The sequence below is a fragment of the Streptomyces sp. DSM 118878 genome (assembly GCF_052936595.1).
Genome location: NZ_CP193622.1, coordinates 1,812,501 through 1,869,796, shown reverse-complemented (window position 1 = coordinate 1,869,796; position 57,296 = coordinate 1,812,501). Strand labels below are relative to the sequence as shown.

48 protein-coding genes (1 of these 48 only partly in view) are annotated in these 57,296 nt (G+C 72.7%); 21 read left to right on the top strand and 27 right to left on the bottom strand.

Going from position 1 to position 57,296, the window contains the following annotated elements; all coding sequences use genetic code 11:
* Positions 1–1,051: the 3' portion of an acyl-CoA dehydrogenase family protein gene (locus ACRAKF_RS07910; RefSeq protein ID WP_447036214.1), read on the top strand. Its footprint begins 122 nt before the window's first position; 1,051 of the gene's 1,173 nt are visible here — the last part of the coding sequence; its start codon lies off the left edge, out of view; its stop codon occupies positions 1,049–1,051.
* On the opposite strand, the gene ACRAKF_RS07905 is transcribed toward ACRAKF_RS07910, so the two are convergent.
* Positions 1,014–1,220, bottom strand: a complete 207-nt coding sequence (locus ACRAKF_RS07905) for a hypothetical protein (RefSeq protein WP_447041863.1) — start codon at positions 1,218–1,220, stop codon at positions 1,014–1,016. The genes ACRAKF_RS07910 and ACRAKF_RS07905 overlap by 38 nt on opposite strands.
* Positions 1,221–1,546: 326 nt before the next feature.
* Positions 1,547–1,975 carry a hypothetical protein gene (locus ACRAKF_RS07900; protein WP_447036213.1) on the bottom strand — a complete coding sequence of 143 codons (429 nt, stop codon included), beginning with the start codon at positions 1,973–1,975 and terminating at the stop codon, positions 1,547–1,549.
* A 259-nt stretch (positions 1,976–2,234) separates the two neighbouring features.
* Here ACRAKF_RS07900 and ACRAKF_RS07895 point away from each other — a divergent pair, with 259 nt between their 5' ends.
* From ACRAKF_RS07895 to fxsA, 4 genes are all read left to right on the top strand, one after another.
* Positions 2,235–2,675, top strand: a complete 441-nt coding sequence (locus ACRAKF_RS07895) for an Lrp/AsnC family transcriptional regulator (RefSeq protein WP_447036212.1) — start codon at positions 2,235–2,237, stop codon at positions 2,673–2,675.
* Between the two features lie 63 nt (positions 2,676–2,738).
* A complete protein-coding gene (locus ACRAKF_RS07890; RefSeq protein ID WP_447036210.1) occupies positions 2,739–4,400 on the top strand; it encodes an amidohydrolase in 1,662 nt (553 codons plus the stop codon).
* Between the two features lie 491 nt (positions 4,401–4,891).
* Positions 4,892–5,683 (top strand): polyprenol monophosphomannose synthase, encoded by a 792-nt coding sequence (locus tag ACRAKF_RS07885; RefSeq protein ID WP_447036209.1) that lies wholly within the window; start codon positions 4,892–4,894, stop codon positions 5,681–5,683.
* Between the two features lie 99 nt (positions 5,684–5,782).
* Positions 5,783–6,358: an FxsA family membrane protein gene (gene fxsA / locus ACRAKF_RS07880; protein ID WP_447036208.1), complete on the top strand. Its 576-nt coding sequence runs from the start codon at positions 5,783–5,785 to the stop codon at positions 6,356–6,358.
* Positions 6,359–6,472: 114 nt separating this feature from the next.
* Here fxsA and ACRAKF_RS07875 read toward each other — a convergent pair whose 3' ends face one another.
* The 4 genes from ACRAKF_RS07875 to yczE all read right to left on the bottom strand — a co-directional run bounded on the left by ACRAKF_RS07875 (position 6,473) and on the right by yczE (position 9,881).
* Complete coding sequence (locus ACRAKF_RS07875) at positions 6,473–6,847, bottom strand: RNA polymerase-binding protein RbpA (RefSeq protein ID WP_030360404.1); 375 nt, start codon at positions 6,845–6,847, stop codon at positions 6,473–6,475.
* Between the two features lie 256 nt (positions 6,848–7,103).
* Entirely contained in the window at positions 7,104–8,450 is a 1,347-nt protein-coding gene (locus ACRAKF_RS07870; protein WP_447036207.1) for an MFS transporter, read from the bottom strand.
* A gap of 43 nt (positions 8,451–8,493) precedes the next feature.
* Positions 8,494–9,261, bottom strand: a complete 768-nt coding sequence (locus ACRAKF_RS07865) for a glycerophosphodiester phosphodiesterase (RefSeq protein ID WP_447036206.1) — start codon at positions 9,259–9,261, stop codon at positions 8,494–8,496.
* Positions 9,258–9,881, bottom strand: a complete 624-nt coding sequence (gene yczE, locus ACRAKF_RS07860; protein WP_447041862.1) for a membrane protein YczE — start codon at positions 9,879–9,881, stop codon at positions 9,258–9,260. The genes ACRAKF_RS07865 and yczE overlap by 4 nt, the downstream gene beginning before the upstream one ends.
* A 206-nt stretch (positions 9,882–10,087) precedes the next feature.
* On the opposite strand from yczE, the gene ACRAKF_RS07855 reads away from it, so the two are divergent.
* Positions 10,088–11,587: an SCO1417 family MocR-like transcription factor gene (locus ACRAKF_RS07855; RefSeq protein ID WP_447036205.1), complete on the top strand. Its 1,500-nt coding sequence runs from the start codon at positions 10,088–10,090 to the stop codon at positions 11,585–11,587.
* A gap of 12 nt (positions 11,588–11,599) precedes the next feature.
* Here ACRAKF_RS07855 and ACRAKF_RS07850 read toward each other — a convergent pair whose 3' ends face one another.
* Both ACRAKF_RS07850 and ACRAKF_RS07845 read right to left on the bottom strand, forming a co-directional pair.
* Entirely contained in the window at positions 11,600–13,177 is a 1,578-nt protein-coding gene (locus tag ACRAKF_RS07850; RefSeq protein WP_447036204.1) for a hypothetical protein, read from the bottom strand.
* A gap of 37 nt (positions 13,178–13,214) precedes the next feature.
* A complete protein-coding gene (locus ACRAKF_RS07845; protein ID WP_062779671.1) occupies positions 13,215–13,409 on the bottom strand; it encodes a hypothetical protein in 195 nt (64 codons plus the stop codon).
* Positions 13,410–13,682: 273 nt separating this feature from the next.
* Here ACRAKF_RS07845 and ACRAKF_RS07840 point away from each other — a divergent pair, with 273 nt between their 5' ends.
* Together ACRAKF_RS07840 and ACRAKF_RS07835 are read left to right on the top strand one after the other, a co-directional pair.
* Positions 13,683–14,075, top strand: coding sequence for an ankyrin repeat domain-containing protein (locus ACRAKF_RS07840; protein ID WP_447036203.1), 393 nt, complete (start codon positions 13,683–13,685; stop codon positions 14,073–14,075).
* Between the two features lie 300 nt (positions 14,076–14,375).
* Positions 14,376–15,794 (top strand): HEAT repeat domain-containing protein, encoded by a 1,419-nt coding sequence (locus ACRAKF_RS07835; RefSeq protein ID WP_447036202.1) that lies wholly within the window; start codon positions 14,376–14,378, stop codon positions 15,792–15,794.
* A gap of 5 nt (positions 15,795–15,799) precedes the next feature.
* Here the strand turns inward: ACRAKF_RS07835 and ACRAKF_RS07830 are convergent, their stop codons facing one another.
* From ACRAKF_RS07830 to ACRAKF_RS07810, 5 genes are read right to left on the bottom strand one after another with little or no spacing between them, the layout of a single operon-like run.
* Complete coding sequence (locus ACRAKF_RS07830; protein WP_447036201.1) at positions 15,800–16,669, bottom strand: 5-oxoprolinase subunit C family protein; 870 nt, start codon at positions 16,667–16,669, stop codon at positions 15,800–15,802.
* Positions 16,666–17,292: a 5-oxoprolinase subunit B family protein gene (locus ACRAKF_RS07825; protein WP_447036200.1), complete on the bottom strand. Its 627-nt coding sequence runs from the start codon at positions 17,290–17,292 to the stop codon at positions 16,666–16,668. Before ACRAKF_RS07825 ends, ACRAKF_RS07830 begins: the two co-directional genes overlap by 4 nt.
* Positions 17,289–18,053, bottom strand: coding sequence for a LamB/YcsF family protein (locus ACRAKF_RS07820; protein ID WP_447036198.1), 765 nt, complete (start codon positions 18,051–18,053; stop codon positions 17,289–17,291). Before ACRAKF_RS07820 ends, ACRAKF_RS07825 begins: the two co-directional genes overlap by 4 nt.
* Positions 18,054–18,082: 29 nt before the next feature.
* Positions 18,083–18,886, bottom strand: coding sequence for a putative hydro-lyase (locus ACRAKF_RS07815; protein ID WP_447036197.1), 804 nt, complete (start codon positions 18,884–18,886; stop codon positions 18,083–18,085).
* The gene (locus tag ACRAKF_RS07810) at positions 18,883–20,238 is read right to left on the bottom strand and encodes an MFS transporter (RefSeq protein ID WP_447041861.1); all 1,356 of its coding nucleotides are present in this window, start codon (positions 20,236–20,238) and stop codon (positions 18,883–18,885) included. The genes ACRAKF_RS07815 and ACRAKF_RS07810 overlap by 4 nt, the downstream gene beginning before the upstream one ends.
* Positions 20,239–20,422: 184 nt before the next feature.
* Here ACRAKF_RS07810 and ACRAKF_RS07805 point away from each other — a divergent pair, with 184 nt between their 5' ends.
* The 4 genes from ACRAKF_RS07805 (at position 20,423) to ACRAKF_RS07790 (ending at position 28,410) form a co-directional block, all read left to right on the top strand.
* A complete protein-coding gene (locus ACRAKF_RS07805; protein ID WP_447036196.1) occupies positions 20,423–21,127 on the top strand; it encodes a GntR family transcriptional regulator in 705 nt (234 codons plus the stop codon).
* Positions 21,128–21,206: 79 nt separating this feature from the next.
* Positions 21,207–22,733, top strand: coding sequence for a hypothetical protein (locus ACRAKF_RS07800; protein WP_447036195.1), 1,527 nt, complete (start codon positions 21,207–21,209; stop codon positions 22,731–22,733).
* A 70-nt stretch (positions 22,734–22,803) separates the two neighbouring features.
* The gene (locus ACRAKF_RS07795) at positions 22,804–23,697 is read left to right on the top strand and encodes a hypothetical protein (protein WP_447036194.1); all 894 of its coding nucleotides are present in this window, start codon (positions 22,804–22,806) and stop codon (positions 23,695–23,697) included.
* Between the two features lie 87 nt (positions 23,698–23,784).
* On the top strand, positions 23,785–28,410 hold the full coding sequence (locus ACRAKF_RS07790) for a hypothetical protein (protein ID WP_447036193.1): 4,626 nt from the start codon (positions 23,785–23,787) through the stop codon (positions 28,408–28,410).
* Here the strand turns inward: ACRAKF_RS07790 and ACRAKF_RS07785 are convergent.
* From ACRAKF_RS07785 to ACRAKF_RS07765, 5 genes are all read right to left on the bottom strand, one after another.
* Positions 28,352–29,509 (bottom strand): aromatic ring-hydroxylating oxygenase subunit alpha, encoded by a 1,158-nt coding sequence (locus ACRAKF_RS07785; protein WP_447036191.1) that lies wholly within the window; start codon positions 29,507–29,509, stop codon positions 28,352–28,354. The genes ACRAKF_RS07790 and ACRAKF_RS07785 overlap by 59 nt on opposite strands.
* 14 nt (positions 29,510–29,523) lie before the next feature.
* A complete protein-coding gene (gene solA / locus ACRAKF_RS07780) occupies positions 29,524–30,684 on the bottom strand; it encodes an N-methyl-L-tryptophan oxidase (RefSeq protein WP_447036190.1) in 1,161 nt (386 codons plus the stop codon).
* A 46-nt stretch (positions 30,685–30,730) separates the two neighbouring features.
* A complete protein-coding gene (locus ACRAKF_RS07775) occupies positions 30,731–33,175 on the bottom strand; it encodes a GcvT family protein (RefSeq protein ID WP_447036189.1) in 2,445 nt (814 codons plus the stop codon).
* Positions 33,172–34,257, bottom strand: a complete 1,086-nt coding sequence (locus ACRAKF_RS07770) for an S-(hydroxymethyl)mycothiol dehydrogenase (RefSeq protein WP_447036188.1) — start codon at positions 34,255–34,257, stop codon at positions 33,172–33,174. Before ACRAKF_RS07770 ends, ACRAKF_RS07775 begins: the two co-directional genes overlap by 4 nt.
* A 242-nt stretch (positions 34,258–34,499) precedes the next feature.
* Positions 34,500–35,330: an IclR family transcriptional regulator gene (locus ACRAKF_RS07765; protein ID WP_447036187.1), complete on the bottom strand. Its 831-nt coding sequence runs from the start codon at positions 35,328–35,330 to the stop codon at positions 34,500–34,502.
* Between the two features lie 189 nt (positions 35,331–35,519).
* On the opposite strand from ACRAKF_RS07765, the gene ACRAKF_RS07760 reads away from it, so the two are divergent.
* Positions 35,520–35,843: a bifunctional 3-phenylpropionate/cinnamic acid dioxygenase ferredoxin subunit gene (locus ACRAKF_RS07760; protein WP_447036186.1), complete on the top strand. Its 324-nt coding sequence runs from the start codon at positions 35,520–35,522 to the stop codon at positions 35,841–35,843.
* 20 nt (positions 35,844–35,863) lie between these two features.
* On the top strand, positions 35,864–37,105 hold the full coding sequence (locus tag ACRAKF_RS07755) for an NAD(P)/FAD-dependent oxidoreductase (RefSeq protein ID WP_447041860.1): 1,242 nt from the start codon (positions 35,864–35,866) through the stop codon (positions 37,103–37,105).
* A gap of 46 nt (positions 37,106–37,151) precedes the next feature.
* On the opposite strand, the gene ACRAKF_RS07750 is transcribed toward ACRAKF_RS07755, so the two are convergent.
* The gene (locus ACRAKF_RS07750) at positions 37,152–37,664 is read right to left on the bottom strand and encodes a hypothetical protein (protein ID WP_447041859.1); all 513 of its coding nucleotides are present in this window, start codon (positions 37,662–37,664) and stop codon (positions 37,152–37,154) included.
* Positions 37,665–38,122: 458 nt separating this feature from the next.
* On the opposite strand from ACRAKF_RS07750, the gene ACRAKF_RS07745 reads away from it, so the two are divergent.
* The 4 genes from ACRAKF_RS07745 to ACRAKF_RS07730 all read left to right on the top strand — a co-directional run bounded on the left by ACRAKF_RS07745 (position 38,123) and on the right by ACRAKF_RS07730 (position 42,716).
* Positions 38,123–41,098, top strand: coding sequence for a nitrate- and nitrite sensing domain-containing protein (locus ACRAKF_RS07745; RefSeq protein ID WP_447036185.1), 2,976 nt, complete (start codon positions 38,123–38,125; stop codon positions 41,096–41,098).
* Complete coding sequence (locus ACRAKF_RS07740) at positions 41,095–41,535, top strand: roadblock/LC7 domain-containing protein (protein ID WP_447036184.1); 441 nt, start codon at positions 41,095–41,097, stop codon at positions 41,533–41,535. Before ACRAKF_RS07745 ends, ACRAKF_RS07740 begins: the two co-directional genes overlap by 4 nt.
* A gap of 9 nt (positions 41,536–41,544) precedes the next feature.
* Positions 41,545–42,006: a DUF742 domain-containing protein gene (locus ACRAKF_RS07735; protein ID WP_447036183.1), complete on the top strand. Its 462-nt coding sequence runs from the start codon at positions 41,545–41,547 to the stop codon at positions 42,004–42,006.
* Positions 42,007–42,110: 104 nt separating this feature from the next.
* The gene (locus tag ACRAKF_RS07730) at positions 42,111–42,716 is read left to right on the top strand and encodes a GTP-binding protein (RefSeq protein WP_447036181.1); all 606 of its coding nucleotides are present in this window, start codon (positions 42,111–42,113) and stop codon (positions 42,714–42,716) included.
* 65 nt (positions 42,717–42,781) lie between these two features.
* On the opposite strand, the gene glpK is transcribed toward ACRAKF_RS07730, so the two are convergent.
* The 5 genes from glpK to ACRAKF_RS07705 form a co-directional block, all read right to left on the bottom strand.
* Positions 42,782–44,302 carry a glycerol kinase GlpK gene (glpK, locus tag ACRAKF_RS07725; RefSeq protein WP_447036180.1) on the bottom strand — a complete coding sequence of 507 codons (1,521 nt, stop codon included), beginning with the start codon at positions 44,300–44,302 and terminating at the stop codon, positions 42,782–42,784.
* A 27-nt stretch (positions 44,303–44,329) separates the two neighbouring features.
* The gene (locus tag ACRAKF_RS07720) at positions 44,330–45,091 is read right to left on the bottom strand and encodes an MIP/aquaporin family protein (RefSeq protein ID WP_447036178.1); all 762 of its coding nucleotides are present in this window, start codon (positions 45,089–45,091) and stop codon (positions 44,330–44,332) included.
* Positions 45,092–45,507: 416 nt separating this feature from the next.
* Entirely contained in the window at positions 45,508–46,698 is a 1,191-nt protein-coding gene (locus ACRAKF_RS07715) for a lipid-transfer protein (protein WP_447036177.1), read from the bottom strand.
* Positions 46,695–47,141, bottom strand: coding sequence for a Zn-ribbon domain-containing OB-fold protein (locus ACRAKF_RS07710; protein WP_447036176.1), 447 nt, complete (start codon positions 47,139–47,141; stop codon positions 46,695–46,697). The genes ACRAKF_RS07715 and ACRAKF_RS07710 overlap by 4 nt, the downstream gene beginning before the upstream one ends.
* 123 nt (positions 47,142–47,264) lie before the next feature.
* The gene (locus tag ACRAKF_RS07705) at positions 47,265–48,155 is read right to left on the bottom strand and encodes a M15 family metallopeptidase (protein ID WP_447036174.1); all 891 of its coding nucleotides are present in this window, start codon (positions 48,153–48,155) and stop codon (positions 47,265–47,267) included.
* Between the two features lie 73 nt (positions 48,156–48,228).
* Between ACRAKF_RS07705 and ACRAKF_RS07700 the strand changes: the two genes are divergently transcribed.
* Complete coding sequence (locus ACRAKF_RS07700; RefSeq protein WP_447036173.1) at positions 48,229–48,762, top strand: NUDIX domain-containing protein; 534 nt, start codon at positions 48,229–48,231, stop codon at positions 48,760–48,762.
* Between the two features lie 252 nt (positions 48,763–49,014).
* Here the strand turns inward: ACRAKF_RS07700 and ACRAKF_RS07695 are convergent, their stop codons facing one another.
* Complete coding sequence (locus ACRAKF_RS07695; RefSeq protein WP_447036171.1) at positions 49,015–51,405, bottom strand: glycoside hydrolase family 31 protein; 2,391 nt, start codon at positions 51,403–51,405, stop codon at positions 49,015–49,017.
* A gap of 215 nt (positions 51,406–51,620) precedes the next feature.
* On the opposite strand from ACRAKF_RS07695, the gene ACRAKF_RS07690 reads away from it, so the two are divergent.
* The gene (locus ACRAKF_RS07690; RefSeq protein WP_447036169.1) at positions 51,621–53,606 is read left to right on the top strand and encodes an acetoacetate--CoA ligase; all 1,986 of its coding nucleotides are present in this window, start codon (positions 51,621–51,623) and stop codon (positions 53,604–53,606) included.
* 87 nt (positions 53,607–53,693) lie between these two features.
* Positions 53,694–54,596 (top strand): hypothetical protein, encoded by a 903-nt coding sequence (locus tag ACRAKF_RS07685; RefSeq protein WP_447036168.1) that lies wholly within the window; start codon positions 53,694–53,696, stop codon positions 54,594–54,596.
* A gap of 73 nt (positions 54,597–54,669) precedes the next feature.
* Here ACRAKF_RS07685 and ptsP read toward each other — a convergent pair whose 3' ends face one another.
* Together ptsP and ACRAKF_RS07675 are read right to left on the bottom strand one after the other, a co-directional pair.
* Entirely contained in the window at positions 54,670–56,340 is a 1,671-nt protein-coding gene (gene ptsP / locus ACRAKF_RS07680) for a phosphoenolpyruvate--protein phosphotransferase (RefSeq protein WP_447036167.1), read from the bottom strand.
* Positions 56,341–56,417: 77 nt separating this feature from the next.
* The gene (locus tag ACRAKF_RS07675) at positions 56,418–56,867 is read right to left on the bottom strand and encodes a PTS sugar transporter subunit IIA (RefSeq protein ID WP_447036166.1); all 450 of its coding nucleotides are present in this window, start codon (positions 56,865–56,867) and stop codon (positions 56,418–56,420) included.
* Positions 56,868–57,296 lie beyond the last annotated feature (429 nt).

The window sequence follows — 57,296 nt, the reverse complement described above, 5'->3', positions numbered from 1 at the left end:
GGACGCCGGGCACTTCCCGCGCGAGGTCTTCGCGCTGCTCTCCGAATCGGGCCTGCTCGGCCTCGCGTACGCCGCCGAGTTCGGCGGCGGCGACCAGCCGTACGAGGTCTACCTCCAGGTCCTCGAAGAGCTCGCCGCGGCCCGTCTCACGGTCGGCCTCGGCGTCAGCGTCCACACCCTCTCCTGCCACGCCCTCGCCGGGTACGGCACCAAGGAGCAGAAGGCCGCGCACCTGCCCGCGATGCTCGGCGGCGGCCTCCTCGGCGCGTACTGCCTCTCCGAGCCCGCGTCGGGCTCCGACGCCGCCTCGCTGCGCACCAAGGCCGTGCGCGAGGGCGACGACTGGGTCATCACCGGCACCAAGGCCTGGATCACGCACGGGGGCGTCGCCGACTTCTACACCGTCCTCGCCCGCACCGGCGGCGAGGGCGCCCGCGGCGTCACGGCCTTCCTGGTGCCGGGCGACGCCGAGGGGCTTTCGGCCGCGGTGCCCGAGCGGAAGATGGGCATGAAGGGCTCGCCCACCGCCCAGATCCACTTCGACGGCGTACGCGTGCCCGACTCCCGGCGCATCGGCGACGAGGGCCAGGGCTTCGCGATCGCGCTCTCCGCGCTGGACTCGGGGCGGCTCGGCATCGCGGCCTGCGCGATCGGCGTGGCCCAGGCGGCGCTCGACGAGGCGCTCTCGTACGCCACGGAGCGGCAGCAGTTCGGCCGGCCGATCGCGGATTTCCAGGGGCTCCGCTTCATGCTCGCGGACATGGCGACGCAGATCGAGGCGGGCCGGGCCCTCTATCTGGCCGCGGCGCGGCTGCGGGACGCGGGCCGGCCGTTCTCCAAGCAGGCGGCGATGGCGAAGCTGCTCTGCACGGACGCCGCGATGAAGGTGACGACCGACGCCGTGCAGGTCCTCGGCGGGTACGGCTACACCGCGGACTTCCCCGTCGAGCGTTTCATGCGCGAGGCGAAGGTGCTCCAGATCGTCGAGGGCACCAATCAGATCCAGCGCATGGTCATCGCGCGTCACCTCGCGGGTCCCGACTCCCGCTGAACGGACCGCGCGGCACCGGCGGCGCCACGAGCATGCACCACTCCGGGTCGTGGCGCCCGGGCAGCGTCCGGCCGCGGTCGGCCCACATCCGGATCAGGGCGCGGTAGATCGGCGGGTCCTGGACGGCCGGGGACGGCTGATGGGCGGTGAGCTGCGCCTGCGGGTACATGGCCTGGTACGTCTGCTGCGGCTGGGGCTGGCGGGGCTGCTGCCAGGACTGTTGCGGCAACTCGGCCTGGGAGGGCTGCGGGGCCCGCTGGGTCCTCCGGGAAACCGATTCTGCGGAGGCGGGCACCGTCACCAGGGTGCGCCGCCTGCGACCGGCGGGGACGTGCGTCGGACCACTGTCCGTAGAGGTCATGCCAGGCCAACGCCCGTGGCCGCCCCAAGGTCACCGGCGTGCGGAATCGGGCGTCAGTTCACGGAGGTCCGGCGCCCGCGAGGCCGCGGGCGCCCGCAAGGCGGCTCCTGGTGAGTCGGGTCGTACCCGGTGGCTCAGGCCGCGGGACGGTCCTGCCGCGGCACGTGGAAGGGGCGCGAATCCGGCCCGCCCACGTGCGAGAAGGGCTGCGTCCGCCAGTCGAGCCCCTGAGGGAGCGTCAGCAGCAGCGCGGTGTCCTGCTCCTGGGCCTCCATCGTCTCGTCGGCGGGCTCGGCGTCGGCCGCCTCACGTCCGGTGCCCGCACAGACCGTGAGCCCGAACGGGTTCCACGGAGTGGGGCACAGCGCGTGCTCCGGCAGGACGTCCTCGTCGGCCAGGAGCGCGATCGGCTGCCCGCAGTCGGGGCAGTTCACGCGGTACATCTCGAAGGTGTCGTACGCGTCGAGAAGGGAGTCGGCCGGTTCGACGCCCTCCGGCTCGGGCTCGACGGCCGGCTGCTGCTTCGCGCGGGCGGATCGGGCGGGACGCTTCAGATTCTGCATGGAACTCTCCCCCTTGGGTGGGCCGACAAGGCGCTGCGGCCTCGACCACAGCAAGCACTTCCCGTCCCGTCGTAGGGGTAATCGTGACATCTCCCGGGACCCCGCCGGAGAGGTGTGGCCTTCATCACATGCCAGGGGGAGTTGCCTGGCCGGAGGCGTCCCGGTGGCCACAGGGGAAACGCGGACGGACGGGAATCACGCACGTCCCTTCCCGTCGCTCGGGTATCCGGGGGGATCAAGAGCCCTGTAGGTTCGCCGCATGGAGGAGCTGGACCGACAGATCGTGCAGCTGCTCGTCAAGGACGGGCGGATGAGCTACACCGACCTGGGCAAGGCCACGGGCCTGTCCACGTCGGCCGTGCACCAGCGGGTGCGCCGCCTGGAGCAGCGGGGCGTGATCCACGGCTATGCCGCGGTCGTCGACGCCGAGGCCGTCGGGCTGCCCCTGACCGCCTTCATCTCGGTGAAGCCGTTCGACCCCAGCGCCCCCGACGACATCGCCGAACGCCTCGCGGGAGTCCCGGAGATCGAGGCCTGCCACAGCGTCGCGGGCGACGAGAACTACATCCTCAAGGTGCGCGTCGCCACCCCGCTGGAGCTGGAGCACCTGCTCGGCAGGTTGCGCGCGCTCGCCGGCGTCTCCACGCGCACGACCGTCGTGCTCTCCACGCCCTACGAGGCCCGCCCGCCGCAGTTCTGACCCGGCACGCCCGGCGGGCGACCCCGGCGTCCCGCCCCCGCGCGCAGGGGCGAGACTGGTCCCATGAGTGAGAGCACCGCCCCCGGGGGCGACCCGCAGGACCCCGAGGCCCCCCAGGACCACCGCACCGTGCTGCTGCGCGGCGGCGACGTCCACAGCCCCGCCGACCCGTTCGCCACCGCGATGGTCGTCGAACGCGGACATGTCGCCTGGGTCGGCTCCGAGGGCGCGGCGGACGCCTTCGCCGCCGGCGTCGACGACGTGGTCGATCTCGAAGGCGCCCTGGTCACCCCGGCGTTCACGGACGCCCACGTGCACACCACGGCCACCGGCCTCGCACTGACGGGACTGGACCTCTCGGGAGCCCGTTCGCTGGACGACGCCCTCGTGTCCGTACGCGAACACACCGCCGCGCGCCCGCACGACAAGGTGCTGCTCGGCCACGGCTGGGACGCCGCCCGCTGGCCCGGCGGACGCCCGCCCACGCGCGCGGAGCTCGACGAGGCCACCGGCGGGCGGCCGCTCTACCTCTCCCGGATCGACGTCCACTCCGCGGTCGCCACCACCGCCCTGCTCGACCTGGTGCCCGGCATCACCGGGCGGCCCGGTTTCCACCCGGACGCCCCGCTGACCGCCGAGGCCCACCACGGGGTGCGGGCCGCCGCCCTCGCCGCCGTCACGCCGGCCCAGCGCGAGGAGGCCCAGCGCGTCGCCCTGCGGCACGCCGCCTCCCTCGGCATCGGCTCCGTGCACGAGTGCGCGGGGCCCGAGATCTCCGACGAGGACGACTTCACCGGGCTGCTGCGGCTCGCCGCGCGGGAGGCCGGGCCGCGCGTCATCGGCTACTGGGCCCAGCAGGGCGCGGAAGGCGTCACGCGCGCGCGTGAGCTGGGCGCGGCCGGCGCCGCGGGCGATCTCTTCGTGGACGGCGCCCTCGGCTCGCACACCGCCTGCCTGCACGAGCCCTACGCCGACGGCGGCCACACCGGCACGGCCCACCTGGACGCCGCCGCCGTCGCGGCCCACGTCGTGGCGTGCACCGAGGCGGGGCTCCAGGCGGGCTTCCACGCCATCGGGGACGCCGCGGTGGGCTCGGTGGCCGCCGGCATGCGCCAGGCCGCCGAGAAGGTCGGCCTGGCCCGCCTACGGGGCGCCAGGCACCGCGTGGAGCACGCCGAGATGCTCACGCCGGAAACGATCGCCGCCTTCGCCGAATTCGGCCTCACCGCGTCCGTGCAGCCCGCCTTCGACGCCCTGTGGGGCGGCGAGGACGGCATGTACGCCCGGCGCCTGGGTGCCGAGCGTGCGCGCACCCTCAACCCGTTCGCGGCCTTGCTGCGCGCGGGCGTGCCCCTGGCCTTCGGCTCCGACAGCCCGGTGACGCCGCTCGACCCCTGGGGCACGGTCCGCGCGGCCGCCTTCCACCGCACGCCCGAGCACCGCGTCTCGGTGCGCGCCGCGTTCACCGCCCACACCCGGGGCGGCTGGCGGGCGTGCGGCCGCGACGACGCGGGTGTCCTGGTGCCCGGCGCGCCCGCGGACTACGCCGTGTGGCGCACCGCCGATCTGGTGGTGCAGGCCCCGGACGACCGGGTCGCCCGCTGGTCCACCGACCCGCGCTCGGGCACCCCCGGTCTGCCCGACCTGTCGCCGGGGGCCGAACTCCCCGTCTGCCTGCGCACGGTGGTGGCCGGTCGAACGGTCTACGTGCGGCCACAAGAGTGATGTCACGGCGGTGCGCGGCGCCGGCCTCGGCCCGGCGTGGCTCCGTACGACCTGGGAATCCCGGGCACTGACCTGGCGGTCCGTGACCGCACCGCAGTTCACGGGGCTATTGACAGGAAGCCGTCGCGGGCCGGTAGGTTCGGCCGGGTCCACCACAGGACGTCCGACCGGCGAACCTCCACGCGATCGTCGAACGCCGCTGGGTCACGGGCGGTGTGCCGCACCGGCGCACCACCACCGGGAGCCAGGTCCAGCGCCCGCGACGCGGAGGAGAGGGAGCGTCACAGCCGGCCGGCAGGTGGAACTCGGGTGGGGCCCGGACGCTCAGTAGACAACGGCACTCGGTCGATCCGCAGCCAGCGGGTCCCAGGCCGGCCCGAAGGGCGCCGGGCCCTGATCCGCACGTCCTGCCGCCCCGACCTCCGTGCGGACGCTACGGCGCAGGCCGCGGCCACTATGGTGGTCCTCTGCGTACGAACGAAGGGGCAGTAGTGAACGACGGCGGTCGGGTCTCCGATGCGGGGGACCAAGGGAGGCAGTTCGGCTCGCTCGGCACGGCCTTGGTGATCATTCCGACCTACGACGAGGCGGAGAACATCAAGTCCATCGTCGGCCGGGTCCGGGCCGCGGTCCCGGACGCGCACGTCCTGGTGGCCGACGACAACAGCCCCGACGGCACCGGCAAGATCGCCGATGAGCTCGCGGCCGACGACGACCACGTGCACGTGCTGCACCGCAAGGGCAAGGAAGGGCTCGGCGCCGCCTATTTGGCGGGCTTCCGCTGGGGCCTGGAGAACGACTACGGCGTCGTCATCGAGATGGACGCGGACGGCTCCCACCAGCCCGAGGAGCTGCCGCGCCTGCTGACCGCGCTCAAGGGCGCCGACCTCGTGCTCGGCTCGCGCTGGGTGCCCGGCGGCCGGGTCGTCAACTGGCCCAAGCACCGGGAGCTCATCTCGCGGGGCGGCAGCACATACTCGCGCCTCCTGCTCGACGTGCCCATCCGCGACGTCACGGGCGGCTACCGCGCCTTCCGCCGCGAGACCCTCGAAGGCCTCGGCCTCGGCGAGGTCGAGTCGCAGGGCTACTGCTTCCAGGTCGACCTCGCGCGCCGCGCCGTCAAGGCGGGTTACCACGTGGTCGAGGTGCCCATCACGTTCGTCGAGCGGGAGCTCGGCGACAGCAAGATGAGCCAGAACATCGTGGTCGAGGCGCTGTGGCGGGTCACCGCCTGGGGCGTCGGGGAGCGCGTGGGCCGCGTCATCGGCCGCAAGCACCACTGATCCCGCCGGGCGGCCCCCGCGGGCCGCCCGTGCCCACACTTCTTGATCATGATCATCCCCCTTATCCCGGCCTGAGGCCGGTCCAGGCACACTGGGAGCATGACGAATGGCGCACCGCCTCCCATCCGCCCTGCCAGACCCCGGCGCTCCGGGCCTCTGAGGTATCTGCCGCTCGGCGTCGCCGCGTGGCTGGTCCTGGAGATCTGGCTGCTCACCGTCGTGGCGGGCGCCACGAGCGGCCTCGTGGTCTTCCTGCTCCTGGTGGGCGGCCTGCTGCTCGGCTCCGCGGTGATGAAGCGGGCGGGGCGCCGGGCGTTCCGCAAGCTCCAGGAGGCGGTGCAACAGCAGCAGAGCGGCATGGCTCCCACCGAGGAGCGCCGGGGCGGTGGCGGCGCCCTGACGATGCTGGGCGGCCTGCTGATCATCCTGCCGGGGCTGATCTCGGACGCCCTGGGGCTGATCCTGCTGGTGCCGCCGGTCCAGAAGGCGCTGGGGCGGTATGCGGAGCGCACTCTGGAGCGCAAGGTCCGCGAGGCGACGCCCGGCGGTTTCGGGGACGCCTTCCAGCAGGCCCGGATGCACCGCCCCGACGGCAAGGTCGTCCCCGGTGAGGTCATCAAGGACGACGAGCCGCCGCGCGGACCGCGCCCGGACGACCCGCAGCTCCCGCGCTGAGGCCTTTCGCGTGCCCGGAGGCACGCGAAAGAGGTCCGGGGCCACTGCTCAGCAGTGGCCCCGGACCTCTTTGATGCGCTTGATGCGTGGTGCGGTTGTGCGCCGGGTCCGTTGTCAGGCGGACTTGCGGCTGTCCCGCGGATGCACCGCGATGTTCATGGCGCCGGACCGGAGAACCGCCAGGCGCTCCTCCAGGACCTCCTCGAGTTCTTCTCGAGTACGCCGCTCCATGAGCATGTCCCAGTGCGTACGCGCCGGCTTGCCCTTCTTCTCCTCAGGTCCGTCGCCGTCCACCAGGAGTGCCTGGGCCCCGCAGACCTTGCACTCCCACTCCGGCGGGATCTCCGCCTCGACCGAGAACGGCATCTCGAAACGATGTCCGTTCTGGCATGCGTACTCCACGGCCTGGCGCGGAGCCAGGTCGATGCCGCGGTCGGTCTCGTAGCTTGTCACCACGAGGCGCGTGCCGCGAAGAGCTCGCTCACTCATGAATCGTGCCTCCCGGGCTTGTCGCCCACAGGACAGGTGTCGCTGTCGTCGTCATCCGGTCAACGTCCGGTCGGCGGTAAAGATTCCCGTTAAGGGTCATGCGTCGCCGTCGTATGCCGCCCCTTGTTGTACCCACCAGTGCCCGGTTTGTCACCTCTGGCAGCAGATGTCACCCAGCGTTCTTGACACTTAAGCTCGCAGTAACGGTCCGCCTGGCAGGCCAAACGCGTACACTACCGGCCTTTGGCCTCAGTTGCTAAATCCGCTCGGGTACGGGGTTCCCCGCGTCGCGCACCGCACGCCGTACCGGCACCCTCGCGAGCAGGGCGAAACCCAGCAGGAAGAAGACCACGAGGGAGACGATCGCGTCCCGGTAGCTCCCCGTGAGCTGGTAGGTGAGTCCGAAGATCAGGGGCCCGAGCCAGGCCATGCCGCGGTCGCTGATCTCGTACGCGGAGAAGTACTCGGCCTCCTTGCCGCGCGGGACCAGGTGCGAGAAGAGCGAACGGGAGAGCGCCTGGGTGCCCCCGAGCACAAGTCCGATTCCGGCGGCCAGGACGAAGAACCAGACGGGCGCCCCCGCCGGCAGGAAATACCCGGCCCCGATCGTCACCGTCCAGGCGAGGAGGGAGCCGAGGATGGTCTTCTTGGCGCCGTGGGTCCGCGCGATCCTGCCCATGGTGAGCGCCCCGGCGACCGCGAGGACCTGCACGAGCAGGACCGCGACGATCAGCGTGGACTGGCTGAGCCCCAGTTCCTCGGAGCCGTAGACGGACGCCTGCGAGATCACCGTCTGCACGCCGTCGTTGTAGACCAGGTAGGCCAGCAGGAACGCGAGTGTGTGGGGGTGGCGCCGCATGTCCCGCACCGTCGACACGAGCTGCCGCAGCCCTCCGCGCGCGGCGGACTCCGACGGCGCGGCCCGCCGGTCCCGCAGCCGCCCCAGGGGTACGAGGGTGAAGGCGCCCCACCACACGCCCGCCGCTGCCAGGCAGATGCGGACCGCCGTGCCCTCCGAGACGCCGAAGGTGTCGTGGGCCAGGAACAGCACCAGGTTCGCCACCAGGACGAGCGCACCCGCGGCGTAGCCGAAGGCCCAGCCGCGCGAGGAGACCGCGTCCCGTTCGTGGGGGAGGGCTATCTGCGGCAGGTAGGAGTTGTAGAGCACCATCGAGACGGCGAGCGAGGCGTTGGCGACGATCAGCAGGAAGCCGCCCAGGAGATAGCGGTCGCCGTCCAGGAAGAACATGCCCGTCGTCGCGGCGGCACCCAGATAGGCGGCGACCGCCAGGAGCGGCTTCTTGCGGCCGCCGCGGTCGGCGGAAGCGGCCGCCACCGGCATCACGAAGACCGACACCAGCACGGACGCGGAGACGGTGTACGCGAAAAACGATCCGGCGCTGACCGGGATGCCCAGCGGGTGGACGTACCCGTCGGGGTCGGCGGCCGCCTTGGCGATCTCCGTGAGGTAGGGCCCGAGGAACACCGTCAGGACGCTCGTGGAGTAGACCGAGCACGCCCAGTCGTACACGTACCAGCCCTGCTGCTCGCGCCGTCGTCCGGCGCTCTCGGCCGCCGCCTCCCGCGCGGTGTCGGTGCTCACCCATGACCTCGCTGTTCCCCGTGGTGTGCCGCCCTTGCGGCGGTCAGACCCAGGTCCCCCGGTCCTTCAGCACCTCGCGCAGCGTCTCGATGTGATCGGAAACTATGCCATCCACGCCCAGGTCCAGAAGGGCGGCCATCCGCTCGGCGTCGTTCACCGTCCACACGTGCACCTGCAACCCGCGCGCGTGGGCCGCGCGGACGAAGCGGCGGTCGACCACGCGGATCCCCGCGTGCGTCTCGGGCACCTGCGCGCAGATCGCCGAGCGGTGCGGGGCGACGGGGACGCCGTACGAGAGCAGGCGCAGCGCCGCCACGCCACGGGTGCCCAGCGAGGTGGCGAGGCGCGGGCCCGCGATGCGCCGGGCCCTGGCCACCCGGGCCTCGGAGAACGAGCCGACGCAGACGCGGTCCCAGGTGTCGGTGCGGCGGAGCAGTTCGAGGAGTGGCAGGAGCGCGGGCTCCGCCTTCACGTCCACGTTCCAGCGCACCTCCGGGAACTCTTCGAGCAGGTCCTCGAAGAGGGGCACCGGTTCCTGGCCGGCCACGCGCGCGCGTCGCACCTCGCTCCAGGGCAGGTCGATGATGCGTCCCGCGGCGTCCGTCACACGGTCCAGCGTCTCGTCGTGGAAGGCCAGGAGGCGGCCGTCGGACGTGGCGTGCACATCCGTCTCGATGTAGCGGTAGCCCAGCCCGACCGCCCGCCGGAAGGCGGCCGCGGTGTTCTCCAGGCCGTCCGCGGCGCCCCCGCGGTGGGCGAGGGCGAGCGGCCCCGGGTGATCGAGGTAAGGGTGGCGTACGCGCGAGGTCACGGCTGAAGTATCGCGCGCTCCGGAGGCCCTCCTGAGGCCGCCACATGTCCGGCGGCCGGCGAGGGCAGGGCGAAGAGGCGCAGGAAGTACTGGGCGAGCGGGCCGATCGACAGGGCATAGAGGACCGTGCCGACGCCGACGGTGCCGCCGAGCGCGAAGCCGGTGGCGACGACGGCCACCTCGATCGCGGTCCGGATCAGCCGGACCGAGCGGCCGGTGCGCGCGTGCAGGCCCGTCATGAGGCCGTCCCGGGGCCCCGGACCGAAGGCGGCGGAGATGTAGAGCCCGGTCGCCACACCGTTGAGGAGGACTCCGGCGGCCATCAGCGGGACGCGGACGGGAAGCGTGTGGGCGTCCGGCAGCAGCGCCAGGGCGGCGTCCATCGCCAGACCGCAGACGACGACGTTCGAGACCGTGCCGAGGCCGGGCCGCTGGCGCAGCGGGATCCACAGGAGGAGCACGGCCGCGCCCACCACGATCGACACGACGCCGATGGAGCGGCCGGTCAGCTCCGCCAGGCCCTGGTTGAGCACGTTCCACGGCTCGGGCCCGAAGCCCGCCTCGATCATCAGCGCGGAACTCACGCCGTACAGGGCGAGGCCCCCGTAGAGCTGGACCAGCCGTCGGGGAAGGAGGGACCGCGGATGGGGCGCGCTACGGGGTCTCGGAGCGGGCTGCGTACCGGGCCGCGTGCGGGGCTTCGTAGTGGACTTCCTGCTGGGCAAGGAAAGCTCCCCCTGTGGTGCTGGTGGTCGGACACGTGACACCCTGTGGCGTGGAAGCAGGCCGCAACCATGGCCAATTCCGGGAAGGTGGACCGGTCATCATGGCTCAGTGGACTTCGGCGATGGGCTCGACGCAGCTCGCCAGGCTCCTCGCCTCCCAGCAGGCCAGGCCGAGCGGCACGGGCACGCGCCGGCCGCCCGCCTACCGGGCCCTGGCCGACGGTATCCGACTGCTCGTCCTCGAAGGCCGCGTCCCGGTCGCCGCCCGCCTGCCCGCCGAGCGGGAGCTCGCCGTGGCCCTCGCCGTCAGCCGCACCACCGTCGCCGCCGCCTACGAGGCGCTGCGCACCGAGGGGTTCCTGGAGTCCCGCAGGGGAGCGGGGAGCTGGACGGCCGTCCCCGCAGGGAACCCGCTGCCCGCGCGCGGCCTGGAACCGCTGCCGCCCGAGGCGCTCGGCTCCATGATCGACCTGGGCTGCGCCGCACTGCCCGCGCCCGAGCCCTGGCTCACCCGTGCCGTCCAGGGCGCCCTCGAAGCGCTCCCGCCGTACGCGCACACGCACGGCGACTACCCCGCCGGGCTGCCCGCGCTGCGCGAGATGCTCGCCGAGGGCTACACCGCGCGCGGGATCCCGACCATGCCCGAGCAGATCATGGTGACCACGGGCGCGATGGGCGCCATCGACGCCATCTGCCATCTCTTCGCAGGGCGCGGCGAACGCATCGCCGTCGAATCCCCCTCGTACGCCAACATCCTCCAGCTCATGCGCGAGGCCGGGGCGAGGCTCGTCCCCGTGGCCATGGCCGAGGGGCTGACCGGCTGGGACATGGGCCGCTGGCGGCAGATCCTGCGCGACGCCGCGCCCCGGCTCGCGTACGTCGTCGCCGACTTCCACAACCCCACCGGTGCGCTCGCCGACGAGGACCAACGCCGGCAGCTCGTCGAAGCCGCCCGCTCGGCGGGCACGGTCCTCGTCGTCGACGAGACGATGAGCGAGCTGGGGCTCGACGCGGACCTGGACATGCCGCGCCCCGTCTGCGGGTTCGACCCGGCGGGCTCCACGGTCATCACGGTCGGCTCGGCGAGCAAGGCGTTCTGGGCGGGGATGCGCATCGGCTGGGTGCGGGCCGCCCCCGACGTGATCCGCAGCCTCGTCGCCGCCCGCGCCTACGCCGACCTCGGCACCCCCGTGCTCGAACAGCTCGCCGTGAACTGGCTCCTGAACACCGGCGGCTGGCAGTCCGCCGTCACCCTGCGCAAGGACCAGGCCAGGGAGAACCGTGACGCGCTGGTCGCCGCCGTCCGCCGCGAGCTGCCCGACTGGGAGTTCGAGGTGCCGCGCGGCGGCCTGACGCTCTGGGTGCGCACCGGGGGGCTCTCCGGGTCACGCCTCGCCGAAGTGGGCGAGCGCGTCGGCGTGCGGGTGCCGTCGGGGCCGCGCTTCGGGGTCGACGGCGCCTTCGAGGGGTACGTACGACTGCCGTTCACCGTGGGCGGCGCGGTGGCCGACGAGGCCGCGGTGCGGCTCGCCGCGGCGGCCCGCCTGGTGGAGAGCGGCGCCGGCGCCGGCACCCAGGCCACACACTCCTTCGTCGCCTGACGCCCTGGCGGCTCAGCCCTCCGCGGGCGCCGGCCGCGTCTCGGGGGCCGTGGCGTCCACCGCGGGGGCGGCCTTGGCCGGGGCGTTCCTCGGCGGGAGCAGGTCCATGACCGCCCGGCGGTGCGTCTCGCTCGTGGCGTCGTCGTAGGGGTCGGGCGTGGCGGGCACCTGGAGGCGGTGCACCGGCCCCGTGCCGAGTCGCGCGTAGCCCCGGCCCGGCGGGACGTCCGGGGTGGGGGTCGTGTGCGGTGGCGTGCCGAGGACTTCCGCGAGCTGGTACGGAACGGCGGGCCCGAGCACCACACGCGCGCGTGTGTGCTGCCGTACGGCGTCGCTCAGGGCGTCCAGGCAGTCGAGCTGGTCGGCCACCACGACCGTCACGTTGGCCGCCCTGCCGTGTCGCAGGGGGACGTGGAGCAGCGACTGCGGGTCGTCGCGGCCGTCGGCAGCGGCGAGGTGGCCGAGCGCGCTCGGGCGGTCCACGAGCAGCCACAGGGGGCGCTTGATGTCCTCGGGCTGCGGATGGCCCGCCTGCCGGGCGCGGTTGGCGGCGATGAGCCTGCGCTCGGTCTCGTGCGCCGCCCATTCCAGGCTCGCCCGCGCCCCGGCGAGGCCGCACTCGATGGCGAGCACCCCGTCGCGGCCCGCCAGGCACGCGTAGTCGCCGGTGCCACCGCCCTCGACGATCAGGACGTCGCCGTACCTGAGCGCCTGGAGGGCGATGGACCGCAGCAGCGTCGTGGCGCCGCTGCCCGGCCGGCCCGCGATCAGCAGATGGGGCTCGGTGGAGCGGATGCCGGTGCGCCACACGACGGGGGGCATGTCGCGTGTGCCGTCGCCGTCGGCCACCGGGAGGGTGCGCTGCACGCCGGTCTCGTCGGTGAAGCCGAGGACGGTCTCGCCGGGGGCGGTGACGAAGCGCTGGGCCGCGATGTCGGTGGGCAGCGGCGCCAGGACGGTGACCGTCAGTTCGTTGGCCTCCTCGTCCCACGCGAAGTGGTACTCGCGTCCGCGGCCCGCCTTCGCGTGCAGCAACGCCTCCACGCGCGCGCGGGACTCCAGGTCGCCGTCCGCGAAGTACGCGGGATAGCGCACGCCGAGGCAGCGGACGCGGCCGGTGTCGTCGAAGTCGTACGAGATGAGGGCCGCCTCCCAGTCGCCGCCGTGGGCGTAGAGCGGGGCGGGGTCCTCGGGGACGGAGAAGTGGGGCACGAGCGCTTCGTAGAGGGACTGGAGCCGCTGCGCCTGTGCGTCGTCGGGGCCCTCCGGAACGGGTTCGGTGCGCTCGCGGCCCGCCCAGGCGGCCGCTCCCATCAGGCAGACCAGGGCCAGCATGCCCCCGTAGGGCACGAGGGCCACCACGAGGACCACGGAGGCGGCCATGAACAGCAGGGGTCCGCGCTTGTCCTTGGGCGTGTCCGTCCACTTGCGCCGCCCGGCCCCGGCGAGGCGGCGCAGCCCACGGGTGATCGTGATCAGCGGGTGGAGGACGTCGGTGGCGCTGTCGGCGGCCGACCGTGCCAGCTCCCGGCCGCGCGCGATGGACGCGGTGCCGTTGCTCGGAATGCGGGGGAGTGGGCGCCTGGCCACGTCTGTCTCCTGGAGGTGCGTACGAGGGGCGGGGCGGTCAGAACTTGATCCCGCCGAGGAGGCTCGCCAGGCTCGCGCCGCTGGCCTTGATGCTCGGCGCGAGGGCGGTGCCGGCGAGGTAGAAGCCGAAGAGGGCGCAGACCAGGGCGTGGGAGGCCTTGAGTCCGTCCTTGCGGAAGAAGAGGAAGACGATGATTCCGAGCAGCACGACACCTGAGATGGACAGGATCATGAGCGTTCTCCTGGTCGAGGGGACAGTCACCATGAGTTGTTCCAGGCTCACAGCATGTATCCATACGACAAAAGGTGCAAATGAGTGAAATCACCACGATTTCGCTCGAACGGCGGAGGGCCCCAGGGCCACTCGTGAGCAGGTCAGGCCATCCGTGGCGGTGGTCACGGCCGCTGCCCCGGCCGGACCGCGCCATGAGCCCGCGAGGGCAGTACCCTGTCGATTCACTCGTACGGCTGCACTCGCAGCGCACCCAGAAAGGCGGACGCCCCCATGAGCGAAGCCCATGACCCCGAGGTCGTGGAGCTGGCGACCAAGATCTTTGATCTGGCCCGCCACGGCGACACCGCGGCGCTCGCGGCATACGTCGACGCCGGTGTCCCGGCGAACCTCACCAATGACAGCGGCGACACCCTGGTGATGCTCGCCGCCTACCACGGGCACGCCGAGGCCGTCCGGGCGCTCCTGGAGCGCGGCGGCGACGCCAACCGCGCCAACGACCGGGGACAGACGCCGCTCGCCGGGGCCGTCTTCAAGGGCGAGAACGAGGTGATCCGGGCTCTCCTCGACGGCGGCGCCGATCCGGCCGCGGGCACGCCGTCGGCGATCGACACCGCCAGGATGTTCGCGAAGACGGAGCTGATCGAGCTGTTCGGGGCCGCCTGAGCGGGTACCTGACCAGCAACGACGGGGGCGCAGGAAATGTGGTCGCGGCGGGCACGACCGCCGGGTCATCATGACGACGTGATTCACGGACGCGACGGCGGGGCAGGTTCTGCCGCACCGCGTGGGCCGTGAGCGGCCCGCCCCCGGACCTCCCGTCCGGGACCCATGGGGCCACCGACGAGAGGCAGAGGAAAATGGTCTTCGACAAGCAAGAGACCGCGGGCGGCCCGACGTGTTGGCGCACGGCCAGGTAATGCGAGATTCCCGGTTGCGTCGACGCTTGATGTGAGGCTGTTTCCCATGTTCGATCCGGTCATAGCGCCCAGCGGTACGCTGCTCGGCCTGTTGCAGCGGGGCCGCGGCGACGGCACCCTGCACGCCCTCACGGCACCCCGGCACGAGGCGCTCGCCGCCATCGACCACTGCGTGCTGAACGATCCACGCCACGACTGGCAGGTGGAGAACCGTTCGTTGTACTACGCACGGCTCTACCTCGACCTCAACGGCGGGCTCGGCGAGATCGAGCGGCACCTCTTCGACGCCGAGGACATCCTCGACCCCGACGACTCACGGACCGGGCTCGCCCTGGCGGTCCTCGGCCACCTCGCCTCCTACGGCCGCGACGACGCCCTGGAACTCCTGCGCCGGTACGCGCGCTCCGGGGCCAACTGGGCCTGGGCCCTCGACGAGCTCGCCCTGCGGGACGACGACGCGGGCCTGCGCGCCCTCGCCGCCCCCGTGCTCGCCAGGTTCCCCGCCGACGCGGAGGGCGAGGCCGAGCTGGCCGCCGTCGTCCGCGACGCCTACGAACCGCGCCCCTGGCGGCTCTGGGAAGAAGACCCGCGCCCCGGCATCGGTGCCCGCGTGCGAGCCGCGCGGGAGCAGGGCTCCTTCGACCGCTGGCAGCGCCAGATGCGGCCGTCCGGGCCACGCCCCGGCTGGAGCGTCCAGGCCGTCTTCGACTGGGCCCAGGAGGGTCTTGAGCGCGGAGCCGTGCTGCACGTGCCGGCCGCCCGCTGCCTGTCCGCCGTCGCGGGGCCCGACGACAGGACCGAGATCATCGAGGCCGCCCGCGGCGGCTCCGACGGGGCCCGCGGCACCGCCCTGCGCTATCTGGCCGACGCCCAGGACCCGGCCGTCCTCGACCTCATCGAGTACGCCGTGGAGGACTCCTCCCGGGTCGTGGTGGACGCCGCCCTTGAGGCCTTCGAACGGATGCGGAGCGTCGCCGCCGTCGAGCGCGCCCGACGCTGGGCCTACCGGCCGGACGAGCTCGGGGCCGCCGCGGGGCGCGTGCTCGCCTGCCGGGGCGGGGCACAGGACAGCAAGCCGGTCCTCGCCGCGCTGCGCGAGGCGGTCAGGGGCGAGGGCCCCGACGCGCCGACGCTGTGGAGCCTCGTCGACGGCGCGGGACGCCTCGGCATCGCCTGCGCGGCCCCCGTGCTGCGCCACGTCTACCGCGAGACCGCCTCCTCCCACCTCCGGGGCCGCGCCGCCCGCGCGCTCGCCGCCACCGATCCCTCCTTCGCCGCCGGATTCGCCGTCGAGTGCCTCTGGGACTGCGAGGAGTCCACCCGCGAGGTCGCCGCGCGGCACGCCGAGACCGGTGACGCCCGCGTGGTCAACCGCCTCCGCAGGCTCGCGGCCGACCCCGCCGAGGAGGACGAGGTACAGACCGCGGTCCGGAGCCGGATCGGCCCGGACGCGCCCGCCGTGTAGCCGGATCAGCGGCGGCCGACGCGGACGAAGCGCACCGGCGTCCCCGGTGGCGCCTGGGCCGCCGCCGCGAGGTCCGGCTCGCGGACGACCGCGACGACCGGGTAGCCCCCGGTGGTGGGGTGGTCGGCGAGGAAGACGACGGGCCTGCCGTCGGGCGGCACCTGCACGGCGCCGAGGACCATGCCCTCGCTCGGCAGCTCGCCCTCGGCGGCGCGCTCCAGGGCCGGCCCCTCGGTGCGCAGGCCGATGCGGTTGCTCGCCGACGACACGCGGTACGCGCGCGTGGTCAGCGTTCTCAGCGCCGCCGCCGTGAACCAGTCCGCCCGCGGCCCGAGCGTCACCGCGAGCACCAGCTCCCCGGGGGGCGCGGGCTGCGGAGCGGCGTCCACGCGTGCGTGCGTGCCGCTCGGGTCGCCGAGCGGCAGTACGGCGCCCGTCGCGAGCGGCGGCGGGCCGAGCCCGGAGAGCAGGTCCGTCGAGCGGCTGCCGAGTACGGGATCGGCGGCCACGCCCCCGTCGAACGCGACGTAGCTCCGTACTCCGGAGACGACGGAACCGACGTTCACGAGCGCCCCGGCCGGCACCCGCAGCGGCGCTCCCCAGGGAGCAGGGCGGCCGTCCACGGTCACCGGGCAGGGGGCGCCGCCGACCGCGACCGTCACGGGGCGGCGGGGGCGTACGGCACAGCCGTCGAGGGTGGTCTCCAGGACGGCGGCCTCGGGGTCGTTGCCCACCAGGCGGTTCACCAGGCGCGCCGCCGGCCGGTCGAGGGCTCCCGAGCGGGGCACCCCGAGGTGGGCGTGGCCGGGGCGTCCGCGGTCCTGCACGGTGGTCAGGGCCCCGGGCCGCACGACGACGAAGGCACGGTCGGTCATGGGCCCTCCGGTGCGCCGACCGCGACGAAGCGGACGCGCACGCCGGGGGAGAGCAGGGCCGCGGGCACGCGCGCATGATCCCACAGCACGACGTCCGTCGAACCGATCAGTTGCCAGCCGCCGGGCGAGGCGCGCGGGTAGACGCCCGTGTACGGTCCGGCGAGCGCGACGCTGCCGCGCGGGACGGTGGTGCGGGGCGTGGCACGGCGGGGCACTTCGTAGCGTTCGGCGAGCCCGGTCAGATAGCCGAAGCCGGGCGCGAACCCGCAGAAGGCGACGCGGAACCGGGCCGCCGAGTGGATGCGTGCCACCTCCGGCACGTCCACGCCCCAGTGCGCCGCCACGTCGGCGAGGTCAGGGCCGTCATAGCGCACCGGGATCTCCAGGACGGCGCCCTCGCGCGGGGACAGCGGCGGGATCTCCCAGTGCGGCAGCTCGGCCTGGACGCGCGCGGGCTCGTCGAGGCCGTCGAGCAGCACCGTGCGCGCCGCGGGCACGATCTCCCGCACCCTGAGGGCCCCCGTGGCCCTGCGGCGCAGCAGCTCGGCGTGGAGTGCCTGGGCCTCGGCCCCGTCGGCCAGTTCGACCAGCAGGGCGTGCTCGCCCACCGGCAGGGCTCTCATACGAAGGCCTCCACGCGGACGCCCGCCGACTCCAGGCGCGAGCGCACGCGCCGGGCCAGGTCCACGGCTCCCGGGGTGTCGCCGTGCAGGCACAGCGACCGCGCGCGGACCGCGATCTCGCGCCCCGAGAGGGAGGTGACGACGCCGGGCCCGGCCATGCCGAGGGAGCGTTCGACGACGGCGTCCGCGTCCGTGATCACCGCGCCCTCGCTGCCGCGCGGGACCAGGGTGCCCTCGTCGGTGTAGGCGCGGTCCGCGAACGCCTCGGTGACGACCGGGAGACCGGCCTCGGCCGCCGCCTTCAGGAGGCGTGAACCGGGCAGCCCCAGGAGGGGCATCGAGTCATTCGCGAGGAGGACGCCCTCGACGACGGCGCCCGCCTGGTCCTCGTCATGGACGACGCGGTTGTAGAGCGCGCCGTGCGGCTTGACGTACGACACGCGCGTGCCCGCCGCCCGCGCGAACACCTCCAGGGCGCCGATCTGGTACGCCACTTCGGCCGCGAGCTCGGCGGCCGGCACGTCCATCGCGCGCCGGCCGAAGCCCGCCAGGTCGCGGTAGGAGACCTGCGCCCCGATCCGTACTCCGCGCTCGGCGGCGCGCTCGCACACCCGGCGCATGGTGGCCGGGTCGCCCGCGTGGAAGCCGCAGGCCACGTTGGCGCTGGTGACGACGGACAGCAGCTCTTCGTCGTCGGTCAGGTGCCAGCGGCCGAAGCCCTCGCCGAGATCGGCGTTGAGGTCGATGGAAGGGGTGCTCATACGGGTAAGTCTCCTGTGGTTCTCATCGGTCACGCCACGCGGTACTGCGCGTCCCGGGCGTCGGTGACGAACATCCGGCCGGGCGCGTGCGTGATCGCGAAGGGTGGTTCGGACGCCATCACCGCGGCCTGCGGAGTCACCCCGCAGCCCCAGAAGACCGGGATGTCGCCGGACCGCAGGTCCACCGGGTCGCCGAAATCGGGCCGGTCCAGGTCGGCGATGCCGAGCCCCATGGGGTCACCGCAGTGCACCGGGCTGCCGTGCACCGCGGGCATCAGGGAGCTCTCCCTGATGGCGTCGGCCAGGTGTTCGGGCGGCACGGGCCGCATGGAGACCACCATGGGGCCGTGCAGGCGCCCGGCGGGGCGGCAGGGGCGCTCGGTCACGTACATCGGGACGTTGCGGCCCTGCTCGATGTGGCGCAGGGGGACGCCCGCGTCGGCGAGCGCCCATTCGAAGGTGAAGCTGCACCCGATCAGGAACGACACCAGGTCGGCACGCCAGTGCTCGACGACGTCGGTGGGCTCGTCGGTGAGCTTCCCGTGCTCCCATACGCGGTAGCGCGGCAGATCCGTGCGCAGATCGGCGTCCGGGGCCAGGGGTGTGGTCCAGGAACCCGCGTCCGTGACGTCGAGAACCGGGCAGGGCTTCGGGTTCCGCTGGCAGAACAGCAGCGTCTCGTACGCCCAGTCGGCGGGGACGGAGATGAGGTTGGCCTGCGTGTACCCGGCCGCGCAGCCCGCGGTGGGGCGCGTCTCGCCCGCGCGGAAGGCCGCACGGGCCTCGGCGGCGCCGCGGTACTCGGGGGCCGCGGTGTGCGTCTGTCGTGTCACAGCAGTTCCCTTCCCCGTGTCTCCGGGAGACCGAACAGCGCGACGACGGCGAGACCGTAGCCGAGGGCGCCGAAGACCAGCGCGCCGCCGACGCCCCAGCTGTCGGCGAGGAAGCCGACCATGGTGGGGAACACGGCGCCTATCGCGCGGCCGGTGTTGTACGTGAAGCCCTGTCCCGTGCCGCGCACGGCGGCCGGGTACAGCTCGCTGAGGAACGAGCCGAAGCCGCTGAAGATCGCCGACATGCAGAAGCCCAGCGGGAAACCGAGCACCAGAAGAAGGCCGTTGGCCCCGTCGGAGATGTTCGTGTACGCGAGGATGCAGGCCGCGGAGAGGAAGGCGAAGAGCGTGATGTTCCGCTTCCTGCCGAGCTTGTCGGTGAGATAGCCACCGGCCAGATAGCCGATGAAGGCGCCGGAGATCAGGAAGGCCAGATAGCCGCCGGTGCCGACGACGGTGAGGCCGCGGTCGCTCTTCAGATACGTGGGCACCCAGGTGGCCAGCGTGTAGTAGCCGCCCTGCACGCCCGTCGACAGGAGCACGGCGAAGAGGGTGACGCGCAGCAGTCCCGGCTTGAAGATGGCCGTGAACGAGCCCTTGTCGGCGCTCTTGCGCCGCTCCTCGGCGGCCTCGGGCGCGTCCTGCACGTTGCGGCGCACGTAGACGATCAGGAGGGCGGGCAGCGCGCCTGTCCAGAACATCACGCGCCAGGCGAGGTCCTCGTCGAGGAACTGGAAGACCACGGTGTAGACGATCACCGCGAGGCCCCAGCCCACGGCCCAGGAGCTCTGGATCGCGCCGAGCGTGCGGCCGCGGTTCTTGGCGGAGGTGTACTCGGCGACGAGGACCGCGCCGACCGCCCACTCGCCGCCGAAGCCGAGGCCCTGGAGGGCCCGGAAGACCAGCAGTGTCTCGTAGTTGGGCGCGAAGCCGCAGGCCACGGTGAAGACGGCGTAGGTGATGACCGTGATCATCAGTGCCTTGACCCGGCCGATGCGGTCGGCGATGACGCCCGCGATGGCGCCGCCCACGGCGGAGACCACCAGGGTCACGGTGGTGATGAGCCCGGTCTGGCCGCTGTCGAGGCCGAAGTAGGCGGCGAGCGCCACCATGCTCAGCGGCAGCGTGAAGTAGTCGTAGGAGTCGAGGGCGTAGCCGCCGAAGGCCCCGGCGAAGGCCCGGCGGCCGCGCGGGCCGAGCGCGCGCAGCCAGCCGAGGGCGCCGCTGTCGTCGGGCCGTATGTCCTTTTCGGGGCCGGTGTCCTTTCCCGGGCTGCTGTCCTTTCCCGGGCCGATGTCCTTCTCGGGGCCGATGCCGGCCGGGGCGGCCTTGGCGGGTGGGGTCGTGCTCATGGGCACCTCGCAGATGAGGGACGGAGGGTGCTGGAGCGGGTCGAGCCGGAGCGGGGCGTACGCGAGCGGTTCGAGCGCGATGGACCCGCCGGGTGGTGAGCCGTGCCCGTCAAGGTAGAGGATCGTTGAACGATCCCTCAATACCCATGTTGTTTCGTTCTCGTATCTGCGGTTGAATCCCGGCATGGCGGAGGTGAGGACCGAAGTGAGCGGCCTGGCCGACGACCGTGCGCTCCTCGGGCGCACCAGCACGGCCGAGCGGGTCTCGGACATCCTCAGGAGCCGTATAGCCGAGGGTTACTTCCCGCCCGGCACACGGCTCTCCGAGGACGCCATCGGCGGGGCGCTCGGCGTCTCCCGCAACACGCTTCGCGAGGCCTTCCGGCTGCTCACGCACGAACGGCTCCTCGTCCACCAGCTCAACCGCGGTGTCTTCGTGCGGGTGCTCACGGTCGAGGACGTCGAGGACATCTACCGCACGCGCCGCCTCGTGGAGTGCGCGGTCGTACGCGGACTCGGCGAGCCCCCGTACGCCCTGGACGGGGTCGCGGGCGCCGTCGCGGACGGTGTGGCCGCCGCCGCGGACGAGCGCTGGAAGGGCGTCTCCACTGCCAACATCCACTTCCACCGCGAGCTCGTGGCCCTCGCGGGCAGCGCGCGCACCGACGAGCTGATGCGCAGCGTCTTCGCCGAACTGCGCCTGGCCTTCCACGTCGTGGACGACCCGCGCCGCCTCCACGAGCCCTACCTCGAACGCAACCAGCAGATTCTTCAGGCCCTACGGGCGGGCAGCGCCGCACGGGCCGAAGAACTCCTGGCCGCCTACCTGGAGGACTCCCTCGCGGGCCTGGTCGAGGTGTACGGACGACGGGTGGGCGGGGGCGGCTGAACGGCGGCGGCGGTGCCGGGTCCGCTGCGGGTTCTGCCCGTTTCGACCGTTGTCAGACCGAGGACTTAGTCTGTGCACCGTGACTTCGCCTGCCGTTACGGACACTGCTCCGCCCCAGCTCAGCGCGGGGCCGAGGCCCGCTCAGGGCCCGGCCGCCGACGAGGGCCTGGCGCGCCGCCTGCGCGCCCTCGCCTGCACGGCTCCGCTGCACGACCTCGACGTGCGCAAGGCCAACCTCGCGGGCGAGTACACGATGTACGCGATGGCGGAGGTGGCCCTGTCGGCCATCGACCTCGTCACGCTCACCATGGACTTCGACACCGGCGCCGACCACGAGCAGATCGTCGCCCGGCTGCTGCCGCGCGTCGCCGCCCAGGCCCCGCGCCGCCCGGCCGCCGAGCACGAGCGGGTGGCTCGCTGGGTCCTGGAGAACCTGATCAACGTCGGCAGCGTCGACCGCGGCTTCCGCGCGGTGTACGGCACGTTCGCCCCCGACGGCACCTATGTCCGCAGGGACTACGACTTCAAGCTCCTCGAAGAGGTCCCCGGGTACGGCGGCAGCGTCTATCTGCGCACGACCGACGAGGCGGTCAACGTCCTGGTGGGCGCCCTCGACACCGACGTCACCAGCGCCCAGATCGCCGCCGAGGTGAAGCTGGAGGTCCTGATCAACCGCGGCAGGCTCGCCGACGCCCAGCTCGCCGCCGAGCAGGCGCGCTACCGCACGGTGCAGTATTCCGAGACGCTGCGCAAGGCCCTCGACGCCACCCGGCGCAACGTCCGCGCGGTGGACTGGCTCCAGGCCGTCCCCGACATGATCGCCGAGGCGCTCGACCACGTCGCCGACCGCTATCGCCACGAGAACGCGATCCTGACCAACATCCGCAAGGCCCGCGACGAGTCCGAGGACCCCGAGCAAAAGCGCCGCGCCGCCGAGCTGGTCGACATCGTCAAGGACTGCATCCGCCGCCACACCCAACTTCAGTCCCGTCTCCTCGAAGCGGGCCCGCTGTTCCGCGCCGAGCAGGACCGCCAGGCCTTCGCGGCACCCACCGCGCGCTCGGGCCTCGATCTGTACGGACAGCTCCTGGGCCCGCTCCTGCCGCTCCCCGTCGAGCGGGCCACGCGCGTGACGGATGCCTTCTTCGCCCGCGGGACCGGACTGCGCACGCCCGTCTCCGTCCGCGTCGGCGACCTCGTCGACATACTGCTCACGCCCCCCGTGGAGCGCGAACACCTCGGCATGGAGATGCCCGAGCCCGATCTGATCGCCACCCCGGACGACAGCCGCTTCAGCGAGGAACAGCTCGCGAGCGCCATGGAACTGCTCGACCTGCCCGCCGACGCGCCCCGCAGGCTCTCCGGCCTGCTCGCCGAGGCCCGCCTGCGCGACCCCGAACTGCCTTACTTGTTGGCCCTCCTGGCCGTCCACGCGGCCAGCCCGCCGGTCGGCACCGCCTACCGCCAGGGCGAGGAGAAGCTGCTCTTCGCCGTGGACGACGGCACCGAACTCGACGACGAGGAGTTCGGCGGCGCCGACCTCATCGTCGGCACGGCCCTCCTGGACGCCGCCGGTATGGCGGCAGGACGGACGGAGGCGGCATGACCCTGACCCGAACCCCGCCGTGCCACCTCGGCAACGCCTTCCCGTACAGCCCCAGCAAGGAGCACACGCCGTGACCGACCACCCCGCAGAGCACGCCGCGTGGGGCGAGCCGGACACCGCGGCGGCCCCCGCCGCCCCCGCGCCCGTCACCCCGGGGGACGCCGCCGACGCCGCACGGCTCGTCTCCTTCGGCCTCCAGCCCAAGCTCCAGCCCGCCCGCGACCAGGAGTACGGCGAACTCCTGCGCCGCTACCGCGAGGACCCGCCCTTCGCGCGCCTCGCCGACGCCGTGGCCGCCGGCCTCGGACTCGTCGTCCTGGAGGTCTCCCCGCGCGCGGGCATGGTCGTCACCGCCGCCGAGGACTCCGTCTTCGCCGTCCGCATGGGGGACTACGCCCGCCGCGCGGCGACCGACTCCACCGACCGGTTCCTGCACGGCCTCGCGCACCTCGCCGTCGCCGCCATGGCCTTCCCGCGCCCCGAGGACCTTGCCGACGACGGGTACATCGGCCGCGTCACGGTCAACGGCGTCGACGCCTTCGTCCGCCAGGCCTGCCGCCGCCTGGAGGAGCGCGCCGAGGAGCAGGGCGAGAACACCGACCCGGCCACCGACGCCCCCGGCCTGGAGTCCGCCTGGCGGATCTGGGCGCGGCGCAGCTCGACCGGCGCCACCAAGGACGCCCGCCGCCTCGCCGGTTCGACCACCGGCATCATCGCCAAGGCGGTCGCCTTCCTCACCGACTCCGGGTTCCTCCAGCGCACGGGCGACGACTCCGGAGGGACGTACCGCACCACGGCCCGCTATCAGCTCCAGGTGCGCGACATGGCGGGCAGCGCGGCCATGGCCGAACTGCTCGACCTGGGCGTCGTCCCCGTCACCGACGGCTCGGCGACGCTGCTGCCCCCCGAAGACACCGACGACCTGGAGCTGGCCGCGGACGCGGGACTGCCCTTCCACTCCTGAGCGACCCCGCCCCGAGGCCCGGCCCGACGCGCCGGCCACCTCACCTCCCCGCCGTTCCCCCACGACTTACGACGAGAGTCCGCCGCCATGTACGAGCTGTCCCGGATCCGCCTCTACTCCATCGGTCCGGCCGGTGCGCGCTACGCCGACACCGTGCTCGACCTGCGCGGCGTGGGCGCCGAGGTGCCCGACCCCGCACCCACGCAGGCGGAGTTCTTCGAGGACGAGCCCGTCGGCCCGCCGCGCCGCCCCGCCCCCGCCGGCGTCCTCTTCCTGGAGAACGGCGGCGGCAAGTCCGTCCTGCTCAAGCTGATCTTCTCGGTGATGCTGCCGGGCCACCGGAACACGCTCGGCGGCGCCAGCTCCGGAGTGCTGCGCAAGTTCCTCCTCGCCGACGACTGCGGGCACGTCGCCCTGGAGTGGCAGCACACCCTGACCGGCGAGTGCGTGGTCGTCGGCAAGGTCAGCGAGTGGCGCGGGCGGCAGGTCTCGAACGACCCGCGGAAGTTCGCCGAGGCCTGGTACTCCTTCCGGCCGGGACCCGGCATGAGCCTGGACTCCCTGCCGGTCGCCGAGTCCACCGCCGTCCGGCCCGCCGCCGAGGGCGCGTCGGGCGCACGGGGACGCCGGCGCACCATGAAGGGCTTCCGCGACGCGCTGACCGAGGCGGTCAAGGTCTACCCCCACCTGGAGGTGCACTGGGAGGAGATCCACGACCGCTGGAACGAACACCTCGGCGACCTCGGCCTCGACCCCGAACTCTTCCGCTACCAGCGCGAGATGAACGCCGACGAGGGCGAGGCCGCGGGCCTCTTCGCCGTCAAGAAGGACTCCGACTTCACCGACCTGCTGCTGCGCGCGGTCACCGACACCCGGGACACCGACGGCCTCGCCGACCTCGTCCACGGCTTCGGCAACAAGCTGGGCCGCCGCGCCGAGCTGATGGCCGAACGGGACTTCACCGCCGGCTCCGTGGATCTGCTCGGACGCATCGTCGAGGCCGCCGGGACGCGCTCACGCGCGCGTGACGTGCACGCGGGCGCCGAGCGCAGGACCCGCGCCCTGGCCCGCAGGATCGCCGCCCGCGCCGTCGAGGAGCGTGGCCGCGCGGCCACGCTCGCCGAGCAGGTCACGGCCGCCGCCCACACCGTCACCGAGGCCGAGCGCACCCGCGGCAAGAGCGCCCTGATCTCCGCCGAACTGGCCTACCGCCACGCCTCGCTGGCGCTCACCGCCGCGGAGAAGGCCGCCGCGGCCCAGCGCCGCGAGCTCGCCGACGCCCGTACGCTGCACTCCGCCTGGCAGGCAGCCGAAGCAGTCCTCAGACACCGCGCCGCCGCCGACCGCTCCGCGCGCGTGGCCGCCGCGATCCGCGAGGCCGAGCGCGACGCGGCGCCCGCGCTCGCCGCCCGCGCGAAGGCCGCGTCCGATCTCGTACGGGTCCTGCACACCGCGGCCGAAGGCGCCGAGAACCTCGCCAACGAAGAGGAGGAGCGCTCCGCCGCCCTCCAGGAGACCGGCGAGACCGCGCACCGCGACGCCACCGCCGCCGCGACCGAGGCCCAGCGGGCCCGCAGCGAGGCGGGACACCTGCGCCAGCGCCTCACCGAGGTCGAGCAGGAGACCGCCGAGGCCGTCCGCGCGGGCTGGCTCGACGACACCGCCCCCGACGCCGACCCGGCCCGCGCCGCCCTGGCCGCGAGCGACGCCGAGAAGACCGCGGTCGCCGCCTGGGACACCGCGCGTGAGGCCGCCCGCCGGGCCGCCGACCAGGCCAAGGAGGCCGCCGCCTGCGAAGCGAAGGCCGAGCTGACGGCCGCCCGCGCCGCCGACGCCGCGACCGCAGCCGAGGCCGCCCACGACGCCGAGCGCCGGACCGCCGAGTTCATCGCCGGGGACGAGCGGCTCGCCGAGCTGCTCAGCCTGCCCGCGAAGCACAGCGGCGGCGGCGTGCCCGCACCCCGCCGAGGGACCGACGCCCCGCGGGGGGACACCCTCACCGTGGCGGAGCTCGACCGCTGCGCCGACGACCTGCGCGCGCTCCTCGACGAAGGCGTCGCCTCCGCCGAGCGGCAGCTCTTCGACCTGCGCACCGCGGCGGCCGACGACTCCCGCATCCTCGGCGCCCTCGGCGACGGCGGACTGCTCCCGCCGGGGCCCGACGTCCTCGCCACCGTCGAGTTCCTCGGCGAGCACGGCATCCCCGCCCTGCCCGGCTGGCGCTACCTCGCGCAGGCCGTCGACCCCGCCGACCACGCACGCGTGCTCGCCGCGCGGCCCGAGCTCGTCGACGGCGTGGTCATCACCGACCCCGCCACGCACGCCCGCGCCCGCGAGGCCCTCGCCGACGCCGCGCTGCTGCCCCGCTCCGCCGTCGCCGTCGGCACCGCCGCGGCCCTCCTCGCCCCGACCCCGGGCGAACAGGCCGCGGACAGCGGCGTCTTCCTCGTACCGCCGAACCCGGCCATGCACGACGAGCACGCCGCCGACGAGGAGCGCCACGCCCTGCGCGCGCGGGCCGCCCGGCGCGACGAGGAGATCCGGGCGCTGGCCCTGCGGCTCGGCAAGGACCGCGAGCTGGCCGCCCGCCTCGCCTCCTGGCGCGGCGGCTGCCCCAGCGGACGCCTCATGGAGCTCTCCACCGCCGCCGAAGAGGCGCGCGCCTTCGCCGAAGAGGCCGAGGCCGAGCTGACCGAGGCCCGCACCGCACGCGCCGAGGCCGACGAGGCCGCCGGAGAGGCGGCACGCGTGCGTGACGAGCGGCAGGAGGCCGCCCAGCGCGCCCGGCGCGCCGCCGACGCCCTGGCGGGCCTCGCGTTCCGCCTCCGCGAGCGGGCCGGCTGGCAGGCCAAGCTGCGCGAACTGGCCGACGACGCCGCCGAGTCCGAGGCCCGCGCCCAGACCTGCCTGGACCGCGCCCGCGCCGCCGACGAGGACCGGCGAGCCGCCCAGCGCGCCGCCGACGACGCCCGCCGCACCGCCCGCGCCCTGCGCGCCGAGCGGGCCGAGATCGCCGGCGCCCCGGAGGACGTCCCGGCCGACCCCGAGGCACCGAAGTCGTCGCTGCCCGCGCTCCGCGAGGCCTACCGCGCGGCCTCGCAGCTCTACGAGAAGGTGGGCGTCGGCGCCGACCTCCGTGCCGAGCAGGCCCGCGCGGAGAGCGACGAGAGCGCCGCCCTCGCCGAGCTGAACCGGCTCAGCAACAAGGTCCGCACCCGCGCGGCCCTGCTCCTCGAAGGCACCGACGGCTCCGACGGCCCCTCCCGGCAGGCCGCCGCCGCGCGCGCGGAGGCCCAGGTCCAGCTCATCGAGGCACGCGCCGCCACCGCGAGCGAGCAGCTCGGCCGGCTGCGCGGCGAGGCCGAGCGGCACGCCCCCGAGGACGGCGAGGCGCACACCGAGCTCCCCGAGGACCTCGTCCCCGCCGACGCCGAACAGGCCCAGGCGCTCCTTCGCACCGCCACCGCTGAACTGGCCGCGCACACCGAGGCGTTGACCACCGCCAAGGACGCCCACGCCGCGCTGCTGCGCACCCACCGCGCCACCGAGGACGCCACGGGCGGCTTCGACGAGACCGCCGCACTCCTGCGCGACCTGCTGCGCGAGCACCCCGAGGACCCCGAGGAGGAGCCCGAGGCCTACCCCGGCACCCTGGAGGAGGCCCGCCAGGCCGCCGCCGAGGCACGCCGCTCGCTGCGCGGCTGCGCCGCCGACCTGTCCACCGCCGAGTCCGCCGTCCGCGAGGCGAGCGACATCCTCGTACGGCATGCCAACGCGACGCGGTACGAGCAGGTCCGCACCCCCGCCCGGCAGCAGATCCGGGAGCTGCCCGCATCCGCGCTGCCCGAGCACGCCAAGAAGTGGGCGGACGCGTTCGCGCCCCGGCTGCGCGTCCTCACCGACGAGCTGGAGCAGCTGGAGCGCAACCGCGACAGCATCGTCGACCGCCTGCGCGGCCTCGTCGAGTCGGCCCTCGCCACGCTGCGGTCCGCCCAGCGCCTGTCCCAGCTCCCCGAGGGGCTCGGGGAGTGGTCGGGCCAGGAGTTCCTGCGGGTCCGCTTCGAGGAGCCCGACCAGGCCACGCTCGTCGAGCGGCTCGGCGAGGTCATCGACGAGGCCACGCGCGCGGCGGTGAAGAAGAACTCCGACATGCGGCGCGACGGCATGTCCCTCCTGCTGCGCGGTGTGCAGGCCGCCCTCGAGCCGCGCGGCGTCGCCGTCGAGATCCTCAAGCCGGACGCCGTGCTCCGCGCCGAGCGCGTGCCGGTCGGACAGATGGGCGACGTGTTCTCGGGCGGCCAGCTCCTCACCGCCGCCATCGCCCTGTACTGCACGATGGCGGCGCTGCGCAGCAACGACCGGGGCCGCGACAAGCACCGGCACGCCGGCACGCTCTTCCTGGACAACCCCATCGGCCGCGCCAACGCCACGTATCTCCTGGAGCTCCAGCGGGCCGTCTCCGACGCGCTCGGGGTGCAGCTCCTCTACACGACCGGTCTGTTCGACACGACGGCGCTCGCGGAGTTCCCGCTGGTCATCCGGTTGCGCAACGACGCGGACCTGCGGGCGGGCCTGAAGTACATCAGCGTCGAGGAGCACCTGCGCCCGGGCCTGCCGCAGCAGGACCCGGACGGCGAGACGGTGCACGGGGAGATCACGGCGACGCGGATGTACAAGCGCCCGGCGGCGACTGCCCAGCGAGCCGCCCGGTGAGCCACTCGTGGAAGAGACCGATGTGGTGCTCGGTCGGCACGAGCACCCCGCCCTCGCGGTAGGCGCGTGACGCCATCGCGGGCTGGGTGCGCTCGCAGGCCGCGAAGTCCTGGGCGTTGACCCGGTGGAAGAGCTCCACGGACTTCGACAGGTCGGCGCCGGACGCGACGACGTCGGGGGCGTACAGCCAGTCGCACTCCACGGTCGTGCGGTCCTCGGCCAGCGGGAACATCCGGTGCAGGATCACGTGGTCGGGGACGAGGTTGATGAACACGGTGGGCTTCACGGTGATCGCGTAGTAGCGGCGGTCCTGGTCGTCCTCCACCTCGGGCAGGCGGCCGAAGCCCGCGCTGCCGTCGACCGTGAAACCGCAGGCCTCCTCGGCGAACGCGGCGCCGTGCCCCACGTAGTACTGCGCGGCGAAGCCCTCCGCGAACTCCGGGAGCACGTCCGTCAGTTCGGGGTGGATGGTCGCGCAGTGGTAGCACTCCATGAAGTTCTCGACGATCAGCTTCCAGTTGGCCCGCACGTCGTACGTGACGCGCTTGCCGAGCGCGAGCCGCTCGACGCCGTAGCGCTCGATGGACGCCGTGTCGCCCAGCCGCTCGACCGCCGAGCCGATGACGGTCTCCTCGAAGGAGGGCGGCTCCTCGGCGAGACAGACCCAGGCATAGCCCAGCCACTCCCGCAGGGCCACCTTGACCAGGCCGTACGAGGAGCGGTCCACGTCCGGCATCCTGACCAGGTTGGGCGCGGCGATCAGCTTGCCGTCGAGGTCGTACGTCCAGGCGTGGTAGGGACATTGCAGGGCCCGGCGGACCTGCCCGGACTCCTCGGTGCACAGCCGGGCGCCCCGGTGGCGGCAGACGTTGAGGAACGCGCGCAGCTCCCCGGTGCGGGAGCGGGTGAGCAGCACGCTCTCGCGGCCCACCCGTACCGTGCGGAAGGCGCCCGGCGTGTCCAGGTCGGCGCAGCGCGCCGCGCAGAACCACAGGGCCTCGAAGACGTGCTCCTGCTCCTGCCGGAAGATCTCCGGATCGGTGTAGTAGCGGCCGGGGAGGGTCGCGATGAGGCTCGGCGGCAAGGGGGTCGTCGTCACGGTTCTCGTACTCCTCAAGCGGGCGCGGCGGCCGAACGGCTGGGGTCGAAGAGCTCGATGGGGTGGCCGGTGGTGCCGTCCAGGGCCAGATCGGCGACGATCTCGCCGACCACGGGCACGAACTTGAACCCGTGCCCCGAGAAACCTGCCGCGACGGTCACCGAACCGGGGTGCGCCGGATGGCGCGCGATGACGAAGTGCTCATCGGGGGTGTTGGAGTACATGCAGGTCGCTGCCTTGAGGAAGCGGCCGGGCAGCGACGGGATCAGCCGGCCCACCTGGTCGGCCATCGCGGCCACCTCATGGGCGTGGACCGTCCGCTCGATGGTCTCCGGCGTGCAGGGCGTGCCCTTGCGGAAGAACGCCACCTTCGCGCCGCGGCCGGGCCCGTCGATGGACGGGAAGCCGTACACCTGGACGCCCTGAGCGTCCTCCCAGATGTAGATCGGGTGGTTCTCCGGCAGGAAGGGCCTCACCCCCGCCCCGCCGTCCGGCTGGAACCAGTACATGACCTGCCGCTCTATCGTGAACGGAACCCCCAGATCCGTGAGCAGCCCCGGCGCCCACGCACCCGGGCAGATCACGAGCTGCCCGGCCGTGTAGACGTCCTCGGCGGTGTGCACGCGCACTCCGTCCCGGTACGGCTCCCACCGGGTCATCGGCTCGTCGAAGTGCAGGTCGGCGCCTTGCCGGGTGGCGAGCTGGAGGTGCGCGGCGACGGTGTTCTCGGGGCGTACGAGCCCGGCCCGCGCCTCGTACAGGGCCACCTCGTCGTCGCGGGGCGTGAGGGTGGGGAAGCGGCGGCGGATCTCCTTCGCGTCGAGCAGTTCGTGCGGCAGGCCCCACCGCTCGGCGGAGAGCAGCGATCCGGAGACCGGGCGGCTCTCGGGGCGGCCGATCATCACACCGCCGCAGAGCGTGGCGATCTCGCGGCCGGTGTCCCGTTCGAGGCGGTCGTACAGCTCGTAGGAGCGCAGCAGCAGCGGTACGTAGGCGGGGTCCTCGAAGTAGGACTGCCGGGTGATGCGCGAACCGCCGTGGCTGGAGCCGCGCCGGTGGACGGGGCCGAACTTCTCCAGGCCGAGGACGCGGACACCGCGTGCGGACAGATGGTGCGCCGCGGCGCTGCCCATGCCGCCGAGGCCGATCACGATCACGTCATAGGTGGGGGACACCGGAAGCCTCCAGGCAGGTGGTCGGTCGGGGAGCGTCAGAAGGTCCCTAGCGGCGGATGCGGGTCATCTCCGGGTCGAACAGCGGTTCTTCGGCGACCGTCGCGGGCACCTTCTCGCCGAAGTACTCGATGCCGACGCCCGCGCCCGCCTCCAGCGGCGGCAGCCAGGCGTACGCGACGCAGCGGCCCAGCGTGTAGCCGTAGGCGGCGCTGGTGACATACCCGGAGGGGACGCCGTCGACGTACACCGGCTCCTTGCCGAGGACGACGGCGGCCGGATCATCGAGGAGCAGCGGGGTGAGCCTGCGCTGCGGCGCGCCCATGGCCTCCAGCGCCGCGCGGCCCACGAAGTCGCCCTTGTTCATGCGGACGGCGAAGCCGACACCCGCCTCGTAGGGGTGGTGTTCGGTGGTCATGTCGTGGCCCCAGGCGCGGTACCCCTTCTCCAGGCGCAGGCTGTTGAAGGCCGAGCGGCCGGCCGCGACGACGCCGTGCGCGCGCCCCGCCTCCCACAGCGTGTCCCACAGGTGGAGCCCCAGATCAGCGGTGGTGTACAGCTCCCAGCCCAATTCGCCGACGTAGCTCAGGCGCATCGCGGTCACCGGGACGTGCCCGATGTACGTCTCCTTGGCCCTGAAGTAGCCGAACGCCTCGTGTGAGAAGTCGTCGCGGGTCAGCGGCTGGACGAGGGCGCGGGCCAGCGGCCCCCAGACGCCGACGCAGCACGTCCCCGAGGTGATGTCCCTGAGGTGTACGTCGGAGGGGGCGTGCCGGAGCAGCCAGTCCAGGTCGGCGGGGGAGTTGGCGCCCACCTGGAAGCGGTCGGGCCCGAGCCGCGCCACGGTCAGGTCGGAACGGATGCCGCCGGCCTCGTCGAGCAGCAGGGTGTACGTGACCGAGCCCGGCCGCTTGGCGAGGTTGTTGGTGGTCATGTGCTGGAGGAAGGCGAGCGCGCCGGGCCCCGCGACCTCCAGGCGGCGCAGGGGCGTCATGTCGTAGAGGGCGACCCCTTCGCGGGTGGCGCGCGCCTCGGCCGCCGCGACGGGGGACCAGTACCTGGCCGCCCAGGCGTCGCGCTCCGGCACGTCGATGGCCTCGGTGAGAGCGGCGTTGGCCTCGTACCAGTGCGGGCGCTCCCAGCCGCCGCCCTCCAGGAAGACCGCGCCGAGCTCCCGCTGGCGGGCGTGAAAGGGGCTGACCCGTAGGGGACGCGGCCGGTCCAGGGGCTGGAGCGGATGGATGACGTCATAGACCTCGACGAACTGCCGCGCGCCGCGCTCGGCCACGTACGCGGGGGAGCGCTGGGCGTCCTCGAAGCGCGTCAGCTCGCATTCGTGCAGGTCGAGTGAGGGGCGCCCGTCGACCATCCACTCGGCGACGGCCCTGGCCACGCCCGCGGAGTGCGTGACCCACACGGCCTCGGCCAGCCAGAAGCCGCGCAGCGCACGGGATTCGCCGAGTACGGGCATGCCGTCCGGGGTGAACGAGAAGACGCCGTTGAAGCCCTCCGCGATCTCCGTCGCCCGCAGGGAGGGGATCAGCCGGCGGCAGTCCTCCCAACTCGGCGCGAAGTCGTCCCAGGTGAAGGGGTACGAGGACGGCATCGACCCGGCGTCGTCGAAGGCGGGGACCGAGAACGGATCGACGGGCAGCGGGCGGTGGGCGTACGAGCCGATGCCGATACGGTCGACATGCTCGCGGAAGTACAGGTCGCGGTCCTGGTGCCGCAGGATGGGCCGCGAGGCCTCCGTACGCGGGTCGCCCTCTCCGGCCGGCTCCGGCAGGGGAGCCGTCTTCGCGTACTGGTGGGCGAGCGGCAGCAGGGGCACGTCCACGCCGGCCATCCGCCCGATCACGGGGCCCCAGAACCCGGCCGCCGAGACGACGTGGTCCGCGGGGAAGGTGCCGCGGTCGGTGACGACGGCGGTGACGTGGTCGCCGTCCCTCTCGATGCCGGTCACGGTGTGCCGGTCCAGGAAACGTGCTCCACGCGTGCGTGCCCGTGCCATCTGCGCCCGGCAGGCGAGTACCGCGCGGGCGAGGCCGTCGTCCGGCGTGTGGAGTCCGCCGTACACCTGGCCCTCGTCGATCAGCGGCCACAGCTCCTTGCAGCGCCCGGGGCCGACGAGTTCGGCGCGCACGCCCCAGGAGGCGGCGAGACCGGCCTTGCGGTGCAGGTCGGCCCAGCGCTCGGGTGTGGTGGCCAGTTCGAGGCCGCCGACCGGATGGAAGCAGGGGAGCCCGTCCACCTCCAGGGAGCCGAACTTCTCCACGGTGTACTTCGCGAACTCGGTCATCGTCCTGGAAGGACCCGTACGGAAGACGAGACCCGGCGCGTGCGAGGTGGAGCCGCCCGGCGCGGGCAGCGGCCCCTGTTCGAGGACGGTGACGTCGCGCCAGCCGCGGGAGGTCAGCTCGTCGGCGAGCGAGCATCCGACGATGCCCGCGCCGATGACGACGACGCGCGGCCCTTCGCTCCGGGCGGGGCTCACAGGACCACCACCGACCGCAGCACCTCGCCCCGCCGCATCCTCGCGAAGGCCTCCTCCACCTGGTCGAGTCCGATCGTCTCGGAGACGAAGCCGCCCAGGTCGAGGCGGCGGCTCAGATACTGGTCGACCAGGATCGGGAAGTCCCGGGTGGGCAGCGAGTCCCCGTACCAGGACGACTTGAGGGCGCCGCCGCGCGAGAACAGATCGGTCAGCGGCAGCTCGACCACCATCTCCGGATCGGGCACCCCGACCTGCACGAGCACGCCCGCGTGGTCGCGCATGTAGAAGGCCTGTTTGTACGTGGACGGGGTGCCGACCGCGTCGATCGCGACGTCGACCCCGTGGCCGCCGGTCAGTTCGCGGACGGCCTCGACCGGGTCGGTGCCCCGTGAGTTCACGGTGTGCGTGGCGCCGAAGCGCATCGCCCCGTCCAGCTTGGCCTCGTCGATGTCGACGGCGATGACGCGGCGGGCTCCGGCCAGGGACGCCCCGGCGACCGCGGCGTTGCCCACGCCGCCGCAGCCGATGACCGCGACGGTGTCGCCGCGGCCCACCTGGCCCGTGTGCACCGCGGCGCCGTAGCCCGCCATGACCCCGCAGCCGATCAGGCCCACGGCCTCGGGCCGCGCGGCCGGGTCGACCTTCACGGCCTGCCCGGCCGCGACCAGCGTCTTCTCGGCGAAGGCCCCGATGCCCAGGGCGGGACTCAGCGCGGTGCCGTCCAAGAGCGTCATGGGCTGCCGGGCGTTGCGTGAGTCGAAGCAGTACCAGGGGCGGCCGCGCAGACAGGAACGGCACGCTCCGCAGGGGGCGCGCCAGGCGATGACCACGTAGTCGTCGGGCGCGAGGCCGGTGACGTCCGGGCCGACCGCCTCGACCGTGCCCGCGGCCTCATGGCCGAGCAGGAACGGGAAGTCGTCGTTGACGGCGCCCTCCCGGTAGTGCAGATCCGTGTGGCAGACCCCGCAGGCCTGCACGGAGACGAGCACCTCACCCGGACCGGGGTCCGGCACGACGATCGTCTGGACCTCGACGGGCGCGCCCTTTTTCACGGCGACGACGGCACGGACCTCGTGGGGCACAGCCAGACTCCTCTGCTGTTGCGTACTGCACGATGGGTTGCGCTATGAGAGACATAGTGAGAACGCCATGAAGAAGGCGTCAAGGGGGCGGAGTTAAGCGTTCGTAAAACCGTGGAACCCGGCCGATTCCCGTGCGGGAACGCGCGTGGGCGGGGCCAGGAATCCCTGACCCCGCCCACCCGCGCGAGCTCTCGGCCGACGGCCGCCCGCCCGGCGGCGCATGCCTTTCCGTGCGGCTGCCGTCAGAAGCCGTACCCCATCCGCCGGGACAGCTCCACGGCCGCCGCCACCGTCCGCTTGGCGACCTCCGTGAGGCGTTCCTCGGTCAGCCGGTACACCGGGCCGGAGGCGCTGAGCGCCCCGATGACCTTGCCGTCGTGCGCGCGCACCGGCGCGGCCACGGCGGCGAGGCCGACCTCCAACTCCTCGACGGCGACGGCGAAGCCGCGCTCCACGACGGTCTCCAGCTCGCCGCGCAGCGCCACCGTGCCGGTCACCGTCTGCTCGGTGAGGCGCGGCAGCGTGCGCGCCACCATGCCCTCGCGCAGCGTGGTGGGCAGATGCGCGAGCAGCACCTTGCCGCTGGACGTGGCGTGCAGCGGGGTGCGCCGGCCGAGCCAGTTCTGCGCGGTCACCGAGGCCGGGCCGCGGGCCTGCATGATGTTGACGGCCGCGTCGTCGTCGAGGACCGCGATGTTGACCGTCTCGCCCAGCTCGTCCGCGAGCTCACGGCAGATCGGCGCCCCCTCCTGGGAGATGTCCATGCGCACTGCCGCCGCCCCCGCGAGGCGGAGTACACCCGCGCCCAGGAAGTACTTGCCACGGTCCTTGGCCTGGCCCACCAGGCCCCGGTTCTCCAGGACGCCGAGGAGGCGGAAGGCCGTCGACTTGTGCACCCCCAACTCGTCGGCGATCTCGGTGACTCCGGCCTCGCCGTGGCGCGCCAGACTCTCCAGGACGCTCACCGCGCGGTCCACGGACTGGACGGATCCGGCCGCCGCCCTCGGCTGCCTCTCCCGTGTCTCTCCGTCCGGCTCACTGCCGTGATCAGCCTGTTTCCGCGTGCCGGTCATATCTCGACTCTCACCACCTGGCGGCTGTCTTGAGCCGCGTCTTCGGGGGGCCCTTGACGTGACGGGCACCCCGACCGGATTCTGTTGCGTATAGCGCTCCCTCATGCGCCATGTGAAACACGATGTTACCGAAGGGTCTTGACCCCAGAAGGGGTCGGGACCGGGCCGAATGACACCAGAGGGGGGCCCATGATTCCCGTATGCCGCCTCGAAGACCTCCCCGCGGGCGAATCCGTCCGCCTCGACACCACGCCGCCCGTCGCGGTGTTCAACGCCGACGGTGAGTTCTTCGCCGTCGACGACACGTGCAGCCACCAGGACGCGTCGCTGTCCGAGGGGTGGCTGGAGGGCTGCCTGGTCGAATGCCCGCTCCACGCGGCCACTTTCGATCTTCGCACCGGACGCCCCACCTGCCTGCCCGCCCGCAGGCCCGTCCGCACCCACCAGGTGTACGTCGAGGACGGCATGGTCCTCGTCAGCCTGGCCGCCGCCGAGGAGGGATCCGCCGCATGAGCGCAGCCGCCGGGGACCGCATGCGCACCGTCACCGTGGTCGGCGCCTCGCTCGCCGGTCTGTACGCCGCGCGGGAGTTGCGCGCCCAGGGCTTCGACGGGCGCCTGGTCGTCGTCGGCGCCGAACCGCACCAGCCGTACGACCGGCCGCCGCTCTCCAAGGACTTCCTCACCGGCGGGGCGGACGAGAGCCACATCGCCCTGAGCGACGCCGAGGAGACGGCGGAGCTGGCCGCCGAGTGGATCCTCGGCGTTCGCGCGCGTGCCCTCGACGCCCGCGGACGCACGGTCGTCCTCGACGACGGCCGGACGCTGCCGAGCGACGGCGTGGTCATCGCCACCGGGGCGTCGGCGCGCCGGCTCCCGGGCCCCCCGCTCGCGGGCGTCCACACCCTGCGGACCCTCGACGACGCCCGCGCCCTGCGGACGGCGCTCACCGCGGGCACCGGCCCCCGCCGCGTGGTCGTGATCGGCGGCGGCTTCATCGGGGCCGAGACCGCGTCGTCGTGCGTGGCGCTCGGCCATGACGTCACTGTCGTCGAGGCGGCACCGCTCCCGCTCGCCGCCCAACTCGGCGCCGAACAGGCACTGGCCTGCGCCCAACTGCACGCGAACGCCGGGGCGCGCCTCCTGACGGGCATCGGCGTGACCGCACTGCGGGGCGCTCCGCAGGGACCCGCGGCCGCTGCCCGCGTCACCTCCGTGGAACTGTCCGACCATCGCGTGCTCCCCGCGGACCTGGTCGTCGTCGGCATCGGGGCGGCACCCAACACGGACTGGCTCGTCGGCTCTCCCCTCTCCCTGGACGACGGTGTGCTCTGCGACGACGGCTGCGTCACCGCACTGCCCCACGTCGTGGCCGTGGGAGATGTCGCCCGCACCGGCGGAACACGCGCCGAACACTGGACGAGCGCCACCCAGCAACCCCGCGTGGCCGTACGGAACCTGCTCGCCGGACGCACGGTCGAGACGGCGCGCCCCCTGCCGTACTTCTGGTCGGATCAGTACGGCACCCGCATCCAGTTCGCCGGGCGGCGGCGCGAGCGCGACACCGTACGCCTCGTCGAAGGCTCCCTGGAGACTCCGCACGAGGGCTTCCTGGCCGTCTATGAACGCGCGGGCCGCACCGTGGCGGCTCTCGGGGTCGGCCGCGCCCGGCCGTTCATGAAGCTGCGCAGGAACCTCATGGCCGCCTCGGTCGCAGCCACGGCCCCGGTCGCCGCCTCGGCCCCGGATTTCGCGGGGGAGCCCGCGGGAACCTGAGTCCGTCCGCTCACCCGGCCCCGCGGGCGCGCCGCGGCGGATCGGCTCAGGAGTGCGACAACTGCCCCGCTCCATCGCGTCCGCGTATACGTATACGTATGCGGGTCTTGCCGCGGGCCGCGATCCGGGCCTGCCTGCGGGCCCGGCGCCGCTCACGCCGCAGCCGCCGTGCCGTACTGCTCGGCATCGACACCACGCCGTGCCGCTGATTCCACACCTGACGGGTCACCCATACGTCGAGGACGCCCCATGTGGCCGCGACCGTGCTGGCCACGCTGCTCAGCACCATCGGGAAGGCGAGCCAGGAACCGGCGAGCGTCGCCAGGACGGCGACCATCGCCTGCACCAGGGTGACCGCCACTATGATCACGGCCCGCACGGCCGCCGTCCGCACGGGATCGGGCAACCGCCTTCTGCGGGCGGGCTCCTCGACCCACAACGGCGGGCGTGGCGCCGCACTCGCCCGCTCCCGCCGGGTGGACTCCCCGACCTCCCCGACCTCCGCGGCCCTCGTGGCCCCGCTGCCCTCCGACGCCCTGTGGCGCTCTGCCGTGCCCATCATTTCGTCACTCCCCCCGCTGCTTCGCGGCCGTTCACCAACGCACTGCGGGCCCCGGGCGAAGGCCCCAATGGATCCCATTGGATCCCATGGATTGAACTCATCTCTGGTTGCCCGGTTTGCCGCGCTATACACCGCCTGCCGGCGGACCGCCCTCTGCATGAAGGACGAACGGGAGATCGGAAAGATTCCCTCGCCGGTTCCGTACAGCGAAGAAAATCGGCCAACTGGCATGCCCGGCACGGGGGATGGGCCCGGGTGGCATGCGCCACATGGTGGGGCGCAATAGTCCGGAATGAAGGGACAACTGGCGACGCCCATTTCGCGTCACGGCCGAAAAGTGTTCGGATGCGTCTTCGAGTTGCTCGTGAGTCAGTAGTAGGCTCGCGCCGTTTGTTGACGCACATGTGTGCCCCTGGCCCATGCAATGGTCGCAGGGGGCCGATCTGGGGGAGGCCATGCGCTTTCGCGGGAAGTCCATCCGCCGGAAGATCGTGGCACTGCTGCTCGTGCCGCTGGTTTCCCTGACCGCCATCTGGGGTTTCGCCACAGTCATCACCGGCCGCGAGGCGAGCAGGCTCCTCGACACCGCCAACGTCGTCGAGAAGATCGGTTATCCGATCGAGGACACGATCCGCGTGGTCCAGCAGGAGCGCCGCCAGACGCTGGTCTACCTCGCCGACCCGCGCGCCTCCGACGCCCTCGCGGCCCTGCGCCGCAGCCGGACCGCGACCGACGACGTGATCGCCGAGGTCCGCGAGAACAGCAGGGACTCCGGCGTCCTCGACAGCATCGACGGCAACGCGCACAGCCGCCTCACCGCGCTGGTGGACGCCTTCGACGGCGTCGAGTCGCTGCGCCGCACCGTCGAGAAGGGCACGATCTCCCGGGCCGGCGCCCTGAAGATGTACACCAAGCTGATCGACCCCTGCTTCGGGCTGCTCACCACCCTCAACGGCTTCGCCGGTCTGGAGGACGTGAGCTTCGACCAGCAGAGCCGCGCGCTCGTCGGTGTCTCACGCGCGCGTGAACTGCTCTCCCGCGAGGACGCGATGATCGGCTCGGCGCTCGTCGCCCGGCGGCTCACCAAGTCCGAGCTCCAGCAGGTCGCCGAGCTCAGGGCACAGCGCACACTGCTGTACGAGGTGAATCTCGCGCCCCTTCCCCAGGACGAACGCGGCCGCTACGAGCGCTACTGGAACGGCGCCGAGACCACGCAGCTGCGCAAGGCCGAGAAGGACATCGTCGCGTCCACGCCCGGCACCCCGAGAACGGTGACGTCCGCCCACTGGGACGAGACGGCCGGCCGGGTGCTCAAGCAGCTCGCCGAGCGTGACGTCGCGGCCGGCGACCGCTTCAAGGACCGCGTGGAACCGGCCGCCTTCGACGTGATCGTGCGCCTCGTCCTGGCCGGCGTGCTCGGTCTGCTGGCACTCCTGGTGTCGCTCATCGTCTCCGTACGCATCGGCCGCAGCCTCATCCGCGACCTGCGCCGCCTGCGCCTGGAGGCCCACGAGGCCTCCGGAGTCCGGCTGCCCGGCGTGCTGCGCCGCCTGGCCGCGGGCGAACAGGTGGACGTCGAGACCGAGGCGCCCCGGCTCACGTACGAGAAGGACGAGATCGGTCAGGTCGGCCAGGCGCTGAACACCCTCCAGCGCGCCGCCGTCGAGGCCACCGTCAAACAGGCCGACCTGCGGCGCGGCGTCTCCGAGGTCTTCGTCAACCTCGCCCGCCGCAGCCAGGTCCTGCTGCACAAGCAGCTCACGCTCCTCGACACCATGGAGCGCAGGACCGAGGACACCGACGAACTGGCCGACCTCTTCCGCCTCGACCACCTGACCACCCGCATGCGCCGGCACGCCGAGGGCCTGGTCATCCTCTCCGGCGCCGCCCCCTCGCGGCAGTGGCGCAAACCCGTCCAGCTCATGGACGTCGTCCGCGCGGCCGTCGCCGAGGTCGAGGACTACGAGCGCATCGAGGTCCGCAGGCTGCCCCGCATCGCGGTCACCGGACCCGCCGTCGCCGACGTCACGCACCTCATGGCCGAACTCCTGGAGAACGCCACGGTGTTCTCGCCCCCGCACACCGCGGTGCAGGTCCTGGGCGAGCACGTCGCCAACGGCTTCACCCTGGAGATCCACGACCGGGGCCTCGGCATGACCGCCGACGCCATGCTCGACGCCAACCTCCGGCTCGCCGAGACCCCCGAGTTCGAACTGTCCGACACCGACAGGCTCGGCCTCTTCGTGGTCAGCCGGCTCGCCCAGCGCCAGCGGGTCCGCGTCTCCCTCCAGCCCTCGCCGTACGGCGGCACGACCGCCGTCGTCTTCATCCCCGAGTCCCTGCTCACCGACGACGTCCCGGACACCGGCGGCGTCGGCTTCCGGCTCGACCGCCCCCAGGCCAAGGGGCCCCTGGGGAGCGCCGACAAGGCCGCGGACCGCACGGCCGCCCTCGCCCAGGTGCCCGTACAACTGCCCGGCCTGCCCGCCTCCGTGCTCGACGGTCCCGTGGAGCTGGAGGCACCCGTCGGGATGGCGGACCTCGACGCCTTCCCCGGGGCGCTCGGCGACGAGGACAGTGAGCGCGGCGGCCTCTTCCGCCCGCGCCGCAGGGTGGCCGGCACGCCCGGCGAGCAGCACCAGCAGGCCCGCGACGTCCGGGAGCCCGGCCGCGCGGAGCCCACCCGCGCCGACGCCGCGCAGACCCGCGACGACGATCTCGACGAGGGCGCCCACACCGGCGGCCTCGTGCCGCTGCCGCGCCGCAGGACCCCGAAGCTGGTCAGGTCCAACGGCCGCCCCGTCACGCACAACAGGCCCCAGGACAACCGGTCCGGGGACGGTAGGCCGCAGGAGGGCCGGTCGCGGGACAGCCGGTTCCCGGACGGCTTCCCCCTGGCCCCCGCGGCGGCGGACGAGACCCCGGAGCCCCGGCGGGCGTCCGGGCCGCACTCCGCCTGGCCCGACCTGTCCCCGCCGCACCGCGACGTCACCTCCTCGCCGCACCGCGACGTCACCGAGGACGGCCCGGCACCGGACCTGCCCCGGCGTGCCCGCCGCACCGGTCCACAGGGCGGTGCCGTCACCGACCGCCCCGCGCAGGGCCGCGGCACCCCGGCCGAGACCAGGCCACGCTCCGCCCCGGCGCCCGTCGCGGACGCCGACCAGGACCGGAGCGCCCCCATGACCGCCCCGGGCGGACTGCCCCGCCGAGTCCGGCAGGCAAACCTCGCCCCGCAGTTGAAGGACGGCCCCGACCGCCGCTCCGACCGCGCCGAGACCCGGCCGGAGGAACGGGACGCGGAGGAGGTACGCAGCCGCATGGCCTCGCTCCAGCGGGGCTGGCAGCGCGGCCGCGACGAGAATGCCGTGGGCGAAGACGCCACCGACGGCACAGCACCAGGAACGACTTCTGAGGGGGACGGTCGATGACCGCACCGAAGGCCGACGCACGCATCGCAAGGACCGGGGCGGTCAGGGAGCTGAACTGGCTCCTCGACGACCTGGTGCAACGCGTCGCCAGCATCCGCAAGGCGCTCGTGCTCTCCGGCGACGGCCTGCCCACCGGCGTGTCCAAGGACCTGACCAGAGAGGACAGCGAGCACCTCGCCGCCGTCGCCTCCGGGTTCCACAGCCTCGCCAAGGGCGTGGGCAGGCACTTCGAGGCGGGCAGGGTCCGCCAGACCGTGGTCGAGCTCGACGACGCCTTCCTCTTCGTCACGGCCGCGGGCGACGGGAGCTGTCTGGCCGTCCTCGCGGACGCCGACTCCGACGTCGGCCTCGTGGCGTACGAGATGACGTTGCTGGTCAAGAGGGTGGGTGTGCATCTTGGGACGGCGCCGCGCACGGACCTGCATGCGGGAGGGTAGTGGGAGGGCATGAGCCACGACGGTCGAGGAACGCAGAGAACCAAGGCACTGTGGGGGACATCCGGAACGGCCGGGACCCCGGGGACGCAGGAGACGCACCGCTGGTTCGACGACGAGGCCGGACCCGTGGTGCGCCCGTACGCCATGACGCGCGGGCGCACCACGAGCCCGGGTCAGCACCGCCTCGATCTCATCGCGGTCGTGATCGCCGAGGCGCAGCCGTCCGGCGACCACGAGGCGGACCAGACGCTGTCCCCGGAGCACGTGGACATCGTCGACCTCTGCCGTGACACGCCTCAGTCGGTCGCCGAGCTGGCGGCCGAACTCGACCTGCCCATCGGGGTGGTGCGGGTCTTGATCGGGGATCTCGTCGACGACGAACTGGTGCACGTGACCCGGCCCGTGCCCCCCGCCGAGCTGCCGGACGAGAATATTCTGCGCGACGTGATCAGCGGCCTCCGGGCACTCTGAGCGGCGCGGAAGCGGGAGAGACGACGTGACTGGCCGGCAGTTACGGGGCGGCACCGGAAACGGTCCGGCCCCGCGCGACACCACTGATGCAGGAGAAGTGAGCGATGATCTTCAGGCGTTCTGAGCGCGGCAAGGCCCCCGTCGAGCCGGTCACGCTGAAGATCCTGGTGGCCGGAGGCTTCGGCGTCGGCAAGACGACCCTGGTCGGCGCGGTCAGCGAGATCAAGCCGCTGCGCACCGAGGAGACCCTCAGCGAGGCGGGCCGCCCCATCGACGACACGAGCGGCGTCGCGGGCAAGCACACCACCACGGTGGCGATGGACTTCGGCCGCATCACCCTGCGGGAGGACCTGGTCCTGTACCTCTTCGGTACGCCGGGCCAGGACCGCTTCTGGTTCCTCTGGGACGAGCTGGCCACCGGCGCGCTCGGCGCCGTGGTCCTCGTCGACACCCGCCGCCTGGAGGACTGCTTCGCCGCCGTCGACTACTTCGAGCGGCGCTCCATACCGTTCGTCATCGGCGTCAACTGTTTCGACGACGCCTCGCGCTACCCGGCCGACGCCGTCCGGCAGGCCCTCGACATCGACGGTGACGTACCCGTCGTGCTGTGCGACGCCCGTGAGCGCGAGTCCGTCAAGGACGTCCTCATCGGCGTCGTCGAACACGCCATGGCGGCCGCGGCGGCCATCCGCGAGCCCGCCACCACCTGACCGCACGGATTCACGGGCACGACCCGTACCCCCGCCGACCGGGGTACGGGCCGGCTCCGCGCGGCTCAGCTCTCCCCGTCCTCCAGCCAGCCGAAGCTCCGTTCCACGGCCTTGCGCCAGTTGTGGAACTCCTTGTCCCGCGCGGTCGCCTCCATCCGCGGCGACCACTCGACGTCCTGCTGCCAGTGCGCCTTGAGCTCGTCGAGGTCGTTCCACACACCGGTCGCGAGCCCGGCCGCGTAGGCGGCGCCCAGACACGTCGTCTCGGACACCTTCGGGCGGATCACCGGCACTCCGAGAACGTCCGCCTGGTGCTGCATCAGCAGGTTGTTCTTGGTCATGCCGCCGTCCACCTTCAGGGTGGTGATCCGCACCCCGGAGTCCTGGTACATGGCGTCGACGACCTCACGGGTCTGCCAGCTCGTGGCCTCCAGGACCGCGCGCGCCAGGTGCGCCTTGGTGACGTACCGGGTCAGGCCGGTGACGACGCCGCGCGCGTCGGAGCGCCAGTACGGCGCGTAGAGACCGGAGAACGCCGGGACGATGTACGCGCCGCCGTTGTCGTCCACGCTCGCCGCGAGGGTCTCGATCTCGTCCGCGCTGCGGATGATGCCGAGCTGGTCACGGAACCACTGCACCAGGGCGCCCGTGATCGCGATGGACCCCTCCAGGCAGTACACGGGCGCCTCGGAGCCGATCTTGTAGCCCATGGTGGTCAGCAGCCCGTTCTTGGAGGCCACGGGCCGGTTGCCGGTGTTGAGCAGCAGGAAACTTCCGGTGCCGTACGTGTTCTTGGCCGTCCCCGTGTCGTAGCAGGCCTGCCCGAAGACGGCCGCCTGCTGGTCGCCGAGCGCGGAGGCGACGGGCACTCCCGAGAGCTGCCCCACGGCCGTCCCGTACACCTCGGACGACGACCTGATCTCCGGCAGGACCGCCTCGGGCACGTTCATCGCCGACAGGATCGACGCGTCCCACTGGAGCGTCTCCAGGTTCATCAGCATGGTGCGGCCCGCGTTGGTGACGTCGGTGACGTGCTTGCCGCCGTCGGTGCCGCCCGTGAGGTTCCAGATCAGCCAGGAGTCGATGGTGCCGAAGGCGATCTCGCCCCGTTCCGCGCGGGCCCGGAGCCCCGGCACGTTGTCGAGCAGCCAGGCCGCCTTGGGCCCGGAGAAGTAGCTGGCGAGCGGCAGCCCGGTCTGCGCACGGAAGCGGTCCTGGCCGTCCGAACCGCCCAGTTCCTTGCAGAGCCCCGCGGTGCGGGTGTCCTGCCAGACGATGGCGTTGTGCACGGGCTTGCCCGTGGCCCGGTCCCACAGCACGGTCGTCTCACGCTGATTGGTGATGCCGAGCGCGCTCAACTGGTCGGCGCGGAGTCCGGCCTTGGCGATCGCCCCCGCGACCACCGCCTGCACCTTGGACCAGATCTCGGTGGCATCGTGCTCCACCCAGCCGGGCTTGGGGAAGATCTGGCGGTGCTCGCGCTGGTCCACGGCGACGATCGCGCCGTCCTGGTCGAAGATGATGCAGCGACTCGAAGTGGTGCCCTGGTCGATCGCGGCGACGAATTTCACGGAGCTCTCCGGCATGGCTACCCCTTGATGACCCTTGAAGACTCAGAAGGCTGCGTTGTAGATGAGACCCGCGAGGGCTCCGCCGATCAGCGGCCCCGCCACCGGGACCCAGGCGTAGCTCCAGTCGGACGTGCCCTTGTTGGGGATCGGCAGGAACGTGTGCACGATGCGCGGACCGAGGTCGCGCGCCGGGTTGATCGCGTAACCCGTGGGCCCGCCGAGCGAGAGACCGATGCCGACGACGAGGAAGGCCACGATCAGCGTCTGTATGCCCGATTCGCCGAGTCCCTTGGTGAGACCGAAGGCGAGGATCGGCAGCACCAGCGCGACGGTCGCGATGACCTCGGTGATGACGTTGGCGACCGGGTTCCGGATCTCCGGGATGGTGGAGAAGATGCCCAGCGTGGGCGTCGGTTCGTGCGCGCCCGCGCCGACCGCCCCATCCTTCGCGCCCCGCGTGACGTTGGCGTTGAACTGCGCGAGGTACACGAGGTACGCGAGGACGGCGCCGAGCATCGCGCCGACCATCTGGCCGAGCACATAGATCCAGACCTTGTCCCACTTGTCGGTGTCGATGGCGATGCCGAGCGTGACGGCGGGGTTGAGGTGCCCGCCGGAGAGCGGGCCCGCGGTGTAGGCGCCCGCGAGCACGCCGAAACCCCAGCCGAAGGCGATGACGACCCACCCGGAGGCCTTCGCCTTCGAATGGCTGAGCGTGACGGCGGCGCACACGCCGGCGCCGAGCAGAATCAGGATCGCGGTGCCGATGACCTCACCGATGAAGATGTCCCCGTTTGAGTACATGGCGGCTCCTAGGCCCTCGCCCGGGGCGGTGCGCCCCGGTACTCCGTGCACAGTGCGGTTCCCACGACTGCTGCCTGGATGGGCCCGGCTGTCGGAACCGAGGGCGAAAGTCTCCCGCACTCCGCCCGGCGGCCATCACAAGCGCGCCGTGGCAGTCGCATCACCCATGGGGGATACCCCGTTGACCAGGGTCTTCGTGCGGACCCTTCGCGCGCAGAGGCTCTGAGCGCCGGAGCCGAGGTGCGGCGACGCCGACTGACACCCGGAAGTGTTCACCGGTGGTGATGGAGCGTCAAGGTCGCGGACGGCAACGGTTAACCGGTGCGACGGCTTCCCCCGCGACGCCCGCGCGGCGAACGCGGACCTCTGGCGAGAGGCACCGGCCGGGCTCGGCGCACGGCGGCCCGCGGGCGGGCTCACCGTACGGCGATCACCGAGGAGCCGTGCCCGAAGAGACCCTGGTTCGCGGTGATCCCCACACGGGCCCCCGCCACCTGTCTCGCCCCTGCCTCCCCCCGCAACTGCCACGTCAGCTCGCACACCTGGGCGATGGCCTGCGCGGGCACGGCCTCTCCGAAGGAGGCGAGACCTCCGCTGGCGTTCACCGGCACCCGCCCGCCCGGAGCCGTCACCCCGTCGCGCAGCAGCTTGGCCCCCTCACCCTCGCCGCAGAGCCCCAGATCCTCGTACCACTGCAACTCCAGCGCGGTCGACAGGTCATAGACCTCCGCCAGGGATACGTCCTCGGGGCCTATGCCCGCTTCCTCGTACGCCGCACGCGCGATGGACGCACGGAACGTCCGGTCGGCGGGGGCGACGACGGCGGCCGAGTCCGTGGCGATGTCCGGCAGGTCGAGCACCGTGTTCGGATAGGTCGGCGTGACGGTGGAGACCGCGCGGACGCGCACGGGGTCCGGCGCGCCGTGCCGCCGCGCGAAGTCCATGCTGGACAGGACGAGGGCGGCCGCACCGTCCGAGGTGGCGCATATGTCGAGCAGCCGCAGGGGATCGGCGACGACGGCCGAGGCGGCGACCTCATCGGCCGTGACGCTCTTGCGGTAGCGCGCGTACTCGTTGAGCGCGCCCGACGCGGCGTTCTTCACCTTGACCTGCGCGAAGTCTTCCAGGGTGTCGCCATGGACGGCCATCCTGCGCCGTGCGTAGAGACCGAAGTAGGCGGGGTTGGTCGCACCGAGGACCCGGAAGCGCAGCCAGTCGGGGTCATCGGGCCGGTCCCCGCCCGCGGGCCGGAAGAACCCCTTGGGAGCCGCGTCGGCACCGACCACCAGGACCACGTCGGCCATGCCCGCCAGAATCTGCGTACGCGCGGTGGAGACGGCCTGCGCACCGGACGCGCAGGCCGCGTACACGCTCGCCACCCGCGCCCCCTGCCAGCCGAGCGCCTTGGCGAACGTGGCCCCGGCCACATATCCCGGATAGCCGCCCCTGACCGTGTCCGCGCCGACGATCGACCCCACGGAACGCCAGTCGACCCCGGCGTCCGCGAGCGCCGCGCGGGCCGCCACCACTCCGTACTCGACGAAGCCGCGACCCCACTTTCCCCAGGGGTGCATGCCCGCGCCGAGCACCGCCACCTCGCCGGTCACGCGCTCACCTCCACAGGCCGCCAGTGCCAGGTCGTCCACGTCGTCCCGTCGTCCTCGTGCAGCACGCCGGGGACGATCTCCACCGCCATGCCGACCTCCAGATCGTCGACGTGGACGCCGGGAACCGCCTGCCCGAGCACCACCATGCGCTCCGCCTCCAGCTCCACAGCGATCAACGTGTAGGGCCGCCACGGAAGTTCCGGATCGGAAACGTAAGGGGCGGGAGGGCGGTAGCGGCCGTCGGTGTACGACCAGACGACCCCGCGCCGCGACAGCGGCACCTCGGCCAGCTCCCCGCCACCGCAGCCGGGATTGCGGCAATGGCTGTCCTCGCGAGGGAAGAACACGGCGGCGCACGCCGAGCAGCGCGTGCCCAGCAGGCGGAATTCCTGGCCCTCCCCGGCGAACCAGTCGGCCACTACGGGTGTGCGCGTGCGCGACAAGGCTCCTCCTGGCGTCCCACGGTGCGACTGATGACGTCCGACGGTAACTGACGGCCCGTCAGGAGTGTGCCACGAGCGCTCGGATTCCGTCAGTGGCCCGCCCGGCCGTCCTCCAGGGAGCCGCTACTTGCCCTGGAGCGACCTCCGCGAGACGGGAAAGTCGAAGTAGGTCTCCGGGAACAGCTCGGGCTTGTACGTGAAGTGCCACCACTCCTCGGGGAGATTGACGAAGCCCTGCTCGGCCAGCGCGTTCCGCAGCAGGTCCCGGTTGCTGCGCTGCTCGCCCTTGATGCGCGGGTCGTCCGTGTGCGACAGCGTGTCGAAGCAGTCGAAGCCCGTGCCCATGTCCACGGAGTTGTCCGGGAAGCGCTCACTCCTGGGCCCGAAGCACGGCTTCAGAGGCTCCCCGGGGATGTACGGGCGGGTGGGCAGGGCCGGCAGCCGCACGATCGTCAGATCCAGCGTCGAGCCGCGGCTGTGCCCGGACTTCTCGGCGATGTAGCCGTCCGCGAAGAGACGGGACTTGTCGACATGGGGATAGAACTCCTCCTTCATGCGCTCATCGTCCAGGTCCTCGGCCCAGCGCACGAAGTGATCGACGGCCCGCTGGGGCCGGTAGCAGTCGTAGACCTTCAGGGAGTGACCCGTGCGCAGAAGCGAACGCTGGGCCTTGCGCAGGGCCTTCGCCGCGGGTTCGGTGAGGATGCACATCGGCTTCTTGTAGCCGTCGATGGGCTCGCCCACGAAGTTGTGCGGGGTGGTGTACCGCATCTCCTGGATGATCGTCGGATCGACGTCGCGCAGCGCCACGAACTCCTTCGGAGCCTTTGGTCCGGCCTTCGCGTGGAGAGGCTCGGGTGTCGCATGAGCGGGGCCGGGTGTCGCATGAGTGGGCCTGGTTGTCGCGTGCGTGGGCTCAGGCGTCGCGTGCGCGAGTGAGGGGGCGGCGGTCACGGCCAGCAGGGCGGCGGTGGACACGGCGAGATTCCGCAGAGCGGGGACAAAAGCTGTCATGCCCCCTGCGTCTATCAGGACCATGGCCCACCAGGGAAGACCGACGCCACGAAGATCGGATACAGTCCGCGGCGTGTCCGCATCCCCACACCCCGCCAACTCAGTCCAGGGCTCTCACTGTTCGAGCTGTGGAGCACCCTACGAAGGCGTCGTCTCCGGCTGGCCCCGCACCTGCGCCGCCTGCGGAGCCGTGGCCTACCGCAACCCGCTGCCCGTGGCAGTGGCCCTCCAGCCCGTGTACGACACACAGGGCACCGGCCTGGTCGTCGTGACCCGGACCATCGCTCCCGCGCGCGGGGGCATCGCCCTGCCCGGCGGCTTCGTCGACGACCGGGAGGACTGGCGGCACGCCGTCGTGCGCGAGCTCAAGGAAGAGACCGGCATCTGCGCCCAGAGCCGTGACGTCCGCCTGGCCGACGCCATGAGCGCACCCGACGGTTACCTCCTGCTCTTCGGCCTCCTCCCCGAACGCCCGGTGGCCGACCTGCCGGCCACCGTGCCGACCGACGAGACGGAGGGCTGGCACGTGCTGCGCCGCGCGGACGAGCTGGCTTTCCCACTGCATACGTTGGCCGCGCGGGGGTTCTTCGAGGGGCGATACATCTGAGGCCCACGTCCTGGCCCCCTGCGTAGGGGTACAGCTGTGGCCCCTTGTGCCGGGGTGCAACCACGGGTCTGTGGCTCCGCGTCGCGGGGGTTCAACCAAGGGTCGGCCTGGGGTCTGGGCTGGGCCCCCGCGCAGAGCCCCAGCCAGCCACCGCGCAGAGCCCCAGCCCTCGCGTCTGCGGCCTGCCCAAGCGCTACCGGCCTGCGGCCCGCCCAGGCGCTACCGGCCCCCGTCCCGCCCAAGCCGCCCCGCTCAGTCGCCGAGCCCCCGCACCCGCACCGGTCGGCCCACGGGGGCCCCGCTCTCGGCGCCCTCCCTCTCGACGAGCACACGGCCCCCGCTCCAGCGGGTCGTGAAGCGTTCGAGTTCCGCCTCTTCCCAGCCGTCACCGGCGTCGGCGACCACCAGGCCGCCACCCGTGGCTCCCCGGACCGGAGCCCACACCTCCAGCCCGATGCCGTCACCGCCCCGGTCGCCGTCGCCGTCGCCGTCGTCACAGCGCACCGGCAGCACCGTGCCCGCGCGCGCGAGCACCGGGACGCGCGACAGCGGCGCGTCAAGGCGGACCTGCCCCGGGCCTTCGTACGCCTCGCCCGTCGCCGTGTCGTACCAGCGCCCCCGCGGCAACCGCACCGTGCGCTCCCGCGCCCCGTCCTCCAGGACCGGTGCCACCAGCAGAGAGTCGCCGAGCAGGAACGCGTCCTCGCAGTCGCGCAGCGCCCTGTCATCGGGGGCGGCCCACCACAAGGGCCGCACATAGGGAGCGCCCGTACGCCGCGCGAGATGAGCGAGCGTCACGAAATAGGGCAGCAGCCGCCTGCGCTCGTCGAGCGCCACGCGCGCGTGCCCGAGCACCTCCGCACCGAACTCCCAGGGCTCCCGCCGCCCGGCGTCGCTCGCCGAGTGCGTACGGAACAGCGGCAGATACGCCCCGAGTTGGAACCAGCGCAGATACAGCTCCCGAGACGGCGTCCCGTCGAAGCCGCCCACATCGGGACCCGAATACGGAACGCCGCACAGGCCGAGCCCCAGCACCAGCGACAGCGACGCCCGAAGCCCCTGCCACCCCGTGGACACATCGCCGGACCACGTTCCTCCGTAGCGCTGCATTCCCGCCCACCCCGAACGCGAGAACAAGAAGGGCCGCTTCTCGGGGAGCAGAGAACGCAGTCCGTCATACCCGGCGCGGGCCATCGCGAGGCCGTACACGTTGTGCGCCTCCCGATGATCCCCGCCGAGTCCCTCCAGGGAGTGCCGTGCAGAACGGGGCAGCGTCGCCTCACCGAACGCGGCGAACGACAACGGCTCGTTCATGTCGTGCCAGAACCCCGCGAACCCCTGCTCCAGCCGCTCCTCGTAGAGCCCGGACCACCACTTCCGCGCGCGTGGGTCGGTGAAATCCGGATACACCGACTCACCCGGCCACCCGACACCACGCACCGGCCGCCCCGCCGCGTCCCGCACGAACGCCTCGGCCTCCACCCCGCTCTCGTACAGCTCCACGCCGGACTCCGCCTTCACCGCCGGAAAGACGACCGAGACGAGCCTGATCCCGCTCTCGCGCAGCTCCCCGGCGAACTCCGGCAGCGTCGGAAAGCGCTCCTTGTCGACCGTGAACACCTGACGCCCCGCGTAGTGGTCGACGCCCAGGTGCACGGCGTCCAGCGGCAGCCCGCGCTCCTGGTACCCCGCGACGATCCGCCGCACCTCCCGCTCGCCGCCGAGCCCCGCCCGCGCGTGCTGATGCCCGAGCGCCCACGACGGCGGCAGCGCGGGAGGACCGGTGAGCGAGGCCCAGGTGTGCAGCACGCGCGCGGGCGTGCCGACCATGGCCCAGCACCGCAGCGGCCCGCCGTCCATCCGCACCTCGCACGACCCGGCCCGGTCATGACCGGAACCCGCGCCCTCAGCGCCCTCACGCAGCGAGACGACCCCGTCCCACGTGTTGTCGTGGAAGACCAGGTGCGTACCCGCGTCGGCCACCACCATCTGCACCGGCATCGTGATGTACAGCGGGTCGTCCCCCGGCCCGAAGGAGCCACGAGGATCGGTGTTCCACATCCGGTACGTGCCGTTCCGCAGCCGGGGCCCGCGGGACCGTCCGCCGAGACCGAAGAACCGCGCGTCGGCCGCCACCTCCGACCGCTGCACCCACCGAGCCTCACCACCCTCGGCCGGCTCCCACCAGCGGGGCGGCAGATCACGCCGCAGCATCACCCCGCCGGGGGTGCGCAGCTCCACGGAGCCGTGCCGCGACACCACCACGGTCGTGCGCTCCGACACCACCCGCCAGCCGCCCTCCTTGTCGGGTTCGAGGACCGCCCGCGGGTCGGGCTCAGGACTCCCGCACGCCAGCGCGTACGACGGCTCGGGCTCCGCGCCGTCCCACCCCCAGAAGACCGCCCCGCCGGCCGTCACCCGCACCCGCAGCTCGGACCGGGCGAACCGCACCACACCGCCGCCGGGGCCCGGCTCCACCTTCGTCACAGGGCCCGGTACCCGCGCGCGCTCGGCACCCCGCGGGGACAGGCCCACCGCGTCCGCCCGCCATCTGCGCCACGACGAGCGCACCCTGCGCAACCCCTGCGCCGTGCCGACCATGCCGACCGCCTTCACCGAACGCACCAGGTCACGACCGTCCATACTGCTCACCTTGCCACCGAAAAGGCCGCGCGTATGCTCCGTTCAACAGCCGTTCACCTGGGGTGCAGACACATGAGCGGTGGGCCGAGTGTGTGAGGCACACCCTGGTGCGGCAGTCGATCACATGGCATCGTCCCCTTCGGCCGTGTTCACGCGCACATCCAGCACGTGCGCACTCCACACGCATACGACGCGTACAGTCCGGGAGCCGCACCATGACGTCCTCAGCGAACCCTGCGCCGCTCTGGCAGCCGAGCCCCGAGAGGATCGCGGAAGCGCAGGTCACCCGGTTCCAGGCATGGGCCGCCGAGCACCACGGGGCCCCGGCCGAGGGTGGCTACGAAGCGCTGCACCGCTGGTCGGTCGCCGAGCTGGACACGTTCTGGAAAGCCGTCACTGACTGGTTCGACGTCCGCTTCTCCACCCCCTACGCGCGCGTGCTGGGCGAACGGACCATGCCCGGCGCCCAGTGGTTCCCCGGAGCGACCGTCAACTACGCGGAACACGCCCTGCGCGCCGCGGAAGACCCCACGCGCGCGGGCACCCCCGCGATCCTCCACGTCGACGAGAGCCACGACCCGCGGCCCGTCACCTGGGCCGAACTGCGCCGCCAAGTCGGCTCCCTGGCCGCGGAACTGCGCGACCTCGGCGTCCGGCCCGGCGACCGCGTCAGCGGCTACCTGCCGAACATCCCGCAGGCCGTCGTCGCCTTCCTGGCCACCGCCGCCGTCGGCGGCGTCTGGACCTCCTGCGCCCCCGACTTCGGCGCCCGCAGCGTCCTCGACCGCTTCCAGCAGGTCGAACCGGTGGTCCTGTTCACCGTCGACGGCTACCGCTACGGCGGCAAGGAACACGACCGCCGCGACACCGTCGCCGAACTCCGCTCGGAACTGCCCGCCCTCCGCGCGGTCGTCCACATCCCGCTGCTCGGCACCGACGCACCCGAAGGCACCCTGGAGTGGTCGGCCCTCACGGCGGCCGACGTGACGCCCGTCTTCGAAGCGGTGCCCTTCGACCACCCCCTGTGGGTGCTGTACTCCTCCGGCACCACCGGCCTGCCCAAGGCCATCGTCCAGTCACAGGGCGGCATCCTCGTCGAGCACCTCAAGCAGCTCGGCCTGCACTGCGACCTCGGCCCCGACGACCGCTTCTTCTGGTACACCTCCACCGGCTGGATGATGTGGAACTTCCTCGTCTCCGGCCTCCTGACGGGCACCACGATCGTCCTGTACGACGGCAGCCCCGGCTACCCCGACACCGGCGCCCAATGGCGCATCGCCGAACGCACCGGAGCCACCCTCTACGGCACCTCGGCCGCGTACGTCATGGCCTGCCGCAAGGCCGACGTCCACCCCGCCCGCGACTTCGACCTCTCCCGCGTCAAGTGCGTCGCCACGACCGGCTCCCCGCTGCCCCCCGACGGCTTCCGCTGGCTGCACGACGAGTTCGCCGACACTCCGGGCGGCCTCTGGACGGCCTCGGTCAGCGGCGGCACCGACGTCTGCTCCTGCTTCGCGGGCGCCGTGCCCACGCTCCCCGTCCACATCGGGGAGCTCCAGGCCCCCTGCCTCGGCACGGATCTTCAGTCCTGGGACCCCGAGGGCCGGCCGCTCGTCGACGAGGTCGGAGAGCTGGTCGTCACCAACCCGATGCCGTCCATGCCCATCCACTTCTGGAACGACCCGGACGGCGTCCGCTACCACGACAGCTACTTCGACACCTACCCCGGCGTCTGGCGGCACGGCGACTGGATCACCCTCACCTCACGCGGCTCGGTGATCATCCACGGACGCTCCGACTCCACGCTCAACCGCCAGGGCGTCCGCATGGGCTCCGCCGACATCTACGAAGCCGTCGAACGCCTCCCCGAGATCCGCGAGTCCCTCGTCATCGGCGTCGAACAGCCCGACGGCGGCTACTGGATGCCGCTCTTCGTCCACCTCGCCCCGGGCGCCGCCCTCGACGACGCCCTGCGCGACCGCATCAAGCGCGTCATCCGCGAACAGCTCTCCCCGCGCCACGTGCCCGACGAGGTCATCGAAGTACCCGGCGTCCCGCACACCCTCACGGGCAAGCGCATCGAAGTCCCGGTCAAGCGCCTCCTGCAAGGCACCCCGCTGGACAAGGCGGTCAACGCGGGCTCGGTCGACGACCTCGACCTCCTGCGGTTCTACGAGGACATCGCCCGCAAGCGCTCCTGAGCGGCCCATCCCCGCCGCTCAGCGCCGATTGTCAGTGCCGCTGGTTACTGTGAGTGAGCATTGATCGACCGAGCGCAGGGGGACATGATGGCGCCCACCCGTCACGACACGATGCGACGCGCACTGCGCCGCGAAGTCGCCGGAACCATCGGCCTGTTGGCCGACGAGGAGGACTTCGCGGCCATGCGCCGCTACCGCACCTTCACCTTCGACGACCACGACACCTACCTCAAGCAGGTGGAAGCCCTGCTCAGAACCCTCGCCGCACAGGGCCGCCACACCGCCGTCGTCCTCTTCGACCCCGGGGAGTACGAGGAGTACTGCGCGGAAGCGGGCCTCAACCCCGACACCCCCGACAGCCGCACCCGCTTCACGGCCGAACTGGCATCGGGCGGCCCCACCATCCCGTACGAGGGCCAGCCCCTCACCGACCTCCTGCCCGACCTCGTCGACGAGGCGGTCCGCAAGGCCACCTGGGAGTACGCGACGATGGCACTCGCCCGCAGCGGCATGTGCGCCACCTGCGGAGAGGACATCGGACGGGCCGCCTTCGTCCGCGCCTCACAGCTGATCACCCGCGCCGTGGACACCTCCGGCCCCGGCACCCGGCATCTGGTGTGCAGCGTCCCGGCCGACCAACAGACCCTTCTCGCCGCCCTGCACATCGAGATCGACGCGGACGGCGGCGCCCGGCTCGACGACACCCGGGCCCTGGAGTTCACCACGGTCCTCGCGGTCGGCATCGCCACGCGGCGCGCGGCCGGCATGGTGCTGCGCTCCAGCACAGACGGCACCCGGGACCGCGTCCAGGGCTGGCGCATGCACGAGGGACGCTTCCAGCCCCTCACCGCGGCCGAGGTCTTCGACGCGTACTGCACCGACGCCATCACAGGAGAGCTGATCTCCCCGGAATCCGACGTCGACTACTGCGCGGCCGTCACCCTCGAGGACGAGATGCCCGAAGGGGGACACACGGGACACACCCACTGAACGCCCGACCTGAACGCCCGAGGGGCGCCCCACCACATCGGTGGAACGCCCCTCGGCGACGACAACCGCTCGGCTACTCGCCGGACAGCACCGCCTGCGCGGCCTTGCGCGCCTCCTCGGCGGTGTCCACGGCACGGGCCGCCGACGCCGCACGCTCGCACTGCGCCAGCGTGTACTTCCCGAGCGTCGCCCGCACGTAGGGAATGGACGCCGCACCCATCGACAGAGAGGTGACTCCCAGGCCGGTGAGAACACAGGCGAGCAGCGGGTCGGACGCCGCCTCACCGCACACGCCACAGCTCTTGCCCTCGGCACGCGCGGCCTCGGCCGAGAGCGCGACCAGGTCGAGCAGCGCGGGCTGCCACGGGTCCTGCAGGCGGGACACGGCACCCACCTGCCGGTCGGCGGCGAAGGTGTACTGCGCGAGGTCATTGGTGCCCAGCGAGAGGAACTCGACCTCCTGGAGGATCGAGCGAGCCCGCAGCGCCGCCGACGGGATCTCGACCATGGCACCGAACTTCGCCTGGAGCCCCGCCTCCCGGCACGCGTCCGCGAACGCCTTCGCGTCCGTGCGGTCCGCGACCATCGGGGCCATGACCTCGAGGTAGACGGGCAGCCCCTCGGACGCCTTGGCCAGCGCGGTGAGCTGCGTGCGCAGCACCTCCGGGTGGTCGAGCAGCGACCGCAGGCCACGCACGCCGAGCGCCGGGTTCGGCTCGTCGCCAGGCGTCAGGAAGTCCAGCGGCTTGTCCGCGCCGGCGTCCAGCACACGCACGACGACACGGCCCTCGGGGAAGGCCTCGAGCACCTTGCGGTACGCCTCGACCTGCGCCGCCTCGGAGGGCGCCTTGCTGCTGTCGTCGAGGAAGAGGAACTCGGTACGGAACAGACCGACACCCTCGGCGCCTGCCGCGACCGCGGCGGGCACATCGGCGGGACCGCCGACGTTGGCAAGGAGCGGCACCTTGTGCCCGTCGGACGTGGCGCCGGGGCCGGACGACGCGGCCAGCGCGGCCTTGCGCGCGGCGGCGGCGGCCTCGAGCTGGGCCCGCTTCTCCGCACTCGGTTCCACGAAGATCTCACCGGTGCTGCCGTCGACGGCGACGACGGAGCCCTCGGCGAGCTCGCCGGCGCCCGGCAGCGCCACGACGGCGGGCACTCCGAGTGCCCGCGCCAGAATCGCGCTGTGGCTGGTGGGCCCGCCCTCCTCCGTGACGAAGCCGAGGACCAGGGCCGGGTCGAGGAGCGCGGTGTCCGCGGGCGCGAGGTCACGCGCGATCAGTACGTACGGCTCGTCGCTGTCCGGTACGCCCGGCATGGGAACACCGAGCAGCCGGGCGACGATGCGGTTCCGCACGTCGTCGAGGTCCGCCACACGCCCGGCCATGTACTCACCGGCACCGGCCAGCAGTTCGCGGTAGTGGGAGAACGCGTCGTAGACGGCACGCTCGGCCGTGCTGCCGACGGTGATGCGCCGGTCGACGTCGGCGATGAGCTCCGGGTCCTGGGCGATCATGGCCTGTGCCTCGAGCACCGCCTGCGCCTCACCCCCGGCCAGATTGCCGCGCGCCATCAGGTCGGCCGCCACAGCTTCCACGGCCTGGCGGGCGCGCCCCTGTTCGCGCTCCGCCTCCTCCGCGGGAATCTGCTTGGCCGGCGGTTCGAGAACCGCCGTACCCATGTGCCGAACTTCGCCGATCGCCACACCGTGGCTCACACCGACGCCTCGCAGCGTTGTCTGCATCTCACCCGTCTCCGATAGTGCGGCGGACCCAGCCGCCGCGGTGGTTGTACTGTCCGCCGTCAGCGACGGCGATGACGTCACTGCCAGCTGAAGAGTTCGTCGCCGGTCTTGACGTCGCCGCTCTCGACGAGCCCGGAGAGGGACTCGGCCGTGGCCTCGAGCGCCACGACCGGGCAGACCGGAGACTTGCCGGCGGCCTCGACGGCGGCCGGGTCCCAGCGCACGACGGGCTGGCCGCGCCGAACGGTGTCCCCCTTGTTGACGAGAAGCTCGAAGCCCTCACCATTGAGCTGCACCGTGTCGATGCCGAGGTGAGTGAGGACGCCGTGACCCTGGTCGTCCACCACCACGAACGCGTGCGGGTGAAGAGAGACGATGATGCCGTCCACGGGAGAGACGGCGTCGGAGGCCTCGCGCACGGGGTCAATGGCGGTGCCGGGACCGACCATCGCGCCCGAGAACACAGGATCCGGTACTGCGGGGAGCCCGATGGCGCGTCCTGCAAGCGGGGACGAAACAGTGGTCATGGCAAGCCTCCCAGGGGGTGGAGATACGTAGCCGTCGTCGCTACCTGTCCCGGACGACGCGCTGTTCCGAAGCGTAAGTCATAAGAAGTCCCGGTTCCGCATGAGTGGTCCCGGTTGGCAGACGTAGGAACACAGCACAAACGATTTGCGCCCACCGGGGACGCGATGTAGAGTCGGAGACCTGCCTGAGGCCATGGAGCGCGGTCAAGCGCTTCGGCTCGGCGGCACCCATCAGTTCAGATCCTATCCCTGAGTCTGGTTCCGCATGTCTGCGGTGGCCGTGGTCAGTGAGACGAACGAGAGCTGATAAAGTCTGAACCGCCGGAAAGGGAAACGCGAAAGCCGAAAGGCCGAGCGGGAACCGGAAAGGCACCGAGGAAGTCGGACGCGAAAGAGTCTGATAGAGTCGGAAACGCAAGAACAAAAGAA

What these genes read in the sequence shown, in the direction of transcription:
- ptsP (WP_447036167.1), bottom strand. Translation starts at nt 56,340, where the DNA reads ATGCAGACAACGCTGCGAGGCGTCGGTGTGAGCCACGGTGTGGCGATC.
- glpK (WP_447036180.1), bottom strand. Translation starts at nt 44,302, where the DNA reads ATGCCGGAGAGCTCCGTGAAATTCGTCGCCGCGATCGACCAGGGCACC.
- ACRAKF_RS07685 (WP_447036168.1), top strand. Translation starts at nt 53,694, where the DNA reads ATGGCGCCCACCCGTCACGACACGATGCGACGCGCACTGCGCCGCGAA.
- ACRAKF_RS07895 (WP_447036212.1), top strand. Translation starts at nt 2,235, where the DNA reads ATGGAGGAGCTGGACCGACAGATCGTGCAGCTGCTCGTCAAGGACGGG.
- ACRAKF_RS07825 (WP_447036200.1), bottom strand. Translation starts at nt 17,292, where the DNA reads ATGAGAGCCCTGCCGGTGGGCGAGCACGCCCTGCTGGTCGAACTGGCC.
- ACRAKF_RS07730 (WP_447036181.1), top strand. Translation starts at nt 42,111, where the DNA reads ATGATCTTCAGGCGTTCTGAGCGCGGCAAGGCCCCCGTCGAGCCGGTC.
- ACRAKF_RS07695 (WP_447036171.1), bottom strand. Translation starts at nt 51,405, where the DNA reads ATGGACGGTCGTGACCTGGTGCGTTCGGTGAAGGCGGTCGGCATGGTC.
- ACRAKF_RS07820 (WP_447036198.1), bottom strand. Translation starts at nt 18,053, where the DNA reads ATGAGCACCCCTTCCATCGACCTCAACGCCGATCTCGGCGAGGGCTTC.
- ACRAKF_RS07735 (WP_447036183.1), top strand. Translation starts at nt 41,545, where the DNA reads ATGAGCCACGACGGTCGAGGAACGCAGAGAACCAAGGCACTGTGGGGG.
- ACRAKF_RS07760 (WP_447036186.1), top strand. Translation starts at nt 35,520, where the DNA reads ATGATTCCCGTATGCCGCCTCGAAGACCTCCCCGCGGGCGAATCCGTC.
- ACRAKF_RS07830 (WP_447036201.1), bottom strand. Translation starts at nt 16,669, where the DNA reads ATGACCGACCGTGCCTTCGTCGTCGTGCGGCCCGGGGCCCTGACCACC.
- ACRAKF_RS07675 (WP_447036166.1), bottom strand. Translation starts at nt 56,867, where the DNA reads ATGACCACTGTTTCGTCCCCGCTTGCAGGACGCGCCATCGGGCTCCCC.
- ACRAKF_RS07705 (WP_447036174.1), bottom strand. Translation starts at nt 48,155, where the DNA reads ATGACAGCTTTTGTCCCCGCTCTGCGGAATCTCGCCGTGTCCACCGCC.
- ACRAKF_RS07890 (WP_447036210.1), top strand. Translation starts at nt 2,739, where the DNA reads ATGAGTGAGAGCACCGCCCCCGGGGGCGACCCGCAGGACCCCGAGGCC.
- ACRAKF_RS07875 (WP_030360404.1), bottom strand. Translation starts at nt 6,847, where the DNA reads ATGAGTGAGCGAGCTCTTCGCGGCACGCGCCTCGTGGTGACAAGCTAC.
- ACRAKF_RS07755 (WP_447041860.1), top strand. Translation starts at nt 35,864, where the DNA reads ATGCGCACCGTCACCGTGGTCGGCGCCTCGCTCGCCGGTCTGTACGCC.
- ACRAKF_RS07840 (WP_447036203.1), top strand. Translation starts at nt 13,683, where the DNA reads ATGAGCGAAGCCCATGACCCCGAGGTCGTGGAGCTGGCGACCAAGATC.
- ACRAKF_RS07900 (WP_447036213.1), bottom strand. Translation starts at nt 1,975, where the DNA reads ATGCAGAATCTGAAGCGTCCCGCCCGATCCGCCCGCGCGAAGCAGCAG.
- ACRAKF_RS07765 (WP_447036187.1), bottom strand. Translation starts at nt 35,330, where the DNA reads ATGACCGGCACGCGGAAACAGGCTGATCACGGCAGTGAGCCGGACGGA.
- ACRAKF_RS07740 (WP_447036184.1), top strand. Translation starts at nt 41,095, where the DNA reads ATGACCGCACCGAAGGCCGACGCACGCATCGCAAGGACCGGGGCGGTC.
- fxsA (WP_447036208.1), top strand. Translation starts at nt 5,783, where the DNA reads ATGACGAATGGCGCACCGCCTCCCATCCGCCCTGCCAGACCCCGGCGC.
- ACRAKF_RS07690 (WP_447036169.1), top strand. Translation starts at nt 51,621, where the DNA reads ATGACGTCCTCAGCGAACCCTGCGCCGCTCTGGCAGCCGAGCCCCGAG.
- ACRAKF_RS07790 (WP_447036193.1), top strand. Translation starts at nt 23,785, where the DNA reads ATGTACGAGCTGTCCCGGATCCGCCTCTACTCCATCGGTCCGGCCGGT.
- ACRAKF_RS07835 (WP_447036202.1), top strand. Translation starts at nt 14,376, where the DNA reads ATGTTCGATCCGGTCATAGCGCCCAGCGGTACGCTGCTCGGCCTGTTG.
- ACRAKF_RS07805 (WP_447036196.1), top strand. Translation starts at nt 20,423, where the DNA reads ATGGCGGAGGTGAGGACCGAAGTGAGCGGCCTGGCCGACGACCGTGCG.
- ACRAKF_RS07810 (WP_447041861.1), bottom strand. Translation starts at nt 20,238, where the DNA reads ATGAGCACGACCCCACCCGCCAAGGCCGCCCCGGCCGGCATCGGCCCC.
- ACRAKF_RS07745 (WP_447036185.1), top strand. Translation starts at nt 38,123, where the DNA reads ATGCGCTTTCGCGGGAAGTCCATCCGCCGGAAGATCGTGGCACTGCTG.
- ACRAKF_RS07720 (WP_447036178.1), bottom strand. Translation starts at nt 45,091, where the DNA reads ATGTACTCAAACGGGGACATCTTCATCGGTGAGGTCATCGGCACCGCG.
- ACRAKF_RS07905 (WP_447041863.1), bottom strand. Translation starts at nt 1,220, where the DNA reads ATGTACCCGCAGGCGCAGCTCACCGCCCATCAGCCGTCCCCGGCCGTC.
- ACRAKF_RS07845 (WP_062779671.1), bottom strand. Translation starts at nt 13,409, where the DNA reads ATGATCCTGTCCATCTCAGGTGTCGTGCTGCTCGGAATCATCGTCTTC.
- ACRAKF_RS07750 (WP_447041859.1), bottom strand. Translation starts at nt 37,664, where the DNA reads ATGGGCACGGCAGAGCGCCACAGGGCGTCGGAGGGCAGCGGGGCCACG.
- ACRAKF_RS07855 (WP_447036205.1), top strand. Translation starts at nt 10,088, where the DNA reads ATGGCTCAGTGGACTTCGGCGATGGGCTCGACGCAGCTCGCCAGGCTC.